At 45.0% G+C, this 57,671-nt stretch carries 61 protein-coding genes (2 of these 61 only partly in view); 46 read left to right on the top strand and 15 right to left on the bottom strand.

Annotated elements, in window-relative coordinates:
• The 17 genes from NXZ84_RS06940 to NXZ84_RS06860 all read left to right on the top strand — a co-directional run.
• Positions 1 to 480, top strand: partial view of a hypothetical protein gene (locus NXZ84_RS06940; protein WP_258839541.1) — the end only. Its footprint begins 624 nt before the window's first position; the window shows 480 of its 1,104 coding nt (coding positions 625–1,104); its start codon lies off the left edge, out of view; it ends in the stop codon at positions 478 to 480.
• Between the two features lie 95 nt (positions 481 to 575).
• Entirely contained in the window at positions 576 to 1,736 is a 1,161-nt protein-coding gene (gene sucC, locus NXZ84_RS06935) for an ADP-forming succinate--CoA ligase subunit beta (RefSeq protein ID WP_258839540.1), read from the top strand.
• A 19-nt stretch (positions 1,737 to 1,755) separates the two neighbouring features.
• A complete protein-coding gene (gene sucD, locus NXZ84_RS06930; RefSeq protein WP_258839539.1) occupies positions 1,756 to 2,661 on the top strand; it encodes a succinate--CoA ligase subunit alpha in 906 nt (301 codons plus the stop codon).
• Positions 2,662 to 2,735: 74 nt separating this feature from the next.
• On the top strand, positions 2,736 to 3,833 hold the full coding sequence (dprA, locus tag NXZ84_RS06925) for a DNA-processing protein DprA (RefSeq protein WP_258839538.1): 1,098 nt from the start codon (positions 2,736 to 2,738) through the stop codon (positions 3,831 to 3,833).
• 199 nt (positions 3,834 to 4,032) lie between these two features.
• Positions 4,033 to 6,105, top strand: a complete 2,073-nt coding sequence (gene topA, locus NXZ84_RS06920; protein ID WP_258839537.1) for a type I DNA topoisomerase — start codon at positions 4,033 to 4,035, stop codon at positions 6,103 to 6,105.
• Between the two features lie 61 nt (positions 6,106 to 6,166).
• Positions 6,167 to 6,706 (top strand): ATP-dependent protease subunit HslV, encoded by a 540-nt coding sequence (gene hslV / locus NXZ84_RS06915; protein WP_258839536.1) that lies wholly within the window; start codon positions 6,167 to 6,169, stop codon positions 6,704 to 6,706.
• 10 nt (positions 6,707 to 6,716) lie between these two features.
• Positions 6,717 to 8,126, top strand: coding sequence for an ATP-dependent protease ATPase subunit HslU (gene hslU / locus NXZ84_RS06910; RefSeq protein ID WP_258840357.1), 1,410 nt, complete (start codon positions 6,717 to 6,719; stop codon positions 8,124 to 8,126).
• A gap of 20 nt (positions 8,127 to 8,146) precedes the next feature.
• Positions 8,147 to 8,917 carry a GTP-sensing pleiotropic transcriptional regulator CodY gene (gene codY, locus NXZ84_RS06905; protein WP_258839535.1) on the top strand — a complete coding sequence of 257 codons (771 nt, stop codon included), beginning with the start codon at positions 8,147 to 8,149 and terminating at the stop codon, positions 8,915 to 8,917.
• A 162-nt stretch (positions 8,918 to 9,079) separates the two neighbouring features.
• A complete protein-coding gene (gene rpsB / locus NXZ84_RS06900) occupies positions 9,080 to 9,808 on the top strand; it encodes a 30S ribosomal protein S2 (protein WP_258839534.1) in 729 nt (242 codons plus the stop codon).
• Positions 9,809 to 9,903: 95 nt separating this feature from the next.
• Positions 9,904 to 10,554 carry a translation elongation factor Ts gene (tsf, locus tag NXZ84_RS06895; protein ID WP_258839533.1) on the top strand — a complete coding sequence of 217 codons (651 nt, stop codon included), beginning with the start codon at positions 9,904 to 9,906 and terminating at the stop codon, positions 10,552 to 10,554.
• Positions 10,555 to 10,635: 81 nt separating this feature from the next.
• Positions 10,636 to 11,361: a UMP kinase gene (gene pyrH / locus NXZ84_RS06890; protein ID WP_258839532.1), complete on the top strand. Its 726-nt coding sequence runs from the start codon at positions 10,636 to 10,638 to the stop codon at positions 11,359 to 11,361.
• Positions 11,361 to 11,918 (top strand): ribosome recycling factor, encoded by a 558-nt coding sequence (frr, locus tag NXZ84_RS06885; RefSeq protein WP_258839531.1) that lies wholly within the window; start codon positions 11,361 to 11,363, stop codon positions 11,916 to 11,918. The genes pyrH and frr overlap by 1 nt, the downstream gene beginning before the upstream one ends.
• A 125-nt stretch (positions 11,919 to 12,043) precedes the next feature.
• On the top strand, positions 12,044 to 12,841 hold the full coding sequence (locus NXZ84_RS06880; RefSeq protein ID WP_258839530.1) for an undecaprenyl pyrophosphate synthase: 798 nt from the start codon (positions 12,044 to 12,046) through the stop codon (positions 12,839 to 12,841).
• Positions 12,842 to 12,856: 15 nt separating this feature from the next.
• Positions 12,857 to 13,666 (top strand): phosphatidate cytidylyltransferase, encoded by an 810-nt coding sequence (locus tag NXZ84_RS06875; RefSeq protein ID WP_258839529.1) that lies wholly within the window; start codon positions 12,857 to 12,859, stop codon positions 13,664 to 13,666.
• 68 nt (positions 13,667 to 13,734) lie between these two features.
• Positions 13,735 to 14,886, top strand: a complete 1,152-nt coding sequence (locus tag NXZ84_RS06870) for a 1-deoxy-D-xylulose-5-phosphate reductoisomerase (RefSeq protein WP_258840356.1) — start codon at positions 13,735 to 13,737, stop codon at positions 14,884 to 14,886.
• 11 nt (positions 14,887 to 14,897) lie between these two features.
• Complete coding sequence (rseP, locus tag NXZ84_RS06865; protein WP_258839528.1) at positions 14,898 to 16,160, top strand: RIP metalloprotease RseP; 1,263 nt, start codon at positions 14,898 to 14,900, stop codon at positions 16,158 to 16,160.
• 27 nt (positions 16,161 to 16,187) lie between these two features.
• Positions 16,188 to 17,927 (top strand): proline--tRNA ligase, encoded by a 1,740-nt coding sequence (locus tag NXZ84_RS06860; RefSeq protein ID WP_258839527.1) that lies wholly within the window; start codon positions 16,188 to 16,190, stop codon positions 17,925 to 17,927.
• Between the two features lie 70 nt (positions 17,928 to 17,997).
• On the opposite strand, the gene NXZ84_RS06855 is transcribed toward NXZ84_RS06860, so the two are convergent.
• The 12 genes from NXZ84_RS06855 to NXZ84_RS06800 form a co-directional block, all read right to left on the bottom strand.
• Positions 17,998 to 18,252 (bottom strand): hypothetical protein, encoded by a 255-nt coding sequence (locus NXZ84_RS06855; RefSeq protein ID WP_258839526.1) that lies wholly within the window; start codon positions 18,250 to 18,252, stop codon positions 17,998 to 18,000.
• 145 nt (positions 18,253 to 18,397) lie between these two features.
• Complete coding sequence (locus NXZ84_RS06850; protein ID WP_258839525.1) at positions 18,398 to 18,685, bottom strand: hypothetical protein; 288 nt, start codon at positions 18,683 to 18,685, stop codon at positions 18,398 to 18,400.
• Between the two features lie 130 nt (positions 18,686 to 18,815).
• Complete coding sequence (locus NXZ84_RS06845) at positions 18,816 to 19,088, bottom strand: hypothetical protein (RefSeq protein ID WP_258839524.1); 273 nt, start codon at positions 19,086 to 19,088, stop codon at positions 18,816 to 18,818.
• 90 nt (positions 19,089 to 19,178) lie between these two features.
• Positions 19,179 to 19,436, bottom strand: a complete 258-nt coding sequence (locus tag NXZ84_RS06840; protein ID WP_258839523.1) for a hypothetical protein — start codon at positions 19,434 to 19,436, stop codon at positions 19,179 to 19,181.
• 112 nt (positions 19,437 to 19,548) lie between these two features.
• Positions 19,549 to 19,833, bottom strand: a complete 285-nt coding sequence (locus NXZ84_RS06835; RefSeq protein ID WP_258839522.1) for a hypothetical protein — start codon at positions 19,831 to 19,833, stop codon at positions 19,549 to 19,551.
• Between the two features lie 120 nt (positions 19,834 to 19,953).
• A complete protein-coding gene (locus NXZ84_RS06830; RefSeq protein ID WP_258839521.1) occupies positions 19,954 to 20,247 on the bottom strand; it encodes a hypothetical protein in 294 nt (97 codons plus the stop codon).
• 240 nt (positions 20,248 to 20,487) lie between these two features.
• Positions 20,488 to 20,763, bottom strand: coding sequence for a hypothetical protein (locus NXZ84_RS06825; RefSeq protein ID WP_258839520.1), 276 nt, complete (start codon positions 20,761 to 20,763; stop codon positions 20,488 to 20,490).
• Between the two features lie 129 nt (positions 20,764 to 20,892).
• On the bottom strand, positions 20,893 to 21,174 hold the full coding sequence (locus tag NXZ84_RS06820; protein ID WP_258839519.1) for a hypothetical protein: 282 nt from the start codon (positions 21,172 to 21,174) through the stop codon (positions 20,893 to 20,895).
• Between the two features lie 82 nt (positions 21,175 to 21,256).
• Positions 21,257 to 21,505 (bottom strand): hypothetical protein, encoded by a 249-nt coding sequence (locus NXZ84_RS06815; RefSeq protein WP_258839518.1) that lies wholly within the window; start codon positions 21,503 to 21,505, stop codon positions 21,257 to 21,259.
• A 94-nt stretch (positions 21,506 to 21,599) separates the two neighbouring features.
• A complete protein-coding gene (locus NXZ84_RS06810) occupies positions 21,600 to 21,854 on the bottom strand; it encodes a hypothetical protein (RefSeq protein ID WP_258839517.1) in 255 nt (84 codons plus the stop codon).
• Between the two features lie 195 nt (positions 21,855 to 22,049).
• Positions 22,050 to 22,292 carry a hypothetical protein gene (locus NXZ84_RS06805; RefSeq protein WP_258839516.1) on the bottom strand — a complete coding sequence of 81 codons (243 nt, stop codon included), beginning with the start codon at positions 22,290 to 22,292 and terminating at the stop codon, positions 22,050 to 22,052.
• 136 nt (positions 22,293 to 22,428) lie between these two features.
• Positions 22,429 to 22,854 (bottom strand): Asp23/Gls24 family envelope stress response protein, encoded by a 426-nt coding sequence (locus tag NXZ84_RS06800; protein ID WP_258839515.1) that lies wholly within the window; start codon positions 22,852 to 22,854, stop codon positions 22,429 to 22,431.
• Positions 22,855 to 23,047: 193 nt separating this feature from the next.
• On the opposite strand from NXZ84_RS06800, the gene NXZ84_RS06795 reads away from it, so the two are divergent.
• Positions 23,048 to 27,340 (top strand): PolC-type DNA polymerase III, encoded by a 4,293-nt coding sequence (locus NXZ84_RS06795; protein WP_258839514.1) that lies wholly within the window; start codon positions 23,048 to 23,050, stop codon positions 27,338 to 27,340.
• A gap of 124 nt (positions 27,341 to 27,464) precedes the next feature.
• Here NXZ84_RS06795 and NXZ84_RS06790 read toward each other — a convergent pair whose 3' ends face one another.
• Complete coding sequence (locus tag NXZ84_RS06790) at positions 27,465 to 28,592, bottom strand: S1 family peptidase (protein ID WP_258839513.1); 1,128 nt, start codon at positions 28,590 to 28,592, stop codon at positions 27,465 to 27,467.
• Between the two features lie 326 nt (positions 28,593 to 28,918).
• Between NXZ84_RS06790 and rimP the strand changes: the two genes are divergently transcribed.
• Genes rimP through NXZ84_RS06740 form a run of 10 tightly spaced genes read left to right on the top strand, consistent with a single transcriptional unit; the run spans position 28,919 to position 36,870 of the window.
• Positions 28,919 to 29,380 (top strand): ribosome maturation factor RimP, encoded by a 462-nt coding sequence (gene rimP, locus NXZ84_RS06785; RefSeq protein ID WP_258839512.1) that lies wholly within the window; start codon positions 28,919 to 28,921, stop codon positions 29,378 to 29,380.
• A gap of 23 nt (positions 29,381 to 29,403) precedes the next feature.
• Positions 29,404 to 30,528 (top strand): transcription termination factor NusA, encoded by a 1,125-nt coding sequence (gene nusA, locus NXZ84_RS06780; protein ID WP_258839511.1) that lies wholly within the window; start codon positions 29,404 to 29,406, stop codon positions 30,526 to 30,528.
• Positions 30,529 to 30,566: 38 nt separating this feature from the next.
• A complete protein-coding gene (rnpM, locus tag NXZ84_RS06775) occupies positions 30,567 to 30,824 on the top strand; it encodes an RNase P modulator RnpM (RefSeq protein ID WP_258839510.1) in 258 nt (85 codons plus the stop codon).
• Between the two features lie 15 nt (positions 30,825 to 30,839).
• On the top strand, positions 30,840 to 31,133 hold the full coding sequence (locus NXZ84_RS06770; RefSeq protein ID WP_258839509.1) for a YlxQ family RNA-binding protein: 294 nt from the start codon (positions 30,840 to 30,842) through the stop codon (positions 31,131 to 31,133).
• A 21-nt stretch (positions 31,134 to 31,154) separates the two neighbouring features.
• A complete protein-coding gene (infB, locus tag NXZ84_RS06765; protein ID WP_258839508.1) occupies positions 31,155 to 33,386 on the top strand; it encodes a translation initiation factor IF-2 in 2,232 nt (743 codons plus the stop codon).
• The gene (locus NXZ84_RS06760; RefSeq protein WP_258839507.1) at positions 33,383 to 33,664 is read left to right on the top strand and encodes a DUF503 domain-containing protein; all 282 of its coding nucleotides are present in this window, start codon (positions 33,383 to 33,385) and stop codon (positions 33,662 to 33,664) included. The genes infB and NXZ84_RS06760 overlap by 4 nt, the downstream gene beginning before the upstream one ends.
• A 25-nt stretch (positions 33,665 to 33,689) precedes the next feature.
• Positions 33,690 to 34,049 carry a 30S ribosome-binding factor RbfA gene (gene rbfA / locus NXZ84_RS06755; protein WP_258839506.1) on the top strand — a complete coding sequence of 120 codons (360 nt, stop codon included), beginning with the start codon at positions 33,690 to 33,692 and terminating at the stop codon, positions 34,047 to 34,049.
• Between the two features lie 4 nt (positions 34,050 to 34,053).
• Positions 34,054 to 35,025, top strand: coding sequence for a DHH family phosphoesterase (locus NXZ84_RS06750; protein ID WP_258839505.1), 972 nt, complete (start codon positions 34,054 to 34,056; stop codon positions 35,023 to 35,025).
• Complete coding sequence (gene truB, locus NXZ84_RS06745; protein WP_258839504.1) at positions 35,022 to 35,924, top strand: tRNA pseudouridine(55) synthase TruB; 903 nt, start codon at positions 35,022 to 35,024, stop codon at positions 35,922 to 35,924. Before NXZ84_RS06750 ends, truB begins: the two co-directional genes overlap by 4 nt.
• Positions 35,881 to 36,870 (top strand): bifunctional riboflavin kinase/FAD synthetase, encoded by a 990-nt coding sequence (locus tag NXZ84_RS06740; protein WP_258839503.1) that lies wholly within the window; start codon positions 35,881 to 35,883, stop codon positions 36,868 to 36,870. Before truB ends, NXZ84_RS06740 begins: the two co-directional genes overlap by 44 nt.
• A 73-nt stretch (positions 36,871 to 36,943) precedes the next feature.
• On the opposite strand, the gene NXZ84_RS06735 is transcribed toward NXZ84_RS06740, so the two are convergent.
• Positions 36,944 to 37,663 carry an aspartate/glutamate racemase family protein gene (locus NXZ84_RS06735; RefSeq protein ID WP_258839502.1) on the bottom strand — a complete coding sequence of 240 codons (720 nt, stop codon included), beginning with the start codon at positions 37,661 to 37,663 and terminating at the stop codon, positions 36,944 to 36,946.
• Positions 37,664 to 37,827: 164 nt separating this feature from the next.
• Here NXZ84_RS06735 and NXZ84_RS06730 point away from each other — a divergent pair, with 164 nt between their 5' ends.
• The 17 genes from NXZ84_RS06730 (at position 37,828) to NXZ84_RS06650 (ending at position 56,906) form a co-directional block, all read left to right on the top strand.
• Positions 37,828 to 38,082: an autorepressor SdpR family transcription factor gene (locus NXZ84_RS06730; protein ID WP_258839501.1), complete on the top strand. Its 255-nt coding sequence runs from the start codon at positions 37,828 to 37,830 to the stop codon at positions 38,080 to 38,082.
• A gap of 67 nt (positions 38,083 to 38,149) precedes the next feature.
• Positions 38,150 to 38,809, top strand: coding sequence for an SdpI family protein (locus NXZ84_RS06725; RefSeq protein WP_258839500.1), 660 nt, complete (start codon positions 38,150 to 38,152; stop codon positions 38,807 to 38,809).
• Between the two features lie 249 nt (positions 38,810 to 39,058).
• Complete coding sequence (locus NXZ84_RS06720) at positions 39,059 to 40,369, top strand: MDR family MFS transporter (RefSeq protein ID WP_258839499.1); 1,311 nt, start codon at positions 39,059 to 39,061, stop codon at positions 40,367 to 40,369.
• 195 nt (positions 40,370 to 40,564) lie between these two features.
• Positions 40,565 to 40,834 (top strand): 30S ribosomal protein S15, encoded by a 270-nt coding sequence (gene rpsO / locus NXZ84_RS06715; RefSeq protein WP_258839498.1) that lies wholly within the window; start codon positions 40,565 to 40,567, stop codon positions 40,832 to 40,834.
• A 122-nt stretch (positions 40,835 to 40,956) separates the two neighbouring features.
• Entirely contained in the window at positions 40,957 to 43,056 is a 2,100-nt protein-coding gene (locus NXZ84_RS06710) for a polyribonucleotide nucleotidyltransferase (protein ID WP_258839497.1), read from the top strand.
• 111 nt (positions 43,057 to 43,167) lie between these two features.
• Positions 43,168 to 44,124: a polysaccharide deacetylase family protein gene (locus tag NXZ84_RS06705; protein WP_258839496.1), complete on the top strand. Its 957-nt coding sequence runs from the start codon at positions 43,168 to 43,170 to the stop codon at positions 44,122 to 44,124.
• Between the two features lie 87 nt (positions 44,125 to 44,211).
• A complete protein-coding gene (locus tag NXZ84_RS06700; protein WP_258839495.1) occupies positions 44,212 to 45,465 on the top strand; it encodes a M16 family metallopeptidase in 1,254 nt (417 codons plus the stop codon).
• A complete protein-coding gene (gene dut, locus NXZ84_RS06695) occupies positions 45,458 to 45,901 on the top strand; it encodes a dUTP diphosphatase (RefSeq protein WP_258839494.1) in 444 nt (147 codons plus the stop codon). The genes NXZ84_RS06700 and dut overlap by 8 nt, the downstream gene beginning before the upstream one ends.
• A gap of 17 nt (positions 45,902 to 45,918) precedes the next feature.
• Complete coding sequence (locus NXZ84_RS06690; RefSeq protein WP_258839493.1) at positions 45,919 to 46,095, top strand: aspartyl-phosphate phosphatase Spo0E family protein; 177 nt, start codon at positions 45,919 to 45,921, stop codon at positions 46,093 to 46,095.
• A 103-nt stretch (positions 46,096 to 46,198) separates the two neighbouring features.
• Entirely contained in the window at positions 46,199 to 46,444 is a 246-nt protein-coding gene (locus NXZ84_RS06685; RefSeq protein WP_258839492.1) for a YlmC/YmxH family sporulation protein, read from the top strand.
• A gap of 104 nt (positions 46,445 to 46,548) precedes the next feature.
• A complete protein-coding gene (dpsA, locus tag NXZ84_RS06680) occupies positions 46,549 to 47,448 on the top strand; it encodes a dipicolinate synthase subunit DpsA (RefSeq protein ID WP_258839491.1) in 900 nt (299 codons plus the stop codon).
• Positions 47,445 to 48,047, top strand: coding sequence for a dipicolinate synthase subunit B (locus NXZ84_RS06675; protein ID WP_258839490.1), 603 nt, complete (start codon positions 47,445 to 47,447; stop codon positions 48,045 to 48,047). The genes dpsA and NXZ84_RS06675 overlap by 4 nt, the downstream gene beginning before the upstream one ends.
• A 346-nt stretch (positions 48,048 to 48,393) precedes the next feature.
• On the top strand, positions 48,394 to 49,425 hold the full coding sequence (locus NXZ84_RS06670) for an aspartate-semialdehyde dehydrogenase (protein WP_258839489.1): 1,032 nt from the start codon (positions 48,394 to 48,396) through the stop codon (positions 49,423 to 49,425).
• A gap of 31 nt (positions 49,426 to 49,456) precedes the next feature.
• Positions 49,457 to 50,683, top strand: coding sequence for an aspartate kinase (dapG, locus tag NXZ84_RS06665; RefSeq protein WP_258839488.1), 1,227 nt, complete (start codon positions 49,457 to 49,459; stop codon positions 50,681 to 50,683).
• Positions 50,684 to 50,701: 18 nt separating this feature from the next.
• A complete protein-coding gene (dapA, locus tag NXZ84_RS06660) occupies positions 50,702 to 51,580 on the top strand; it encodes a 4-hydroxy-tetrahydrodipicolinate synthase (protein WP_258839487.1) in 879 nt (292 codons plus the stop codon).
• A 146-nt stretch (positions 51,581 to 51,726) separates the two neighbouring features.
• Positions 51,727 to 53,406, top strand: coding sequence for a ribonuclease J1 (rnjA, locus tag NXZ84_RS06655; RefSeq protein ID WP_258839486.1), 1,680 nt, complete (start codon positions 51,727 to 51,729; stop codon positions 53,404 to 53,406).
• A 203-nt stretch (positions 53,407 to 53,609) separates the two neighbouring features.
• Positions 53,610 to 56,906 (top strand): DEAD/DEAH box helicase, encoded by a 3,297-nt coding sequence (locus NXZ84_RS06650; protein WP_258839485.1) that lies wholly within the window; start codon positions 53,610 to 53,612, stop codon positions 56,904 to 56,906.
• A 20-nt stretch (positions 56,907 to 56,926) separates the two neighbouring features.
• On the opposite strand, the gene NXZ84_RS06645 is transcribed toward NXZ84_RS06650, so the two are convergent.
• A complete protein-coding gene (locus NXZ84_RS06645; protein ID WP_258839484.1) occupies positions 56,927 to 57,385 on the bottom strand; it encodes an SRPBCC family protein in 459 nt (152 codons plus the stop codon).
• Between the two features lie 144 nt (positions 57,386 to 57,529).
• On the opposite strand from NXZ84_RS06645, the gene NXZ84_RS06640 reads away from it, so the two are divergent.
• Positions 57,530 to 57,671, top strand: partial view of a ClpP family protease gene (locus NXZ84_RS06640; RefSeq protein ID WP_258839483.1) — the start only. 593 nt of this gene lie beyond the right edge of the window; only the first 142 of its 735 coding nucleotides appear in the window; the start codon lies at positions 57,530 to 57,532; its stop codon lies beyond the right edge, outside the window.

Genomic DNA, 57,671 nt, shown 5'->3' with positions numbered 1-57,671 from the left:
TTTCCTCGTTTTCAGATTCATTTATCCAGTGGGAATCCTGTGGCCGAAGAGCGGATAGAAGTGTTGGATAAAACGACAATACGTTTCCACTATGGAGCAGAGCGGATGGATTATAAAGTGGATGCTAAATTAGTCACTACTTTAGAAGAGTGGCTACCTACTCCTTCTTTTAATGCAGATGATGTACGTACGCTCTTTACTTTTCAGTGGGTAGCGAAGCAACGCACCGATAAAGAAAGAGAAGCGGTGAAGTTGGGCTCTACGAAAGAGAAAGATCGTTTGTTACGCGTTTTGCGCAAAGTGGAGGAATGCCGTTCGAACTCATCGGCCCAAGTATCTGGTCAATCTCCACAGATTACGCTATACTTTCAACTAGCTGAACAGGAACGTCCTCTTCACATTTTTAGGGATGCGTTTCAATATGCTGGGAAATCCTATCAATGTTCAGGCCTTTATCGTGAGTATGCTAGCCTTGATTAAGGTAAGGCTCTTTTTTATGTGTGTACAAAGTAAGACCAATGATGATTCGTATGAAGGAGGTGTAGAGGCGCATGATTTTATGATGCGCCGATCCCATGAATGTACATGAGTACCAGGGTAAAGAAGTGTTAAAGCAATATGGTGTTGATGTTCCAAAAGGGAAAGTTGCTTTTACTCCTGAAGAAGCAGTAGCTTGCGCGCAAGAACTAGGCGGAGAACTGTGGGTTGTAAAAGCACAAATCCATGCGGGTGGACGTGGGAAAGCAGGCGGGGTGAAACTGGCTCGCAGCTTGGACGAAGTGAAGACAATCGCAGAAGAATTAATTGGTAAAGTGTTGGTGACCCATCAAACCGGGCCAGAGGGGAAAGAAGTGAAACGCCTTTTGGTAGAAGAAGGGTGCGATATTGCAAAGGAATATTACGTCGGGATGGTAGTTGATCGCTCTACCGGTCAGATTACCATGATGGCTTCTGAAGAGGGCGGTACGGAAATCGAAGAAGTAGCGGAATCAAATCCAGAAAAAATCTTTAAAGAGTCCATTGACCCGGCAGTAGGGCTACTTCCATTCCAAGCGCGTCGCTTAGCTTATAACATCAATATCCCACGCGAATTAGTAAATCGAGCAGCTAAATTTATGATGGGTCTTTATCAAGCGTTTAGCGAAAAAGACGGATCTCTGGCAGAAATCAATCCTTTGATTACCACAGGTGATGGCCGTGTCATGGCGCTTGATGCGAAGTTGAATTTTGATGATAATGCTCTTTTCCGCCATAAAGATATTTTGGCACTGCGCGATTTAGATGAAGAAGATCCGAAGGAGATCGAAGCTTCTAAGTATGACCTTAATTATATTGCGCTCGATGGTAACATTGGCTGTATGGTAAATGGTGCAGGTCTAGCGATGGCGACAATGGATATTATTAAACACTACGGTGGAGATCCTGCTAACTTCCTAGATGTAGGGGGCGGTGCTACCACTGAGAAAGTAACAGAAGCATTTAAAATTATTTTATCTGATGAAAATGTAAAAGGTATCTTAATCAACATTTTTGGTGGCATCATGAAGTGTGATGTGATTGCCAATGGTGTGGTAGAAGCAGCTAAGCAGATCGGACTTGACAAACCACTTGTGGTTCGGCTAGAAGGAACCAATGTAGATAGAGGAAAAGCTATCTTACAAGAGTCTGGTTTGAAGATTGAAGCAGCCGACTCGATGGCAGACGCAGCACAAAAAATTGTTTCACTCGTGAAATAAGGAGAAAGGTGGGAAACCCGTGAGCATTTTCATTAATAAAGATACTAAAGTGATTACGCAAGGTATTACAGGAGCTAACGGTCTATTCCATACGAAGCAAGCTCTTGACTATGGAACCAAAGTGGTAGCAGGTGTGACTCCAGGTAAAGGCGGTACGGAAGTTGAAGGCGTACCTGTATTTAATACCGTAAAGGAAGCTGTTGAGGCGACAGGGGCTAATGCATCTGTCCTGTATGTGCCAGCCGCTTTTGCAGCCGATAGTATTATGGAAGCTGTCGATGCTGAACTAGATATTGTCGTTGCAATTACTGAAGGTATTCCTGTGCAAGACATGATTAAAGTGAAACGATACATGGAAGGAAAAAAGACCCGCTTAATTGGTCCTAACTGCCCAGGTGTCATCACTCCAGGCGAATGTAAGATCGGAATTATGCCAGGGTATATTCATGCCCCTGGACATGTGGGTATTGTTTCTCGTAGCGGAACGCTTACTTACGAAGCGGTTCACCAGTTGACTACACGTGGAATTGGACAATCTACAGCTGTCGGTATAGGTGGAGATCCTGTCAACGGAACAGACTTTATCGATACCTTAAAAGCATTTGAAGATGATGCAGATACGAAGGCAGTTATTATGATCGGTGAAATCGGGGGAACAGCGGAAGAAGAGGCAGCAGAATGGATTAAAGCAAATATGACCAAACCTGTGGTTGGATTTATCGGTGGTCAAACTGCTCCTCCTGGAAAACGCATGGGCCATGCCGGCGCGATCATTTCTGGTGGGAAAGGGACCGCAGCAGAGAAGATCAAAACATTAGAAAGCTGTGGCGTAAAAGTAGCACCAACGCCAGCGGATATTGGTGAAACGCTGATCTCTGTATTGGAAGAGAAAAATATGTTAGAAGCATGTAAAACAAAGGAATAGATTAGATAGAAGAGAAGGGAATCAGCTTGATTCCCTTCTCTTCTATCCTATTTTGGTGTGGGGAGGGATAAGTCATGCGCGCGCGGGATGGATTGATTGCTATGCATCAATTGCAAGGGGTCGGGAGAAAAACATTACAGTATCTGTGGAATGCTGGTTGGTCATTTGAAACAGATTGCCCCTTGGAACAGATAAAAAATTTAGAAGATATAAATATTTCCAGCAAAGCGTTACGAGCCATTCGCCAAAAATGGACGCCTTCGTTTATTCGCCATGTACAGACGGAATTAAAGAAGCGAAAGATTGAAGCGATTACGATTATGGATGAGGAATACCCTCGCTGGCTTAAAGAAATTCCCGATCCCCCATTAATTTTGTATGTTAAAGGAAATAAACACTTGCTTCATCGGCCTTGCCTTGGTATGGTTGGAACGAGAAAACCGACTCCGTACGGTTTACAGGTAACGCACTCATTAGCGTCATCTTTAGTTGAAAAAGGATGGGTTGTCGTCAGCGGAATGGCGTATGGGATAGATCGCGCAGCTCATGAAGGAGCCTTGGAGAAGACAGGTGCGACGATTGCTGTGTTAGCAGGAGGGGTAGATGTAATATATCCGAAGCGGCATCAGTCATTGTACCATCATATTATTGAGCAAGGACTGGTGGTGGCGGAAATGCCACCGGGGACGACTGCGCAGGCTGGTTTATTTCCTCAACGCAATCGGATTATTAGTGGATTGAGTCGGGGAACGATCGTGGTAGAGGCAGCGCAGCGGAGTGGGTCTTTAATAACTGCTGACTACAGTCTAGAACAAAACCGTGAAGTTTTTGCTGTCCCAGGTCCGATTACATCTCTACCTAGTCAAGGAACGAATCGTCTCATACAGCAAGGAGCTAAATGCTTAACTTCGATAGCAGACATTACAGAAGAGTTTATAGGCGTTTGCCTTTACCCGATGGAGCCGGAAAGGGATACTAATGCGGGTGTGCCAGAGGGGTTGACAGAAGAAGAGCAGCATCTCTTGGAGCAGCTGCAGAGTGAGCCCATATCGATAGAAGGGTTGTTGGAACAAAATAAAGAGATGGAGAGCAACCTTCATACTTTGTTACTTTCACTAGAGATGAAAGGAAAGATTAAACAGCTTCCAGGTGCTAATGTGATGAGGGTATAGGGCATATCTTAGCAGGATAGGTCAGTATAAATGAAAGAAAAGATTTACTCTCTTATACATAGGCTGAGTATGAAGAAGAGGTTACGCGGTAATGATTGAAAAAGAACTTAAGAGAGATGCATTGTAGAAAAATAATTGACATGATCGTCTAAATTGGAAATAATGGAGAACGGATTTCATATTGAGGGGAGGACAATGCATGGCGGATGCGCTGGTCATTGTCGAATCACCCGCAAAAGCGAAAACCATCGGTAAATATTTAGGGAAAAAATATATAGTGAAAGCATCGATGGGTCATGTGCGGGATTTACCCAAGAGTCAGTTGGGTATTGATATCGAAAACGAATTTAATCCAAAATATATCACCATTCGCGGAAAAGGTGATGTGTTGAAAGAACTCCGCAAAGCACGCAAGAAAGTAAAACATGTGTATCTTGCTGCTGACCCCGATCGTGAGGGGGAAGCAATCGCTTGGCATCTGGCATATAGTTTAGAGTTGGATCCTGAGGCAGAGTGTCGGGTAGTTTTTAATGAAATTACCAAACAGGCAGTGCGGGATGCGTTTAAACAACCGCGCTCTATTAATATGGATCTGGTGAACGCACAGCAAGCGCGACGCTTGTTAGACCGGCTTGTGGGATATGGCATTAGTCCTATTCTATGGAAAAAAGTGAAAAAGGGATTAAGTGCAGGTCGAGTGCAATCAGTCGCAGTCAAATTAATTATTGACCGTGAACATGAGATCCGTAACTTTGAACCTGATGAATATTGGCATGTGAATGCCACGCTGAAAAGTGGAGACGAAGAGTTTGACGCGAAGTTTTACGGGTACGAGAAGAAAAAAGAATTGAAGTCAAAAGAGGAAGTAGATCAACTGCTGGATGCGATTAAAGGTAAGCGCTTTATCGTTCAGGAGGTAAAAAAGAGCGAGCGCAGGCGCAACCCTGCTCCTCCATTTATTACTAGTTCTTTGCAGCAAGAGGCTGCCCGACGCCTTAATTTTCGCGCGGGGAAAACGATGGCGTTAGCACAGCAGTTGTATGAAGGTATTCCGTTAGGGAAAGAGGGAACGGTTGGGCTTATTACGTATATGCGTACAGATTCTACTCGCATCTCTGATACAGCACGGGATGAAGTGCGTCAATACATTTTTGATACCTATGGGGAAGCGTTTATTCCTGCGCAGCCACGTGTACATCAGAAAAAGGCAGGGGCGCAAGATGCACACGAAGCGATTCGGGTAACTTCTGTCGCACGAGATCCACAGTCAATGAAGCCCTATTTAAAGCGGGATCAGCTGCGCCTTTATAAATTAATCTGGGAACGGTTCGTGGCAAGTCAGATGAGTCCTGCAGTGATGGATGCGATTTCTGCTGATATTAAGGTGGGGACTGCCATTTTTCGCGCTAACGGATCTAAAGTGAAGTTCCCTGGTTTTATGAAGGTATATGTAGAAGGAGAAAAGAGCGGCAAGAAGGAAAAAGACACTTTTTTGCCAGCGTTAGAGAAAAGCCAGGTGCTGAAGAAGAAAGAGATTGAACCGACACAGCACTTTACGCAACCACCACCAAGATATTCTGAAGCACGCTTAGTAAAAACGTTGGAAGAGTTGGGGATTGGACGCCCTAGTACCTATGCGCCTACGCTAGAAACGATCCAAAGACGGGGTTATATCAAGATGGAAGATCGCCGGTTTGTCCCCTCGGAATTGGGTGAAGTCGTGATTGAGCTGATGGAAGAATTCTTTCCTGAGATATTAAATGCAGAGTTTACGGCTACATGGGAAGAGCATTTGGATCATATCAGTGAAGGGATGGGGGACTGGGTGCAACTTTTGGACCAGTTCTACGATCAATTTGAGAAACGCTTGACGCATGCAGAAGAAGAGATGCGCCATGTAGTGATCGAAGATGAAGTTTCCGATGTTGAGTGTGAAAAATGCGGTTCCATGATGGTTTATAAATTTGGGCGATATGGAAAATTTCTCGCATGCCCATCTTTCCCTGATTGCCGCAATACAAAAGCGATTGTCAAGTCGACAGGAGTGACATGTCCTGATTGCCACAAGGGAGAAATCGTAGAGAGAAAAAGCAAAAAGAACCGGACTTTCTACGGATGTGATCAGTATCCGGAGTGTGAATTTCTTTCCTGGGATAAGCCTGTACCGAGACCGTGTCCCAAATGCGGTAAGTTATTGGTGGAGAAACGGACGAAAAAACAGACAACGATTCGCTGTATAGCATGCGATTATGAAGAACGCGTCGAAGAATAAAAAATTGCGTGAAACGTTTTGTCCATAGGATACGTACAGTGAAATGAGGGAGGAATGTCAAATGGGTTCCTTTCATGCAACCACCATTTTTGCTATTTTTCATGAGGGCAAAGGGGCGATTGCCGGAGATGGACAAGTTACGATGGGGAATCAAATCGTGATGAAAAATCGGGCTCAGAAAGTGAGACGCCTGTACCGTGGTCAAGTTATCGCTGGTTTTGCGGGCTCAGTTGCTGATGCAATGACATTATTCGAGAAATTTGAAGCAAAGTTGGAGGAGTATCACGGCAATTTGCCACGGGCTGCCGTTGAGTTAGCAAAAGAATGGCGTTCAGATAAAGTGCTGCGGAAGTTGGAAGCCATGTTGATTGTGATGAATCAAGAGCACCTCCTCTTAATTTCAGGAACGGGTGAAGTAATTGAACCTGATGATGGAATTTTGGCGATTGGCTCAGGGGGATCGTTTGCATTAGCCGCAGGTCGCTCTTTAAAGCGGCATGCTGCACAGATGGAAGCGAAGGAAATTGCACGTGCCGCCCTGGAAATTGCGAGTGAAATTTGTGTTTTCACAAACCAAAATATCATCGTTGAGGAGGTATAGTGTGGACACAATGAGGAAAGCGAAGGACGAGTGGACACCGAAAAAAATTGTGGCGGAGCTGGATAAGCATATTATCGGTCAGGACCAAGCGAAGCGTGCGGTAGCGATCGCCTTACGCAATCGCTACCGGCGCACATTGTTGCCGGCAGAGTTGCGCGAAGAAGTTGTGCCGAAGAATATCTTAATGATCGGACCTACCGGTGTGGGAAAAACAGAGATCGCTCGCCGCTTAGCTAAGATAGTGGGTGCTCCTTTTGTAAAAGTAGAGGCAACCAAATTTACGGAAGTGGGTTATGTGGGTCGGGATGTGGAGTCAATGGTGCGTGATTTGATTGAAACAGCGATTCGGATCGTCAAATTAAGCAAGATGGAAGCGGTGAAAGGCAAAGCGGAGGAACTGGCTAATGAACGGCTCGTCTCTATTCTTGTTCCGACTAAGCAGAAAGAGAGCAACTATAAGAATCCTTTAGAGATGCTTTTTGGTCAATCTGGGCAAGCGGAGGGCAATAGTAACGAAGATGACGGGGAGAAGGTGCGGTTACGTGAACGGCGGCGTGTGATCCGTCAGCAGTTGTTAGCAGGAGAATTAGAAGATGATGTCGTGGAAGTGGAAGTAGAGGACCAATCTGTCCCCATGTTAGATATGCTTTCTGGCTCAGGCATGGAGCAGATGGGCATGAATATGCAAGAAATGTTTGGTCAGTTAATGCCGAAGCGGAAGAAAAATCGTCGTTTGACTGTAAAAGAAGCGCGTGAAGTATTGATACAGGATGAGGGACAAAAATTAATCGATATGGATCAGGTTACGCAAGAGGCGATGCGGTTGGTAGAGGATTCTGGGATGATCTTTATTGATGAGGTAGATAAAATTGCAGGCAAAGACCATGTAGGCGGAGCAGATGTGTCTCGTGAAGGAGTACAGCGCGATATCCTTCCCATTGTAGAAGGTTCCACAGTGATGACAAAGTACGGGCCAATCAAAACAGATCACATCCTCTTTATTGCCGCCGGAGCGTTCCACACCGCGAAACCATCCGACTTGATTCCAGAACTACAAGGTAGATTTCCTATTCGTGTCCATCTCAATAGTTTGACGGAAAAAGATTTTATTCGAATTCTGACTGAACCGAAAGGTGCCCTGATTAAGCAGTATACCGCTTTATTGGCAACAGAAGGGATCGGGGTTCAGTTTGATGAGGAAGCGATTAATGAACTCGCTTATTTAGCGAAAGAAGTAAATCATTCTACTGAAAATATTGGCGCACGTCGCTTACACACTATTATGGAGCGACTGTTGGAGCAGCTCTCTTTTGAAGCACCAGAGATTCACCTTGAGGAAGTGATGATAACGCGTGCTTATGTGAGGGAGCGTTTATCTGATGTAGTGGAAGATCGAGATTTGAGCCAGTATATTTTATAACATAAGGAGATCGATGGCCTGTGAACTTATTAAGCAAAGCACGTCGCATCAACCAATTGCTACAAAAGTCGGGAGCCAAACCTGTATACTTTACAGATATGGCGGAACGTTTGAGTGAAGTGATCGAGTCTAACGTCTTTGTCATCAGCCGCAAAGGGAAAATATTGGGATATCAATTAGTTCAAGAAGATCCCCTCTCTGAGCAATTTTTAAGAGAGGAACGCATTCCCGAATCATATAACGAGCGGTTGCTACAGATACAAGAAACCTCGGCTAATATGGATCCGTCCAGTTCATTAAGCTTTGCTAATCAAAAAGATGACTTATTGCAGCACCGCGTGACAACAGTGGTACCGATCATCGGTGGGGGTCGGAGATTGGGAAGTTTACTTTTAACTCGCTTTGAGGGTTCGTTTGTAAATGACGACCTTGTGCTCGCTGAATACGGCGCCACTGTTGCTGGAATGGAGATTTTACAGACGATTTCAGAACGGACGGAAGAAGAAGCACGTAATCGCGCGATCGTTCATCTTGCAGTTAGCTCACTTTCATATAGTGAACTAGAGGCGGTAGAACACATCTTTGATGAATTGGACGGATTGGAAGGATTGTTGGTCGCGAGTAAAGTAGCGGATCGAGTAGGCATTACACGTTCAGTTATTGTTAATGCTCTGCGGAAGTTGGAAAGTGCTGGAGTGATTGATTCTCGTTCACTTGGCATGAAGGGAACCTATATCAAGGTGTTAAATCCGAAGTTGATGGATGAGCTGGAGAAGGTGCGCCAGTCGTAGATGGCTAGCGCGTACTCTTGCAAGATAAGTGACAAATATGCTATATTAAGTAGCAGTGTGAATACACACGTCGGTGGAAGCTAAGCGGAGGGGTGTCGCAATCAGCGATCTTCGCCTGCACATGAAGCTGGCGGTGGCTAAACCAAGAGGAGGAATAATCACATGGCTGTTGTATCAATGAAGCAATTGCTAGAAGCAGGTGTTCATTTCGGACACCAAACACGTCGTTGGAACCCAAAGATGAAAAAGTATATTTTTACGGAGCGGAACGGAATTTACATCATCGATCTGCAAAAAACCGTAAAAATGATTGAAGAAGTTTATAACTATGTACGTCAACTGTCTGAAGATGGTGGCACTGTATTGTTTGTTGGAACAAAGAAGCAAGCACAGGATGCAGTTAAAGAAGAAGCTGAGCGTTCTGATATGTTTTTTGTAAACCAACGTTGGTTGGGTGGAACATTAACCAACTTTGAAACCATCCGCAAGCGGATTGACCGTCTGCATCAGTTGGACAAAATGGAAGAAGACGGTACATTTGATGTGCTACCAAAGAAAGAAGTTGTTTTGCTTAACAAAGAGCGTGCTCGTTTAGAGAAGTTCTTGGGCGGCGTTAAACATATGAAAAAATTACCAGATGCTCTTTTTATCATTGATCCTCGTAAAGAGCGGATCGCTGTAGCCGAAGCGCGTAAGCTGAACATCCCGATCATTTCTATCGTGGACACCAACTGTGATCCAGATGAGATCGATTACAAAATTCCAGGGAACGATGACGCTATTCGTGCTGTGCGCTTGTTCACTTCTAAAATTGCTGATGCGATCATCGAAGGTCGTCAAGGTGAACAAGGTGTGGAGCAAAGCGAAGGATCTGGAGAGCAAACTGCTTAAATTATGAAGAGTCGGGCATACGGGGGCGCATGTGTAGTCGCCCCGGTGCCTTCTATGTATACAGGGTCGGATGGATATGAAGGAGGAGTTTAGAAATGGCGATCTCAGCTGCACTTGTAAAAGAGTTGCGAGAAAAAACGGGTGCTGGAATGATGGATTGTAAAAAGATACTTGAAAAAGCAGAAGGAAACATGGATAAAGCAATTGAGATGCTCCGTGAGAAAGGGTTAGCATCTGCGGACAAGAAAGCTGATCGTATAGCTGCAGAAGGCGTTGTTGAATCTTACATACACGGTGGTGGACGCATCGGTGTATTGATCGAAATCAACTGTGAAACTGACTTTGTCGCAAAGACCGATGGTTTTAAAGCGTTCGTACGTGAACTTGCGATGCAAGTAGCTGCTATGAATCCGCAATTTGTTCGCCGTGAAGAAGTTCCAGAGGAATTTGTACAAAGCGAGCGGGAAATTTTGCGCAAACAAGCACTCGATGAAGGAAAGCCAGCCAATATCGTGGATAAGATGGTAGAAGGTCGCTTGAGTAAGCGCTTTAAAGAAGTGTGTTTACTTGAACAACCTTATATCAAAGATGGCGACAAAACGATTGATGAACTGGTACGTGAGCAAGTAGCAAAGCTGGGCGAAAACATCAATGTTCGCCGTTTTGTGCGTTTTGAATTAGGCGAAGGCATTGAGAAAAAAGAAGAAAACTTTGCAGATGAAGTGATGTCTCAGGTGAAGAAATAGGGACCACTCAAAAGGGAACACCCTGTGTTCCCTTTTTTTCCGTGCATAAGTAGGTAGGTATTGACGATTGGAGGTCTGATGATGGCGCACGCGAAGTTTAAACGAGTGATATTAAAGCTAAGTGGAGAAGCATTGGCGGGGGAAAAGGGGTTTGGCATCGATTCGGAGATGATTGCCTCTATCTCTCGTCAAATCCAAGAAGTTGTCGAGCTAGGTGTAGAGGTCGCAGTCGTTGTTGGTGGAGGGAATATCTGGCGTGGTCTGTCTGGAAGTGAGCGTGGAATGGATCGTGCGACCGCAGACTATATGGGTATGTTAGCCACAGTAATGAACTCACTCGCATTGCAAGATGGTTTAGAGCATGTAGGTGTGCCGACACGTGTACAAACATCGATTGAAATGCGACAAGTTGCAGAGCCGTATATCCGTCGCCGTGCGATGCGCCATTTGGAAAAAGGTCGAGTGGTTATATTTTCCTCCGGATTGGGCAATCCTTATTTCTCTACAGATACAGCAGCTGCACTGCGTGCGGCAGAAATAGAGGCAGATGTCATCTTGATGGCAAAAAATCAAGTTGACGGTGTATACACTGCTGATCCAAAAGAAGATGAGAACGCAGAGAAATATGAATCCCTTACTTATTTAGACCTCCTTAATAAAGGGCTGGGTGTGATGGATTCAACCGCATCTTCACTGTGCATGGACAACGATATTCCATTAATCGTCTTTAATATCAAAACAGAGGGTAATATACGCCGTGTAATCTTAGGCGATACAATCGGAACTATTGTAAGGGGGAATGAGTAATGTTAAACGAAGTGAAAAATCGTGCTGAAGATAAAATGAAAAAAGCGATTCAGGTTTTAAAAAAGGATCTGGGTACACTGCGCGCCGGAAGAGCTAACCCATCACTTTTAGATAAGATTGTGGTTGAATACTATGGTAGTGAAATGCCGATTAACCAGATGGCCAATGTATCCGTTCCAGAACCGCGCATGCTATTGATTCAACCCTGGGATAAATCTTCGCTGGGTGAAATTGAACGTGCTATTTTAAAGTCTGATCTAGGTCTAACACCTACGAATGATGGGAATTTGATCCGAATCGCGATTCCGGCCTTGACGGAAGAACGTCGCGCTGAATTGGTTAAACTAGCGAAAAAGATGGGCGAAGAGTCTAAGGTAGCGATTCGTAACATTCGTCGGGATGCCAATGATGAAGTGAAGAAATTAGAAAAATCAGGTGATATCTCAGAAGATGATGCTCGCCGTGGACAAGAAGAGGTACAAAAACTGACAGATCGCTATATAGAAGTATCTGAAGATGTGATTAAAGGGAAAGAAAAGGAAATCATGGAGGTATAATGTATTATCCTCTTCCCTACACCCCCTGACTAGGGGGTTTTCCTTTAAAAAAACCGATTTTGGCTTTGTACTATTATGTATTATAATATTTTTAAGAGGCTATCGTACTGGTCGGAGGAATGGACATGTTAGAAGCTCTTAAGCGATTATTCCGTGGACATCAGGAAATCGGGGTGACGAGCGATACAGATCGCTCAGAAACAATCAAACAATTGAAATTTGGACAGATTCCCAAACATGTGGCGATCATTATGGATGGGAATGGTCGTTGGGCAGCTAAGCGTGGCCTACCGCGGATAGCTGGTCATCAAGCAGGTATGAAAACAGTTCGTGAAATCGTACGTGTGGCAGACGATTTAGGAATTGAGGTTCTTACTTTATACTCTTTTTCCACTGAGAATTGGAAGCGACCGCGGGATGAAGTCAATTTTCTGATGAAATTACCGCAAGAGTTTTTTAACAGTGAGATTAAGGAATTAAAGAGCCGTAATATCCGTGTGGAAATGGTGGGAAGCGAATCCCAGTTGCCGGGCTTTACAATGAGTGCGATTAACCAGTTTCGTGAAGAGACAAAAGAAAATACTGGTTTACAACTTAATTTCGCAATGAATTATGGATCGCGTTCGGAGATTTTATATGCGGTAGAAGGGATGCTCCGCGATCAGGCAGGGGGGCATTTAGACATAGATGAGGTAAATGAGGAGACATTCGCTCGTTATTTGTACACTCGGGATTTACCTGATCCAGATTTGATGATCCGGACAAGTGGAGAGATTCGTATCAGTAACTTTATGTTATGGCAGCTTGCATATAGTGAACTTTGGTTTACGGAAACAGCTTGGCCCGATTTTAAAGAGAAGAGTTTCCTGCAGGCCATTCAAGATTATCAACGCCGATCTCGTCGATATGGGGCGTTGAAATAGATAGGTGTGGTTACTATGAAACAACGAACCATTACAGGATTTATTGTAGCGGCGGGATTTATGGGTTTCCTCTTAGTTGGAGGAGTATGGTACGCCGGCCTCATCGCAGTTATAGCACTTATAGGGTACAAAGAATTTAATCACATGCTCCGTATCTCGTGGTACAAGCCACAAGCCCTTTTTGGCTTTTTTCTGGTGGCTCTTTTTCAACTATATACCATGGTGGGGGCAGGGGGTTACTTCTCTTTAGAGCGAATTTTGTTTCCCAGCCAAGGCACGATTGTGTTGTTAGGTGTTATAGGTTATTTTTTGATTATGATCTTCAGTAAGAACGAGGTGGATATTCATCACGTGTCACTTTCGTTCATTGGGGCTGTGTACATAGGATTTGGTTTCTCCTATATGATTGAAGGACGATTGATCGAGGAAGGACTGTACTGGTCTTTGTTGGTTATTTTTGTAACATGGGCTAACGATATCGGTGCTTATATGATCGGGCGCCGTTTAGGCAAGCGAAAGCTATGGCCAACAATCAGTCCTAATAAGACTATGGGTGGTCACTTAGGTGGTTTAATTGCGGCGATTGTGGTAGGCGGGATCTTTATTGCACTTTATCCTATATTGGGAACCGTCACTCAGATGATGGGTGTGATTATGATGATTGCTGTGTTTGGTCAGTTAGGAGACTTGGCAGAATCAGCGATGAAGCGTACATTTTCTGTAAAGGACTCGGGAACGCTGTTACCTGGTCATGGTGGTGTATTAGATCGAATGGATAGTTTGATCTTCGTATTTCCTGTTCTTCATCTTTTACAAGTGATTTAATAGATGAAGGAGTGAGGTTTCATTCTAGAAAAATGGCTAAGCCTGGAAATAGAAAGTAGGCGATGACGATAAAACGGATTAGTATTTTGGGATCAACCGGTTCGATTGGGCAAAATACGATCGAAGTGGTAAGCGCACATCCAGAAAGCTTTGAGATAGTAGCGCTAGCTGCGGGCAGTAATGTTCCTGCTATGGTAGAGCAGGTTAGACGAACGCGTCCAAAGCTGATCTCGATGGCGAGTAAAGAAGCAGCAGAGCAAGTGCGAAGGGAAGTAGACTCCTCTGTTCAAGTAATGTTTGGTGAAGAAGGACTTCTGGCTGTGGCTACATGCTCCGCTTCGAACTATGTTGTCTCTGCCATCGTCGGAAGTCAGGGATTAACCCCCACGTTGGCGGCGATTGAAGCAGGCAAGACGATCGGACTAGCCAATAAGGAAACGCTAGTGATGGGTGGTGCGATTGTCACAAAGGTAGCTCGGGAACACGGTGTAGAGATTTTGCCGATCGATAGTGAGCATTCTGCCATTTTCCAATGCTTGAATGGAGAGCGACGCAGTGATGTGAAGAAAATGATTCTTACCGCTTCCGGGGGTTCGTTTCGTGATTGGAGTCGTGAAGATATCGCTCGAGCTACCCCGGCAGAAGCGTTAAAGCACCCCAATTGGTCGATGGGTGCCAAAGTGACGATTGATTCGGCCACGATGTTAAATAAAGGGTTAGAAGTGATAGAGGCTCATTGGTTGTTTAAGATGGACTATGAGCAAATTGAGGTATTGATTCATCCACAAAGTATTGTTCATTCATTGGTGGAGTTTCAAGATGGGGCGATGATGGCACAGCTGGGAACACCAGATATGAAAGTGCCGATTCAATATGCGCTCACTTACCCACAGCGTCTACCGCTAGCAGGAGAGCAACTAGATCTGGCTAAGCTGGGATCACTTCACTTTTATGAGCCGGATTTGACCCGTTATCCATTACTAAAATATGCTTTTGACGCAGGCAAAGCTGGAGGTAGTGTTCCGGCAGTTTTAAATGCTGCTAACGAAGTAGCGGTAGAACGTTTCTTACAAGAGGAGATTCCTTATCTAGGAATTGAGGAGATTGTGGGCGAAGTGTTAGTGAAACACCAGAAGATTGCAGATCCAACCTTGCAAGAACTGTACGAAGCAGATCATTGGGCGCGACTGTCTGCGCGTGAGATCGGCATATTTCAATAGGTGGTGGTAGTATGCAGACCGTATTATCCTTTGTGTTAGTGATCGGTGTGCTTGTCTTTATTCATGAGCTGGGTCACTTTCTCTTTGCCAAACGAGCGGGTATTTTAGTTCGAGAATTTGCTATTGGGATGGGCCCGAAGTTGGTTGCGTGGAAGAAAGGAGAAACTCTCTATTCCCTGCGGATCTTACCGATCGGGGGTTATGTACGCATGGCAGGCGAAGATCCTGAAGTGATGGAACTAAAGAATGGATCGCCAGTCACCTTAACTTTGGATCAAGAAGGGAAAGTAACCCGCATCAGTCTCTTAAAACAAGTGGTGGATCCTACGGCAGTGGTGCGGGGAAGGCTGACCGAATACGAAATAGAGCATCACCTTTATGTGGTGTTAGAAGATGAAGAAGGAAAAGAGACTCGTTATGCGGTTCATCCACAAGCAGAGATCCAATTTGCGGAAAACCAAGTGGTTCAAATTGCACCGTGGGATCGTCAGTTTGGTTCCAAGACATTGGGACAGCGTGCGATGACCATTTTTGCAGGACCGCTCTTTAACATCATCCTCGCCGTTATATTTTACGCGATTGTATCTTTGACTGTGGGGGTCGAATCGGAAATTACGATTAAGAAAGTACAACCCGATACTCCAGCAGCAGCAGCGGAATTGCAAGCAGGCGATATTATTCGGGAAGCAGACGGAAATCCATATCGTGCGTTTGCAGATTTTAGATTCCATTTGATTGAGCAAGGTGGATCCCCGGTTGAGCTAACGGTTGAACGTGACGGGGAGTTGAAGACCCTAACAGTCGATCCCATTAAACAGGATGATTTCTTTATTATTGGTGTGGAACTAGAGCAAGGGATGAAAGAGGCTGGGTTATTAACGGCTGTGAGCGAGGGATTTAAAGATACGTATCGAATGACGCTGACTGTTATTAAGAGCTTTGGTATGTTGATCACAGGACAAATCAGTTTTGACAATTTAGCCGGTCCAGTTGGAATCGCCTCCATTTCGGGGCAAGCGGCAGAAGCCGGGTGGGTGTCACTCATTAATTTTGCTGCTATGCTAAGTGTTAACCTTGGGATGTTAAACTTATTCCCCATTCCTGCCCTTGACGGTAGTCGCTTAATTTTCTTAGGATTGGAAGGGATTCGTCGCAAACCGATTGATCCTAATAAGGAGAGTATGGTTCACTTCGTTGGGTTTGCATTATTGATGATCTTTATGATTGCGGTAACTTATAACGATATTATGCGTTTGTTTAGTGTTAACGGTTGATGTGGGCACTATAGAGGAGGAAAAAGAATGAGGCAACAAACAGCTTTGATTCCAACTTTGCGTGATGTTGGCGCAGAAGCGGAAGTGATGAGCCATCGCTTGATGCTAAAAGCGGGCATGATCAAACAGCTAGCGGCAGGGATTTATACGTTGTTGCCACTGGGTCACCGTGTTCTACGCAAGGTGGAGCAGATCGTGCGGGAAGAGATGGAGCAGGTAGGGGCACAAGAATTATTGCTGCCGGCGATGAATCCATCTGAGCTGTGGAAGGAATCAGGACGGTGGGAAACATACGGAGCGGAATTAGTGAAGCTCGTTGATCGGCATGAACGCGATTTTTTGCTCGGTCCTACCCACGAAGAAGTGATTACCGATTTGCTACGTAATACGGTTAGTTCATACAAGAAGTTGCCACTTACCTTATACCAGATTCAGACGAAGTTTCGTGATGAGCGCCGGCCTCGCTCTGGAGTGTTGCGCGGGCGTGAATTCCTGATGAAAGATGCGTACTCCTTTCATGCGGATGAAGAAAGCTTGGAAAAAACATATCAAATGATGTATGATGCCTATTCCCGCATTTTTACACGTTGCGGACTTGAATTTCGTCCGGTGGAAGCGGATGCAGGTGCCATCGGGGGTACGGGTACACATGAATTTATGGCCTTGTCTTCGGCAGGAGAAGATACTTTGGTATTTTGTCGTGCTTGTGATTACGCCGCTAATATCGAAATGGCAGAAGTTCAGGTGCCTAAAGCAAGCGATAGTGGGTTAACGGTAGCTCCATTGGAAAAAGTGGCGACGCCGGGAGCAAAGAGTATAGAACAAGTGACAAACATGCTGGGCATTGAGCCTGCGCATCTCATAAAAAGTTTACTGTTTATTGTAGATGGTGAACCCGTGATGGTGTTGGTTCGCGGTGATCATGAAGTGAATGATATTAAGGTAAAAAATTTCTTAGAGGCAGAAGTGTGTGAACTGGCTACCGAAGAGATGGTACAACAGGTTACGGGAGCACCCGTCGGCTTCGCAGGTCCAATTGGTTTGCAAAAAGAGATTCGTATTTTAGTGGATCATACGGCGGCGCAGATGAAGGATGCGGTCGTGGGTGCCAATGAAGGTGATACTCATCTGAAACATGTTGATTTTCAAAGGGATGTACTTTCCTATCATGTTGCTGATGTGCGTCTGATCGAGGAAGGGGATGTTTGTCCGCAGTGTGGCGACGCGGTCTCCTTTACGCGTGGAATTGAAGTGGGTCAAGTTTTTAAGCTGGGGACGAAATATAGTAAGCCGATGAATGCGGTAATTCACGACCCCAACGGGAAAGAAATCCCGATGACGATGGGGTGTTATGGTGTAGGAATCTCTCGCACCGTAGCATCCATTGTGGAACAGCACCATGATGACGATGGGATTGTGTGGCCATTAGCTATCGCCCCATATGCCGTTCATCTGATCGTCGTCAACGTGAAAAATGATGAGCAGAGAGACGTGGCAGAAGAGCTATATGCCAGCATGCAAGCAGCAGGCGTTGAAGTTCTCTTTGATGATCGTAAGGAACGAGCTGGAGTCAAATTTAAAGATGCAGACTTGCTTGGGATACCGGTACGTATTACTGTAGGTGCTAAAGTAGGGGACGGATTGGTTGAGTATAAAGTACGTCGTTCCGGTGAAAGTGGAGAAATTTCCAAAACAGATGTGATGGAACAATTGCCACAACTGCTTAAGCAAGTAGCAGCATTAACAAAAAGAATAAAGAATAGGTAACGACGATGTACGTAGTAAGAGCCTTTCCACCTGGAAAGGCTCTTTTGTTGGTATAGGAAAATGTAAATGATTAAAGGTCGACAGCATCCAGCAGTTCCTCCGCCTGTGCTGCAGCTGGCCTGTCGAAATCGAAATCTGCGAGCGCTTCAACGGATGTTGACGGTAAGGATACTCTTCTTACCGGGATACCGAAACGACGGTTGAGAATGGCAGCATAAGCTAAGCTGATGCCAATAATGGAACGCCTGCCACGGGGATCATCGAGAACGAGAAAGGCATTCTGATTGACGACAACAATCAAGGTTTGAGTCAATGGAGAAGACAATGCTATTACCTCCTTCTTGTTAGGATAGTATATTGTTAAAAAAGATTTATTGATTGAATGGTTGAATTTTATAACTATAATAATCTGAAAGGATACCGATTTTAGTTTATAGTTTTCTCTTGCTTGTAAGATAAGGAGATGTTGATTAAAATCTGATCCCTACAGCGATGCTTTCCACATCTGCCGATGAAGCTGGCTCATCTAACCCGACAAGTCCGATATCTGTGGGGGCAACTTGCTCACCGACTCCGCCTAGTCCGATATCCGCGGGGGCGTCAACGGATGTTGAGGGTAAGGATACTCTTCTGATCGGGATACCGAAACGACGGTTGAGAATGGCAGCATAAGCCAAGCTCATGCCAATAATGGAACGTCTGCCACGGGGATCATCGAGAACGAGAAAGGCATTTCTGTTGACTAATACAATTAACAATGCTATCACCTCCTGCTTACTAGACTAGTACATTCATGGAAATATACTTGATCGGATGGTTTTGTATAACAAGAGATTCTATTAGGTGGAAAGCCTCATTTGCTGGAATGAGAAGGGGATGCAATTGCGATTAAAAGTCGAGTACGGCTCCCAGCCCGCGTTCCAGAGCTTCTGGTACAGCTTGCTCATCGAGTCCAATAAGTTCGATATCTGCTGCGGGGGAATCAACGGATGTTGATGGTAAGGATACTCTTCTGATCGGGATACCGAAACGGCGGTTGAGGATTAAGGCATAAGCTAAACTGATGCCAATAACGGAACGCCTGCCACGGGGATCATCAAGAACGAGAAAGGCATTCTGATTGACGACAACAATCAACGTTTGAGTCAATGGAGAAGACAATGCTATCACCTCCTGTTGACTAGAATAGATATTTATGAAGAGCCTCTCCAGATTGAATGGCTCTAGGCGATGTAGTGATCTGAGGTCTAATTATCCCAGGACCTGATCCGCACCCACAAATTCTGGCAAAGCTTCGCCGATCTCGCCTAGTCCGGTATCTGCGAAAGCGTCAACGGATGTCGATGGTAAGGATACTCTTCTGACCGGGATACCGAAACGACGGTTGAGAATAGCAGCATAAGCCAAGCTGATGCCAATAATGGAGCGTCTGCCACGTGGATCATCGAGAACGAGAAAAGCATTCTGATTGATGACGACAATCAACGTTTGAGTTAAATGAGAAGACAATGCTATCACCTCCTTCTTTGTAAAAGCCTTATTTTAATGGGTGGTTGGTAACAAGGGAGCCTCTCCAGCCGGAAAGGCTCCCTTGCGGGCATAAGAAAAAGATGTAAATGAGTTAAGCGTCGAGTATCGCTCCCAGCATGCGTTGCAGCTCTGCTGGTACTGCAGGTGCAACTCCCGCAGGTGCAGCTTCCAAGCCGAGCCCGAGATCTCCGAAAGCATCAACGGATGTCGATGGTAAGGATATTCTTCTGACTGGGATACCGAAACGACGGTTGAGAATGGCAGCATAAGCTAAGCTGATGCCAATAATGGAGCGTCTGCCACGTGGATCATCGAGAACGAGAAAAGCATTCCGATTAACGACAACAATCAACGTTTGAGTTAAATGAGAAGACAATACTATCACCTCCTTCTTTGTAAAATAGTATATTCATAAAGAGTCTTTCTTGATTGGGTGGTAGTGTGAAACAAGAGCCTCTCCAGATGGAATTTCTGTTAAGAAGTGTAAATTAAATGATTAAGGGAGGAATACTTCTCCTCCCCTACCCTCCAAATCAGCTGGTGTAGCTGGTACTGCTGGAGCAGCTTCCACTGGAGCAGCTCCCGCGCCGAGCTCGAAATCTGCGAAAACATCAGCGGATGTCGATGGTAAGGATACTCTTCTGACCGGGATACCGAAACGACGGTTGAGAATGGCAGCATAAGCCAAGCTGATGCCAATGATGGAACGTCTGCCACGTGGATCATCGAGAACGAGAAAAGCATTCCGATTAACGACGACAATCAACGTTTGAGTTAACTGAGAAGACAATGCTATCACCCCCTTCTTTGTAAAATAGTATATTCATAAAGAGTCTTCCTTGATTGGATGGTTGAGAGTTTATAACTATACTGAAACTAAAACATTCTGCTCCTAATGATGAAGTAGGGTGTATTTCTAGAGGGGTATCAAAGCTTCTTAACTTTCTGATCGTGGCTCAAAATTTGTGCATGATTAGATCCTCCCCACATGGAAAGGATCGCTTGTTGGTATGAAAAGGAAATGTAGTGATTAAAAGCTGAGCCCTGCAAAAAGGCGTTCTGAATCTGCTAGTACAGGTTGCTCACCGGCTTGGAAATCTGAGAGTGCGTCATTATCAGTGAGAGCATCAACGGATGTTGACGGTAAGGATACTCTTCTTACCGGGATGCCGAAACGACGGTTGAGAATGGCAGCATAAGCTAAGCTGATGCCGATGATGGAACGTCTGCCACGTGGATCATCGAGAACGAGAAAAGCATTCCGATTGACGAGGACGATTAACGTTTGAGTTAATTGAGAAGACAATACTATCACCTCCTTCTTTGTAAAAGAGTATATTCATAAAGCGCTTCTTTTGATTGGATGGTTCTATGTAAAAAGAGCCTCTCCACAAGGAAAGGCTCTTTTGCTAGTATGAGAAGGAGATGCAAATGGTTAGACGTCTAATTCTTCTGACAGCCTGCGTACCACATTTGCTGGTAGAGCTGCGCCCTCTCCGAGATCGAAGCCTGCGAGGGCTTCGCCATCTGAGAAAGTTTGAACCGATGTTGACGGTAAGGATACTCTTCTTACCGGGATGCCGAAACGACGGTTGAGAATGGCAGCATAAGCCAAGCTAATACCAATGATGGAGCGTCTGCCACGCGGATCATCGAGAACGAGAAAAGCATTCCGATTGACAAGCACGATTAACGTTCGAGTCAATTGAGAAGACAATACGATCACCTCCCGCTTACGAGACTAGTATATTGATAGCGCTTTATTGATTGGCTGGTTTTTGTGGCTGATATGAAAGCGATTAACGGTCGATTACGGCCTCTAGAATGCGTTCCAGAACTCTTGGTACAGACCGTGGGCCGACTTCGGCGCCTGCCAGAGCTTCAACGGATGTTGACGGTAAGGATACTCTTCTTACCGGGATGCCGAAACGACGGTTAAGAATGGCAGCATAAGCTAAACTGATGCCAATGATGGAGCGTCTACCACGCGGATCATCGAGAACGAGAAAAGCATTCTGATTGACGAGCACGATCAACGTTCGAGTCAATTGAGAAGACAATGCGATCACCTCCCGCTTACGAGACTAGTATATTGATAGCGCTTTATTGATTGGCTGGTTTTTGTGGCTGATATGAAAGCGATTAACGGTCGATTACGGCCTCTAGAATGCGTCTCACAACTGTTGGTACAGGACCTGGCCCGACTTCGACACCTGCGAGCGCATCAACGGACGGTAAGGATACTCTTCTTACCGGGATGCCGAAACGACGGTTAAGAATGGCAGCATAAGCTAAACTGATGCCAATGATGGAGCGTCTACCACGTGGATCATCGAGAACGAGAAAAGCATTCCGATTAACGACAACAATTAACGTTTGAGTTAACTGAGAAGACAATACTATCACCTCCTACTTACTAGAATAGTATATTCATATAGCGCCTCTCTTGATTGGATGACGGTCTAAAACCATAAAAAATAGTTCAATCTCATATTTATCATGAGATATCTCATGATAAATATGAGATTGTGTGATCATTTAAAAGAGCCTTTCCATGTAGAAAGGCTCTTGATGATATGGGAAAAGAGGTTATTATTGAACGCCGAGTGCTTCGAGAATACGTTGCACCTCTACTTCTACTGTAAGTGGATCGCCTAGTTGAACTTCTTCCAGAACTTGAACCGATGTTAGCGGTAAGGATATTCTTCTTACCGGGGCACCGAAACGCCGGTTGAGAGTGGCAGCAAAGGCTAAGCTGATGCCAATGATGGAGCGTCTGCCATTTGGATCATTTATTACGAGGAAAGCATTTCTATTGATTAATACAATCAACAATACTATCACCTCCTGCATACTAGAATAGTATATGTATAGGGAGCAGGATTTGATTGGATGAATAACTGTTTATAAGCTATTAAAATAAAAACACCCCACTTCATTGTAAGAAGCAGGGTGTTTCTCTAGAAGACCATTAACTTTGCATGCCTTCTGTCATTGGGCTAAAAGGATATGAGCCATCATGTAGTTCGTTATCGGTTGAAACTTTATTGATGGTGTCATCGGCGGAGAAGTGAATCTCCTCGACAGACATATTGACAGAGAGGACGGTATATCCAGTCATGCGTTCCACCATTTCCGTAATTGCATCGCTGACACGCTCATAAAGAAGCGGCACGTTCGTTCCGAAATCTACTCCTACTTTTAAATAGATGGTTAGGTCGTGATCGTCTACATCTACGTGAACATCTTTGCTATTGCCGTTTGCGGGATAGCGAGTGTGAAGTTCACGTCCATGGCGGAAGCGAATGCCTTGTATTGGAGTGGCAGCCAGTTCTGCGATGGATTCTAACACTTCATTAGAAAAGGTGAGACCCTGCTGTTGTTGCTCTGTTGCCATATCAGTAGCCTCCTGAAAATAATGATATATCCTATATATACACAGCAGGATGAGGGAATAGAAGAGAAGTGAAGCAGGGGCATCCGTACGTTGTTATCCAGCAATAGTAGATCTTGCCCACTGGTCGACTCTCTTCCTTTTTGATACACTCATAGGATAGGAGATGAGCGGAAAAAGGGGAGAGCGTAGCGGCATGAGTGAAATAGCAGCAAAGACGAAGCAGCTGCAGCAAATATTTACGGAAGCAAATATTCCGAGCGAGTGGATGGAGAAATATTTTGTTGATGGCTATTTAAATAAAGTACAAGTAAGTCGCTCACGGGGGACGTGGACGCTTTATTTGTGTTTGAATCGCCCTGTTCCCCCGGATATCTTGCATCAGGTAAAAGAGAAGATGAGCCAAAAGTATGGTCGAGTTGCACGCGTCTCGTTTGTGATGGAATATGTTGAAGTTCCATCTGATCAGGTGATGACATTATATTGGCAATGGATTATTGGCAAGGTGGGACACCATGTCTCCCAATCTGCAGCTGGATGGTTAGCTAAATCGAAGTGGCATATGGAAGAGAATACATTTACCATCACTTTCTCTAACCCGTTAATGATGCAGATGGCGCAAAAAAAACAACTAGATCAAGTTGTTTCTTCCCTATTTTTTGCTGTGTCGGGTACACAGTTAAAGATTTTATTTGCTTGTAAAGAAGGTTCAGAAGAGCAAGCACGAATGCGTGAGCACCAAGTACAAGAAGAAAGAGAATGGGTGGAGCAAGCGATTACACAACAGCAAGAGATCGCGGCAAAAGAGAGCTACAGCGAGGAAGCGACCGGTCCGATCAGTGTGGGCTATGAGATTCGAGAGGAGCCAGTACCTCTTCACGAGATCCAAGATGAGGAACGGCGAGTGGTGGTGAAGGGAGCAATATTTAAATCTGAAGTGCGTGAACTGAGGAGTGGTCGTACTTTGCTCACTTTTAACGTCACCGACTATACCGACTCGATCTTAGTCAAGGTATTTGCTCGCGATAAGGAAGATGCGCGAGTGTTGACACGTGTGCAGGATGGACTGTGGGTGAAAGTAAGAGGTTCCGTACAATACGATACTTTTGCCCGTGACTTGGTTATTATGGCAAATGATTTACAAGAGATTCCCCCCATGCGCCGACAAGATCAGGGAGAAGAAAAACGAGTGGAATTACATCTACACACCTCGATGAGTGCGATGGATGGGGTTTATGAAGCAAAAGAGATGGTGAAGCGGGCGGCAGATTGGGGACATCCTGCTGTGGCAATTACGGATCATGGAGTGGTACAAGCATTTCCAGAAGCATATGCCGCTGGTAAAAAACATGGAGTAAAAATTATATATGGGATGGAAGCATATGTTGTAGACGATGGTGTTCCGATTGTGACCAACCCGAGTGATCGTCCCTTACAGAATGAGACGTATGTCGTGTTTGATGTAGAAACAACAGGCTTATCCACCATGCATGATTCGATTATCGAGCTGGCAGCTGTTAAAATGCGGAATGGCGAAATTATTGATCGCTTTGAGTCATTTTCAAATCCACACCGTCCTCTTTCAAACTTTACAACCGAATTGACAGGAATTACGAATGCGATGGTGAAAGATGCTCCTGAGATTGCAGAAGTCCTAACCCAGTTTCAGGCCTTTATTGAGGGAACAGTATTGGTAGCGCATAATGCACGTTTTGATATGGGCTTTTTGCAAGAGGGTTTACACCGAATCGAGGCACCACCTGCAGATAATCCGGTAATTGATACATTGGAGCTAGGACGGGCGCTGTATCCAGGGCTACGCAACTACCGTCTAAATACCCTATGTAAACGGTTTGATATTTCACTGGAACAACATCACCGTGCGATCTACGATGCTGAAGCGACGGGTTATCTGATGTGGAAGATGATTAGCGATGCTATTGAAAAAGAACATACAGTGTTACAGCATTTAAATAATTTAACCAAAGATCGGGATCTAAGAAAGATACGCCCCTTCCATGCAGTAATCCTTGTACAAAATCAGACGGGATTAAAAAACTTATATCGCCTCATTTCCAAAGCGCACCTTGAATACTTTCACCAGGTGCCTCGTATTCCACGTAGTCAATTAGCGTTATACCGTGAGGGACTATTGTTGGGCTCTGGCTGTGAAAAAGGAGAACTGTATGAAGCTGCTCTGCAAAAATCACCACATGAAGTGGAAGAGATAGCTGGCTTCTATGATTATCTGGAAATTCAGCCGATCGAGGTGAATCAATATCTGGTTGAGAAAGGGATTGTTGATCACAAAGATCGCTTGCGGGAGGCGAATCGCTTATTAGTGGAGATTGGGGAAAAGTTAGGGAAGCCTGTGGTCGCAACAGCTAATGTGCATTATTTGGATCCATGGGATCATGTGTATCGTGAGATTTTAGCTGCCAATCAGGGAGGTTTTCGCCGCAAAGATCCAAAGCCTCCTACTCATTTTCGTACCACAGATGAAATGTTGCAGGAGTTCTCTTATTTAGGTGAAGAGAAGTCATATGAGGTTGTCATTCAGCAGCCGAAACAGGTGGCTGATCAGATCGAAGAGTTGAAGCCATTCCCAGACGATCTGTTTACGCCTATTATCGAAGGCGCGGACGAAGAGTTGCGTTCTATCTGTTATCAAACGGCGGAAGGTTTGTACGGCTCTCCTCTTCCAGAAGTGGTGGAAGCTCGCTTAGAAAAAGAGTTAGGTAGCATTATTAAGCATGGATTTGCCGTCATCTATTTAATTTCTCACAAGCTAGTGACAAAGTCGCTTGAGGATGGGTATCTCGTTGGCTCCCGGGGATCGGTTGGCTCTTCCTTTGTTGCAACCATGAGCTCTATTACGGAAGTAAACCCACTACCACCACATTATGTATGTCCACAGTGTCAACATAACCGCTTTATATTAGATGGATCTGTTGCCTCAGGCTTTGATTTACCAGATGCAAGCTGCCCTGAGTGCGAAAGTGTACTTATGAAAGATGGACATGATATTCCATTTGAAACTTTTCTGGGCTTTCAAGGGGACAAAGTACCTGATATAGATCTTAACTTCTCCGGCGAATATCAGCCGCGTGCGCATCAATATACAGAGGAACTGTTTGGTAAGGAGTATGTATATCGGGCGGGAACGATTTCGACGGTGGCGGAAAAGACAGCGTTTGGCTACGCCAAGAAGTATGAAGAAGAGTTGGGTCAGCCGATGCGCGGAGCAGAGTTGGAGCGCATGGTGCACGGATGTAAGGGAGTGAAGCGGACGACCGGACAACATCCAGGTGGACTGATGGTTGTGCCGCAAAATATGGATGTATTTGATTTTACCCCGATCCAGCGACCTGCCGATGATGTGAAGTCAAAAACGATTACGACTCACTTTGATTACCATGCAATTAGTGGACGCCTTTTAAAGCTGGATATTCTGGGTCATGATGATCCAACTGTAATTCGGATGTTACAAGATTTAACTGATGTGGATCCTAAGACGATTCCAGTAGATGACCCTGCGGTGATGAAGCTTTTTAGTAGTACGGATTCGTTAGGGATTACACAGGAGTCGATTTCGTCTGTAACAGGAACACTCGGCATCCCTGAATTCGGAACTCGGTTTGTGCGTCAAATGTTAGAAGATACACGTCCTACCACCTTTGGCGAGCTGGTACGCATCTCCGGTTTATCGCATGGTACGGATGTGTGGCTAAATAATGCACAAGATTTGATTCGCAGTAAAACAGCTGTCCTAACAGAAGTGATTTCCACTCGTGATGATATTATGGTTTATTTGATGCACAAAGGAATGGAGCCTGCACTTGCTTTTAAATTAATGGAGAAGGTGCGGAAAGGAAAAGGATTGACCGAAGAAGAGCAGGAACAGATGCGTGAGCATGATGTGCCCGAGTGGTATATTGATTCTTGTCTCAAGATCAAGTACATGTTCCCCAAGGCGCATGCGGTCGCTTATGTTATGATGGCAGTGCGAATTGCCTGGTTTAAGGTGCACTATCCAATTCAATACTATGCTACCTACTTTTCTGTTCGTGCCGACGACTTTGATTTAGAAGTCGTAGCGAAGGGTGCTGAAGGCGTACAGCGCTGTATCTCTGATATTGAAGAGAAAGGGGTTACGGCCCCACCGAAGGAGAAGAGTTTGCTTACGGTAATGGAATCAGTGCGTGAAATGATGGCACGTGGTCTCCGTTTTCAACAGGTAGATCTGTATCGCTCGCATGCAACACATTTCTTAGTGGATGGAGATAGTTTGATTCCGCCCTTCTCTGCTATTTCAGGTGTGGGAGCAAATGCGGCTCGTAATATTGCTGAGGCACGGACGGATGGAGAATTTCTCTCTATAGAAGACTTTCAGAAGAGAACGCGTGTTTCTAGCACAGTGATCGAGATTTTGCGTGGGTTTGGCTGCTTTAAAGAGATGCCGGAAAGTAACCAGATGTCACTATTTTAATAGAGTATATGAGAAGGGGTGCTAATCGCATCTCTTCTTTGGTGTTTGCTGATATATGTAGAGGCAAGGGCACTACAAAATAGGTACCCTTACTCGTCTTTCATGTCTTACCATCACGCGTGATTTAAGAGAATCGGATGACCCGACTACGTAGTTGTGCACGTTCACTAGGGGTAAGTGGTGGAGTGAAAGCAAAAAAGTTAGGCGAGCGCTGTACTTCCACACGTTGTCCTGCACTCCCATTTATGCGAGCAACCGCAAGTCCGAGTGCTTCTAGTGCCCAATCGACATTATAGGAAAGGGAAAGGGTGCCTCCAGGAGTGGCTTCTCCAGCAAAGTTAACCGCGGCAGCCAGGTTATTATCTTCCCGTAACCAGCAAGATCCGGAATCCCCAGGGAGATCGATCTGTTGGCCGAACTGATCGGCACGAATCAGAGTTTGTTTGTTAAAGAGGAGAATCCCCAGTTGATCTTCAGTATAGTCAACACGTGCGGTTACATTAACAGCTTCAACTACTCCAGAGACAGCTCCTGTAGTTCTACCTACCTTCTTTAAGCGATCTCCGACTTGAAAAGCAGTTACCCAGCCGGGTACTTCGCCCACTGTCGCATAAAGGGGCGCAAGATCGGAACTGCGAAACGGTTGTGCTGTCGCAACATCGACGAGATTGGATCCAACCTCGTCAAGTGAGAGAAAGGAGTTGACGGATCCGATCAACGTTGCAGCCGAAGGTGCCTGATCAAACCCTCCTGGTTGATACGTTAAAGCACGACCTTGGTTGGAAAAGACAAGCACGTGGTTATTGCTAAAAATAAAGAGCTCGCCAGGTTGATTTTGCTCAGTGACGACAAGCCCAAGTGTACCTGCATCCTCACTTTCTCCCACGCTATATCCAGCAATTGCAGGACGGATGCGCTCAGTAAAGCGCGATGAAGCATTGGGTACCCCTTGATTTGCTGCAAACCCGAAGGTTTGACCAAGGCTTCCACGGTTTCCCATACTAAATGTCGTGGCTGGACGGGTGATAACTTGTACGGCCTCACTTCTACCTTCGGCGAGTACGGTGATGGATTTGGGCATGTTTGTTTGCACAGTGGCGGAAGTGGTGTACACATTGACACATGCCTCCATCTGGCTGAGTGGGGCAAGCATATCGACGGCTCCAATCCCGATAGCGTTAATAGTGGGGTATTTCATTAATAAACTTACTAATTTGTTCTTCACTAGTGTAGCGGCATAAAAAGTGGCCATTCGTATACCTCCTTTCATATCAGTCTTGTGTATAGTATGCGTGAGTAGTAGAAACCAACTGGTCTAATGGTGTGAATTAGTTAATTTTGGGTTATATTTTAAATAAAATGGTGAAGACGGTGTAAAGAGATGATATCTTTTGTAGGTAAGGTACGGTGTAGGGCTTAGATTCCGTCAAATTGCGTGAGGTAGCGAGTGTATGCTATACTTATCTTGGCTATACTGTATGGTAGATATGTTCGGGATGAAAGAGTGGGTCTGCCGCCCACTCTTTCCATTTGTTATGACCGACGGATAAAGAAAGTGTGAGTGAAAGGGGTTACAGTATGAGCCGAAAGGTGACGGAAGTGGTGGAGGAACTTGTTCTCCCCATACTGGAAGAAGAAGAGATGGAACTGGTTGATATTGAATTTAAAAAAGAGGGCAAAAGATGGTTTCTTCGTCTTTTTGTCGATCGTTTAGAAGGTCGGATCGATATTGATGATTGCAGTCGCATCAGTGAGCGCGTCAGCGAAGTGATGGACGAGAAAGATCCGATTCAAGTGGCTTATTATCTGGAAGTGTCCTCTCCAGGGGCTGAACGTCCGTTAAAGAAAGAACGGGATTATGAGCGGGCAATAGGGAAAAGAGTCCATGTGTCTACATATGAGCCGATTGACGGACATAAAACAGTGGAAGGGACACTCACCGAAGTGGGCACAGAGGAATTGACGGTGGAGATGGACGGTCAACTCATCACTGTTCCTCGTAGCAAAATTGCAAAAGCACGATTAGCAATTTCTTTTTAATTTGAAGGGAGGGTATTCATGCGATGAATGTGGAATTCATCGAGGCGCTCAATCAACTGGAGAAAGAGAAAGGCATTAGTAAAGATATTCTGATTGAAGCGATCGAAGCAGCACTTATCTCAGGCTATAAGCGGAATTTTCACTCGGCACAAAATGTGCGTGTTGATATTGATCGCGATAGTGGCCAGGTGCGGGTATATGCGCGTAAAGCAGTAGTGGAGGAGGTGCTTGATCCTCGCTTAGAAATTTCATTAGAAGCGGCGAAAGAGATTCACCACTCCTATGAACTAGATGATATTGTGGAGATTGAAGTTACCCCAGCCGATTTTGGACGAATTGCTGCCCAAACAGCAAAGCAAGTGGTGACACAACGGATTCGAGAAGCTGAGCGGAGTATCGTCTATGAAGAGTTTGTGGATCGGGAAGATGATATCGTAACTGGAATCGTACAACGCACCGATACGCGCTATTATTATGTAGACTTGGGGCGGACGGAAGCCTTGCTTCCTCACGCAGAAGCGATGCCAGGAGAGAAATTCCAGCATGGAGATCGTGTGAAAGCGTACATCACCAAAGTGGAGAAATCGACGAAAGGACCGCAAGTCTTCTTGTCTCGCACTCATCCTGGATTACTAAAGCGGTTATTTGAATTAGAAGTTCCCGAGATTTATGATGGTACAGTAGAGATTAAATCGGTCACGCGTGAAGCAGGTCAACGTTCTAAGATTGCTGTTCACTCTCACGATGCGGATGTGGATCCTGTAGGTGCATGTGTGGGTCATCGTGGTTTGCGTGTACAGACGATCGTAAAGGAACTTCGCGGAGAGAAGATCGACATTGTCCGCTACTCGGATGATCTGAAGGAGTTCGTTTCGAATGCACTTAGTCCTTCTAAAGTGGTCCATGTCGATATTATCGAGCGTGAAAAAATGGCGCGTGTCGTTGTGCCTGACCACCAATTGTCCCTTGCTATTGGAAAAGAAGGGCAAAACGCACGTTTAGCCGCGAAACTGGTGGGTTGGAAGATTGATATTAAGAATGAGTCCGAGTTTGATGCTTCCGCTCATCAAGTGGAGGATGAGAAAAGCGATGATGAGGGAGAAGAAGTGACGGCTTCCCTCGCTATCGAGAAAGAATTGGAATCATAATATCCTTTATTCACCACCGTGGGGGAGGTGAACGAGGTATGAAGAAACAGAAAAAAACACCCTTGCGCAAGTGCGTCGCTTGTCAAGAGTTAAAAGATAAGAATGCATTGATTCGAGTCGTTCGTACACCAGAACAGGAGATCCTGATTGATTCGACTGGGAAAAAATCAGGTCGAGGTGCCTATGTGTGCGGAGATGAAAAATGTATTACGCTCGCACAAAAAAAAGGTTCTTTGGAACGCGCACTTAAGAGTAAAGTGAGCGAAGAGATCTTTACAGCGTTAAAGCAATCGTGATGGGGAGCGAAAGACATGGATAAGAAGAAGCAATTATTGGGCCTTGCAATGCGAGCTGGAAAAGTAGTAAGTGGTGAAGAGAATGTGATTCGAGCCATTCGCGCTGGAAGAGCGCATCTCGTCTGCTTGTCGGCTGATGCGTCAGCTAATACGGGGAAGAAGTTACAAGATAAATCTTCTTACTATGAAATTCCACTTATTACTTTTCCTTCGCGTGATGAATTGGGAGAGGCGATCGGTAAACCATCACGAGTCGTTGTTGCTATTACTGACCCAGGTTTCGCTCGTGCACTGTTAAAGCACACGTAACGTTCGATGGGGGTGAAGCAGATGGCAAAATTACGCGTCTATGAGTATGCAAAGAAAGTAGATATGAATAGTAAGGAAATCCTCGCGATCTTACATCGTTTGGATATTCCTGTTCGCAACCATATGAGTACGATGGACGATGATACGATTAACAAAGTAGAAAACTTCTTTAAAGATGTAAAAAAAGGGGCGGCAAAATCAACAGTGGAGAAACGAACTGAGATGAAAGATAAAAAAACAGGACAGTCGACGGACAAAAGGAAAACCCAGGCAGCATCATCTCCTACCAAAAAGAAAACGACGAATACCAGCAGTAATAAACCTGCAGGAAAGTCAACTGCGAGCAAAGGAAAAAGCAGTGCGGGTGGACAACAGCAAAATCGGGGCGGCCAAAAGGGTGGACGACCTGCGGGCGGTAATCAACGAGGACGTGGGAACTTCCGCAATAACAAGCGTAAAGGCAAAGGTCCAGCAGTACCAAAGCAAGCACCTGTATTGCCCAGTGTGATTGAAGTATCTGGACCTATGACCGTAGGCGATGTAGCTAAGTTGCTACGTAGAGAAGCATCCGCTGTAATTCGCAAATTAATACCGTTAGGTGTTATGGCTACGATCAATCAAGAAATTGATGTGGATACGATCACCTTAGTCGCACAAGAGTTTAACGTAAAAGTGGACTTTAAAGAAGAAGTGGATGAATCTGCAATCGAAGAGATTGAAGAAGAAGATCGCTCTGAAGATCTAGCTATTCGTCCCCCAGTAGTTACAATCATGGGTCACGTTGATCACGGGAAAACAACATTGCTGGATACGATCCGTAAGAGTAAAGTGACTGCTGGTGAGGCAGGTGGGATCACACAGCATATTGGAGCATATCAAGTAGAGGCCAATGGGAAGAAAATTACGTTTTTGGACACCCCAGGTCATGCTGCTTTTACCACTATGCGTGCTCGTGGAGCTAGTATTACAGACGTGACGATCCTCGTTGTAGCTGCTGATGATGGCGTAATGCCACAAACAGTAGAAGCGATCAACCATGCTAAAGCAGCTGGAGTACCTATTATCGTAGCACTCAATAAGATGGATAAAGAGGGTGCTAATCCGGAAAAAGTAAAACAACAGATGACCGAACATGGCTTGGTACCTGAAGACTGGGGTGGAGATACGATTTACGTTCCGGTATCCGCACTAACCGGTGAAGGTATCGACGATATTTTAGAAATGGTCTTGTTGGTATCTGAAGTTCAAGAGTTGAAAGCCAACCCTAACAAACGGGCACGTGGGATTGTGATTGAAGCTGAGTTGGACAAGGGACGTGGAGCAGTTGCTACCGTTCTTGTACAAAACGGTACTTTAAAAGTAGGCGATGGTGTTGTAGCCGGTAACTATTTCGGTAAAGTACGCGCCATGTTAGATGATCGTGCGCAACGTGTGGAAGCAGCGGGCCCATCTACTCCAGTAGAGATTTTGGGACTACCTGATGTACCGAGCGCTGGGGATCCCTTTATGGTATTTGAAGATGAGAAAAAAGGGCGTGTTGTTGCGGAAAAACGGAATTTAAAACAACGCCAAAAGGATCTGGGTGCCAGCAGTCGCGTTACGTTGGATGATTTATACCAACAAATCCGTGAGGGTGAAGTGAAAGAGCTTAATATTATTATTAAAGCTGATGTTCATGGTTCAGCCGAAGCAATGCGTGGTTCATTGGAGAAGATTGATATTGACGGTGTTCGTGTAAATATCATTCATACCGGTGTAGGAGCAATTACAGAATCAGATATTATTTTGGCATCCGCTTCTAATGCGATTATTGTTGGCTTTAATGTACGACCAGAACCAAATGCACGTTCTATGGCGGAACAAGAGAGTGTGGATGTTCGTCTTCATAACGTCATCTACAACGTGATTGAAGAGATTGAGGCGGCGATGAAAGGATTATTAGATCCTATTCATCAAGAGCGCGTGGTAGGGACAGCCGAAGTCCGTCAAATCTTTAAAGTTTCCCGCTTAGGTACGATTGCTGGTTCATATGTAACAGAGGGCAAGGTTGTACGTAATGGGAAAGCTCGTCTCATCCGTGATGGCGTTGTTCTCCTACAGGAAGTAGAGATTGAAGGTTTGAAACGCTTCAAAGATGATGCTAAAGAAGTACAACAAGGTTATGAGTGTGGGATTACCTTGAAAGACTTTAATGATGTGAAAGAAGGCGACCTTATTGAAGTCTTCGTCATCGAAGAGGTGGAAAGAGATTGATTGTTGGCACGGCAGAAGTTACCTGTCGGGTTCCTAGCTCCACTTCACTAAAAGAGAAGCGTAGTGTGATTAAAAGTGGATTACAGCGTATTCAACATCGCTTTAACTTATCGGTGGCCGAAGTGGGGCATCAGGACCACCGCCAGCTCGCCTTGTTGGCACTGGCTGGGGTGGCGAGCAATAAAAAAATTGTGGAACATCAGATACAGCAAGCGCTTCGATTACTCGAAGAAAAAGAAGGTTTAGAAATACTGGATACGGTCGTTACACTTTTGTAACAGTCGCAAAAGGGAGGTGTCGCCGATGGCGCGCATCCGTGTGAGTCGAGTTGGCGAACAGGTAAAGAAAGAGTTGAGTCAGTTACTACAGCAGGAATTAAAAGATCCACGTATTGGGTTTGTTACCGTAACAGCAGTGGAGATGAGTGGTGATCTCCAACAGGCGAAAGTGTTTATTAGTGTGCTCGGTTCCGATGAACAAAAAGAAGCGACTTTAGCTGGTTTGTCCCGAGCTAAAGGGTTTTTGCGCAGTGAGATCGGAAGACGCATTCATATGAAGCATACACCAGAGCTACTTTTCAAGTTTGATGAATCGGTTGAGTATGGTCAGCATATTGAGAAACTATTGGGAGAAATGAATGGTGGATCCCACAAAGAAGAGTAGAGCGGTGGAACCCTTGTCAGCGGCTACTCGTTTTCTCAACGAAGCAAATCGCTTCCTGGTTATTTCTCATGTGGATCCTGACGGTGATGCAATTGGCTCCACCTTAGCTGTGGGAGAAGTGTTACAGCAGTTGGGTAAAGAGGTGCAGATGGTAAACGAATCTGTCCTCCCCCGTAAATTTCGCTTTCTCGCTGGTAGTGAACGGATTGGAAGCCCTGAAGAGGTTGACATCGAGCGATTTTCACATGTAATTACGGTAGATGCAGCAGATATACGTCGCATCGGATCGTTGCATACAGCTTTAGCACCCGATACGGCCATTTTGAATATTGATCATCATGGGACAAACGATCACTTTGGTACAATGAATTGGGTGGTCGCTGATGCTGCGGCTACAACCCAAGTGTTATATGAATGGATTGAGAACTTGCCCGTATCATGGACCCCTTCACTGGCAACGTCCGTATATACGGGCTTGTTCACAGATACAGGTGGGTTTCGTTATTCCAACACATCCGAAGATGTGATGCAAATCGCAGCCAAATTGTTAGCGCACGGGGCTCCTGCGCATCAAGTTGCAGAAGAAGTTATGGAAACTGTTTCTCGTTCTCATCTTCATTTGTTACAGCAAGCACTTTCTTCGCTTTCGTTTGCTCATAACGATCAGATCGCCTGGATGGTTCTTTCTGGTGAGTGGGTACATGAGCAAAAAGATGAAGTGGAAGGAATTGTTAATTATGCTCGCAATGTAGAAGGTGTAGAGGTGGGGATTCTGTTTCGAGAAGTGAAGAGCCAGGTATGGAAAGTAAGTTTACGTTCACGAGAGCATGTAGACGTTAGTCGTGTTGCTACTTCTTTTGATGGGGGTGGGCACGCCCGTGCGGCAGGATGTACGGTGATAGGCAGCGAAAAAGAAGTTACTATGCGTGTGGTTTCGCTCGTGAAAGAGTTATTGGCGGGTGAGGAGATAGTATGAAACATGGCGTAATTCCAGTGATTAAACCTAGTGGGATGACCTCGCACGATGTGGTGGCTGTGGTAAGAAGATTGGCTGGACAGAAGCGAGTCGGTCACACGGGTACACTTGATCCTGATGTGGTAGGGATCTTACCAATTTGTCTAGGACAAGCTACACGTATTGTGGAGTACATTCAGGATTTGCCGAAACGATATCGCGGAACGTTGGTGATTGGAAAGGCGACTGATACGCAAGACGCTTCCGGTGAAGTGATTGCAGAGCAAAAGGTGCCTCCACTGGCAGCTGCTCAAATCGAAGAGCTGTTTCATCATTTTACAGGGGAGATTGAACAGATTCCCCCGATGTATTCTGCGGTGAAAGTAAATGGTAAACGATTATATGAATTGGCTCGTGCGGGTGAGGAAGTGGAACGCAAACCACGTAAAGCTACTATATACGAATTAACCATGCATGGATTAGAGCAAGGATCGGAGCAATGCATCATTCACTTTGATGTACTGTGCTCACGGGGAACCTATGTACGTACGCTCTGCGTAGATATGGGTGCACATTTAGGCTATCCAGCTCATATGTCCCACTTAGAGAGAGTGGAAAGTGGACCGTTACGGATCGAAGATGGGATTACATTAGCCCAGCTGGAAGAAGTGGCAGTCGCTGGTGAGTGGGCGGATGTATTGCTCTCACCCGATCAATTGCTAGGCCACTTTCCTAGCTTGATCGTAGCGGAAGCCGATCAGATGGATGTGCTAAACGGCCTCTCTTTGTTCTCAGATGATCCAATGGACACATACCATCCATTGTATCGCGTTTATAGTGAGAATGGCAACTTTTGTGGGATCTATCGCTGGATAGATGAACATATGGCGAAGCCAGAAAAAGTTTTTCGGGATGGGTAAGGTGAAAGCGATGGAAACGATTCGACTCTCATATCCACTCACATTGGTTGAGACGATCCCTCCCGTCGCGCTAGCGATTGGTTTTTTTGACGGGGTTCACAAAGGGCATCAAGCCGTGGTAAGGGAGGGTCAACGATTGGCAGCTGAGCTTGGAGTGCAGTCTGCTGTTATGACGTTTGACCCACATCCACGTGAAGTGCTGGGGAGAGAAAAGCATCAAGGGCGATTAACACCGCTTGACGAGAAGTTGAAACAACTTGAACAGTTGGGTGTAGATCGCGTCTATGTCATGACATTTGATCTATCTTTGGCCAACTTGTCACGTGAAGGTTTTGTAAAAGAGATACTGATCCCCCTTCAAGTGCGGGGAGTATCCGTTGGTTTTAATTTTACATTTGGTCGTCATGCGGCAGGTAAGGCAGCTGATCTCATTCACCTAGGAGAACATCATTTCGTCACACGTGTGCAACAGCCGATTCAATCGGGGGGCATTACTCTTAGTAGTACGCGTTTGCGTCAAGCATTGGCAGAAGGAGATATGGCAGTTGCTGAAGCGATCTTAGGTCGTTCTTATTCATTTACTGGCACAGTTGTGTCAGGAGATCAACGGGGACGCACGATCGGTTTTCCGACCGCCAATCTTTCACTGACAGACACATATTGGGTGCCACGCTTAGGTGTATACGTTGTGGAAGTGATGCATAAAGGGGAAAAAGTCCAGGGAATGATGAATATTGGCATGCGTCCTACCTTTAAAGATGTTATCCCAAAGCAAACCCTCGAAGTTCACTTATTTGATTTTGAAGGTGATTTATACGGTGAAACATTAGAAGTTCATGTTCTTCACTTTCTGCGGGAGGAGAAACGATTTCCGTCTGTTGATCATTTGGTTTCACAACTGCAAACAGATGAACGACAGGCACGGGCGTGGCTCCGTGAAAAATAAAACATCCGTCATCGTTTCTTTGTGTGGGAAGAACGATGGCGGATGTTTTATTTTTTACTCTTCTCTTTTATTCTCACCATCGGTTTACGGTCGTCCAGCTCTCGTTCATTGCCCACCTAAGTGCAGTATCGACATGAATACGTGTTGAGTCAATGGTAGGTAGCCCCATCACTTTACTTTGGGACAATAATAACCCGATCTCAGTACAACCTAAGATGATGCTCTCCACCTGATCTTTGTAATTACGAATAACCTCATGATATTTCTGACGAGAGCTAGAACGGATATTACCAACACATAACTCGTCATAGATGATGCGATGAATCAGCTCTTGTTCCACTGCGGTGGGCGTAAGGAGACTGATTCCGTAACGTTGTTGTAGCCTTTCTCGATAAAAAGGATGCCTCATGCTAAAACGAGTAGCGAGCAGAAGAGCTTTTTGTATTCCTTGTTGCTGCAAGTGTTCTCCAATAGCATCAACGATATGGAGAAAGGGAATATGTACATTGGATTGGATGGTGTCCGCCACTAGGTGCATGGTATTTGTCGCAAGAAGAATGAAGTCCGCCCCAGCTCGTTCTAACGTTTTAGCCGTAGATGCAAGCGCAGTTCCTGCTTCTTCCCATGAGCCAGCCCGTTGCCACGCTTCTATTTCAGCGAAGTCACATGAATGTAGAAGGATTTTGGCAGAATGAAGACCGCCCAGTCGTTTACGTACCCCTTCATTGAGAAGACGATAGTAGGTAGCGGTGGATTCCCAACTCATTCCGCCGATAATTCCGATTGTTCGCATGGTTAGAGCCGCTCCTTTGTGTGTTGTGATATCTAATATGCTATATGAGTAGGATGGAGAATTCAATTTATTTCTGAAGTGCGCTTGCTAAATGTGAGGGAAGTACATATAATATTGATAATTAGATATTTATTTAATTAACGAAATGAGGTGATTTAAAAGCAATGAATAACGTGTTTAAAGCGCTGGCTGACCCGACACGGCGTAAGATTTTGGATTTGTTAGAGGAGAAAAACCTTACGGCAGGAGAGATCGCCAGTCACTTCTCAATGTCAAAGCCCTCGATTAGCAATCACCTCAATATTTTGAAGCAAGCTGATCTTGTTTTGGCACATAAGAGAGGACAGTACGTTCTTTATTCGCTAAATACATCTGTATTAGAGGATGTGATTAAGTGGCTACTGGCTAAGAAGGGATAAAGTGCTTCATGAATAAGATTGCTGTCCGTGCTTCATTCGCTGTTAGTTAAAAAGGGGGAGATCTAGCGTGAATAAGACTGCTTTCCGTATTTCATTGATGATGAGTATGGCGACACTGATAACGTTAATCCTTTCTATACCATTTCTTCCCGACCAGGTACCCATGCACTACGGCATAGATGGAGAAGTGGATGATATGGGGTCGAAGTATGAATTGTTTATTTTAGGGGTGCTGCCGTTCGTATTGCTCCTGCTGTTACAGTGGATTCCACGGTTGGATCCGCGTAAAACATCGTATCAGCAACACACAGGTCCATACTCGATTTTTTCTGTAGTAATCATCGGATTTATTTCTTTCATCGCATTGATTCCCGCTTTGTCCGCCTGGGGCTTTGAGATTAAGGTGCCCTTGTTGGTACAGATGGCCACAGCTGTCATACTCTTTGTGAGTGGGAATTATATGGGGAAAATCCAACCCAATTATACGTTTGGCATTCGCACTCCCTGGACATTGGAATCAGAAGAGACATGGCGTAGGACTCATCGCCTGGGTGGATATCTCTTTGTGGCGATTTCCTTTGTCTTTGTAATCACTGCTTTTTTACCTACTACCTATGATTTGCTGATCTCAATAGGCGTATTGTTATGTGGCACTCTGTATCTTGTCATCTACTCGTATATTGACTACCGAAGTAGAGAGAATGGCGTAGCGGAAGAGAAAGAATGATAGTAGATTCCCCACCTCCTAAGCATGACGAAGGTGGGGAGGGTTGTGTAGAGAAGCATGATCTATAGCAAAGATGAACGATATTTTTGGAAGATTACTTGAAAAACTTGCCTCTATGATATATAATACATATAATAGGAATAATAAACGAAAAAGGATTCGCTTGATTGGAGAATAACGTGTGTTAAAAAACACGCGCAGGGAGACTTGTGCGTGTTTTTTGTATGGTATGGGAGAGGGGGAGTAGCGATGAGATTACGGGACTGGGATCGGAATTTGAAAGTACGTCTTTATGGAGAGGCATTACTTAATCTATTATTCTGGATGTTTTTTCCGTTTATTGCTATTTATTTCGCAGAGGAATTTGGTAAAGCTGTTGCAGGTATCTTGTTAGTATTGGCACAGGTGCTTGGGGTATTTGCCAATCTTATAGGGGGATATTGTGCCGATCGTTTCGGTCGCAAACGGATGATGGTGATCGCTGCGGTGACTGAAGTAGTTGGCTTTTCTCTTTTTGCTTTCGCTAGTTCACCGTGGTTACACTCACCGCTGCTATCCTTTGTCAGCTTTACGCTCTTAGGTGTCGCCCACTCTTTTTATTGGCCTGCTAGCCATGCGATGGTGGCAGATGTCGTGGCGGAAAAGGATCGTAGTAGTGTATTTGCTGTTTTTTATACAGCCTTAAATCTGTCCGTGGTTATCGGACCTCTGTTGGGCAGTGTTTTGTTCTTTCAATATCGATTTGAGCTTCTTTTGGGATCGATAGGAGCAAGTGTGCTACTTGCGTTGCTTGTTATTTTCTTGATCAAGGAAACGGTACCGCGACGTGTACAGTCAAATGAGGAAGAGCCGATAAAAGCTTTGCGTTGGTATGAAGCGATAGGGGCACAATTAAAAGACTATCGCATTATCTTTCACGATCGCGTATTCTTGTTGTTCATTTTGGCAGGGGTATTGATCGCGCAAATTTTCATCCAGCTGGATCTATTGATTGCGATTGCAGTAACAGATAATGCAGGCACACAGACTCTTTTGGCTATCGGATCGTGGACACTCTCACTCGGTTCAGAACAGATATTTAGTTTGATTTTGGCGGAAAATGGATTATTGATTGCGTTGTTTACTGTTACCGTGACGAAACGAGTGACGGGACTGCGAGAGCGGAATGTATTTATGTCGTCTGCCTTTGCTTATGGGGTGTCCATGTTATTGTTTGCTCTTTCTATGAATATATGGGTATTGATTGTGGCGATTATGGTTTTTACTATAGGAGAAATTATTATAGCAGGCTTACAAGAAAGTTTTATATCCAAGTTGGCACCTGAGCATATGCGAGGACAATACTTTGCTGCTGCTAGTTTGCGCTTTACTTTGGGTCGTACCATCGCTCCCTTCATTATTCCATTATCGGCATGGATCGGCGATCGGGAAAGCTTTGTGGTTTTAGCATTGATTTCGTTAGGAGGAATGATGTTGTATGCAGTCATGTTTCAAGCATGGGAAAAGCGTGGTGATACTGTCGTAACAGCGATATCCAAGGGGAAGAAGCAGGTGAGCTAAACTTGAAAAAGTGATTTCCCTTTAAAAAAATACGTTCCATCCTTGCAATGGAGAATACGAACAAGATATACTGTATATTAGTGCGATGATATTGCATTCGCACACGAAGGAAACAACCCTGGCGCGGAGGATCGATATGCCTCGGCGATCGACTGGGCTATGGGGGGTTTTTCGAATTATTGGGAGGTGGAAGGGATGACATTGTCCCTCGAGAAGAAAAAGGAAATTATGGAAGAATACAAAACTCATGAGAATGATACAGGTTCGCCTGAAGTGCAAATTGCGATTTTAACTCATCGCATTACAGAATTAAACGAGCACTTGCGTGAGCATAAGAAAGATCATCACTCTCGTCGTGGATTGCTCAAAATGGTTGGGCAACGCCGTAACCTTTTGAATTACCTGAAAAAGAAAGATATTACACGTTATCGTACGTTGATCTCGAAGCTGGGCTTACGTCGATAGTGGAAAGCGGGGTGAATCCCCGCTTTTTTCAATCTTCCTCTAAAATGGAGCGGAGAAGGAAATAATGATGATATGAAGAAGTGTGAAATTGGACAAGTTTGAGAGGAGGACATGAATACTCTATGGAAGCTATGGTTTATGAAATGATGCTTGCCGGACGAAAATTGAAACTAGAAGTAGGAAAATACGCAAATCAAGCCAGTGGTGCGGTCATGGTTCACTATGGTGATTCGGTCGTGCTAGCGACGGTTACAGGTTCGAAGGAACCAAAGGATCTCCCGTTTTTTCCTTTGACGGTCAACTATGAGGAACGTCTTTATGCTGTTGGGAAAATACCGGGGGGATTCATAAAACGGGAAGGTAAGCCAAGTGATAAAGCGGTATTAGCCAGCCGGCTGATCGACCGTCCTATCCGCCCGCTCTTTCCGGAAGGGTACCGGAATGAAGTACAAGTGATGACCACAGTCATGTCAGTAGATCAAGATTGTTCTACGGAAATGGCGGCGATGATTGGTGCGTCAGTTGCATTATCTATTTCCAACATTCCATTTGATGGACCGATCGCAGGGGCGATTGTAGGGCGCGTGAATGGGGAGTGGATTGTGAATCCCACTGTGGAGCAGCAGGAACAATCAGACGTTCACCTGGTGGTGGCAGGAACCAAAGATGCCATCAATATGGTGGAAGCGGGAGCCACTGGTGCCTCAGAAGCAGATATGTTAGAAGCGATCATGGTGGGACATGATGCGATTAAAGATGTTATTTCCTTGATTGAGCGGGTCGCAGCTGAAATCGGTGAGGAGAAGATGGAGCCAAAGCTGTACGAATTCGATCAAAAGTTAGAAGACGAAATTCGTTCCATGGCGACAGAACGTTTGGCGACTGCTACGCAGACAGTAGATAAACAAGAGCGTCAATTAGCAATTGATACTATTAGTGAAGAAGTGATTGCTTCACTAGTGGAAACATATCCCGCAGATGAGTATGAGTCCGAGATGAAGGGCGTATTGGATCAAATCGTAAAAGAAGAGGTACGTCGTCTCATTCTTGATGAAGGAAAGCGTCCAGATGGTCGTAGTCCGGAAGAAATTCGGCCCTTGTCGAGCCAAGTTAACATTTTGCCGCGTACACATGGGTCAGGCTTGTTTAAGCGGGGACAAACTCAAGTACTTAGTGTCTGTACTCTAGGTGCTTTAGGCGATGTGCAGATTTTAGATGGTCTCGATTTAGAGGAATCGAAGCGCTTTATGCATCACTATAACTTTCCGCCGTATAGTGTAGGGGAGGCACGTCCAGTACGTGGTCCTGGGCGTCGCGAAGTAGGGCATGGAGCGTTGGGTGAACGTGCGCTCGACCCGGTGATACCCTCAGAAGAAGTGTTTCCCTATACGATGCGCCTGGTATCAGAGGTGCTAGAATCAAATGGTTCCTCATCACAAGCTAGTATTTGTGCTTCCACCCTCGCTTTGATGGATGCAGGTGTGCCAATTAAGGCTCCCGTAGCTGGAATTGCCATGGGTCTGATCAAAGAAGGAGATAAAGTCCAGGTACTGACGGATATTCAAGGAATGGAAGATCACTTGGGCGATATGGACTTTAAAGTGGCAGGAACAGCAGAGGGCATTACGGCTTTACAGATGGATATCAAGATCAAAGGAATTGACCGTCAGATTTTAACAGAAGCATTGGAACAGGCGCGTAAAGCACGTCTTGAAGTGCTAGACAACATGGCACAAGCGCTACAATTACCACGACAACAATTATCCGAGTATGCACCTAAGATCTTAACTTTGCGTATAGATCCGGATAAGATTCGCGATGTAATCGGACCAAGTGGTCGCGTCATCAATAAGATTATTGATGAGACAGGTGTAAAGATTGATATCGAGCAAGATGGTCGTATCTTTATTGCTTCTAGCGATCCAGAGAAAAACGATGAGGCCAAATCGATTATCGAAGGATTAGTGCGTGAGGTTGTTGTCGGTGATATCTATCTGGGTACGGTAAAGCGAGTGGAGAAGTACGGGGCATTCGTAGAAGTGATCCCAGGTAAAGAAGGCTTGGTTCATGTTTCACAACTTGCTCTGGAGCGGGTGAACAAAGTGGAAGATGTGGTTTCTGTCGGAGATAAGATCACTGTAAAAGTGACGGAGATCGATGGGCAAGGTCGGATCAATCTTTCGCGTAAGGAAGTATTAAAAGCTGAATCAGCTGCAAAATAAAAGTAGTAGGAAACAAAAAGAGTCAGAGCGATCTGTCTCTTTTTTCGTGTGCATAGAGGCTTGTTTCTTTGCATATGGTAGTAGCATCTTTAGTAGAGGAGCTGGAAGTAGGTGGAGCCACGGATTCGAAAAGTATGGGTTGTTATATTCGTAGCCATGATCACGGGTGCGCTCCTTCAATCTACACCGATGACGGAATATGCTTTTTCTCTACAAGAATCGCAAGCTACACTAGCACCTCTATTAGATCCATTGAAGAAACGGATCGAGGAGGAAAAAGAGAAGAGGCGAGAGGAACCTATCGAGGCACGTGTGGATAGAGTATGGGGGTTGATCCCCGGTTATAATGGGATCGAGGTGGATGTAGAACGAACGGTAGAGGAAACAAAGAAATTGTCGGATACCGAAAAGATCGCATGGCAATATCGGGAAATTAAAACGAAAAAATCCTTAGATGAATGGGGTGCTCATCCCATTTATCGGGGCAATGAAGCAAAGCCATTAGCGGCATTAATGATTAATGTTGCTTGGGGAACTGAGCATCTACCCGAGATGTTATCTATTCTGCGTCAGCATGAGGTGAAGGCAACCTTTTTTCTGGATGGATCCTGGCTAGCCAAAAACCCCAACGAAGCGAAGAAATTGATAGCAGAGGGACATGAGGTGGGCAATCATGGTTATTCTCATCCGCTGATGAGTCGAATAAGCGCTGGACAGGTGAGGCAAGAGATTGCCAAGACGGAGGAATTAATCTCTCAACATCTCGGGCTTTCATCTAAGTGGTTTGCCCCACCTGCGGGAGATTACAATCAACGTGTAGTGGATGTTGCCCATCAGTTAGAATTGGCTACAGTGTTATGGACGGTGGATACCATCGATTGGAGAAAAAATACAACCCCAGCGCAGGTTGTTGCTCGCATGGGCAAAGCAGAAAACGGATCACTTGTTTTGATGCACCCGACCAGGCCGACCGTGGAGGCATTAGCTGAAGGTATTACAGCCATTGAAGATAAAGGCATTGGGCTGGATACGGTCAGCGATGTTCTTTCAGCAGAACGAGTAAAATAGCTTGTACCTCTTCCCTCATTTTGATATAGTGAGATTAACTTCCTTCGGGGGGATTTTTGTTTTTCTGGGTGAATGAGGAGGTTTGTTGTGATCGAAAAACATCATTTGGCGAATGGTGTTCGTGTAATTGCGGAACATCTTCCCCATGTGCGATCCGTATCGCTCGGATTGTGGGTTGGGGCCGGTTCGCGCCATGAAACAAAAGATAAAAACGGGATTTCGCACTTTATCGAGCATATGATGTTCAAGGGTACCGAGGAGCGAACCGCTCGTCAAATAGCTGAAGCTTTCGATGAAATTGGTGGGATGTTTAATGCCTTCACCTCCAAAGAGATGACTTGCTATTATGCTAAGGTATTAGATCAACATTTTGGAAAAGCGGCTTCTATTCTGTCGGACATGTATTTGCATTCTGTTTTTTCAGAAGAAGAAATAGAAAAAGAGAAGAAGGTAGTGCTAGAAGAGATCTACATGGTAGAAGATACTCCTGATGATCTCGTGCATGATCTTCTCTCGACAGCTGTGATGGGTTCTCACCCTTTGGGAATGCCGATCTTAGGCACGGAAGAGACTGTACGTTCTTTTACGCGTTCCGAATTGATGACTTATCGTAGCGAGAGATACGACGGAGAAAATTTGGTGATTGCAGTGGCAGGACACCTGCCAACTGATTATCTACAGATTATAGAAAAGTTTTTTGCCGTTGAGTATCCTAGCGTTGATCATGGGCCAGATGTGACTGTTACGTACGAAGCGGGGGTACAGGTGCGTAAAAAAGAGACGGAACAAGCTCACATGGCATTTGGCTTACCTGGGGTGTCTATCCGTGACTCCCGCATTTACGCATCTATTCTGTTTAGTAATTTGTTAGGTGGGAATATGAGCTCTCGTCTTTTTCAAGAAATTCGTGAGGAGCGAGGCCTGGCTTACTCCGTCTTTTCGCATCATTCTGCTTATCTAGATGGTGGATTGTTTACGATTTATGCAGGTACTCGCCCTGGGCAAGAAGATGAAGTATTGGATGTGGTGTGGCACATATTAGAAGATATTCGTCGCCGTGGTGTGAACCAATCAGAACTGGATAAGACGAGGGAGCAATTGAAAGGGAGCATGATACTTGGTCTGGAGAGCTCGGGCAATCGCATGCAACGCCTAGGTAAAAATGAACTCTTATTAGGAAGTCATCTATCTATAGATGAGATCATTGAAAAGGTAGATGCTGTGACTGAACAAGATATCCATTCTCTTGCAAAAAGCCTCCTTTCTCAACCGATGGCAATGGCGATCGTCTCACCAAATGGCAAAGTGCCATCATCTTATAGGAGGGATCTGTTTGTTTGATGTTCAAATTCAGCAGTTACCAGGAAATAAGGATTTACCTCTTCCAGACAAAATGTCTGCAGGGGCAAGCGGTTTTGACTTGCAAGCGGCGGTTACTGAGTCCTGTTGGGTAGAACCAGGAGCATGGGAACTTATCCCTACTGGAATTGCGTTGGCCATGCCTGTAGGATTAGAGGCACAAATTCGACCACGAAGCGGATTGGCGCTTAAACATGGAATATCGCTTACAAATTCTCCAGGAACCATCGATGCTGATTATCGTGGAGAGATTAAAGTGATTCTACTTAATCTAGGACAGGAGCCTTTTCGTATTGAGCGAGGGGACCGCATTGCTCAACTTGTTTTTCAACAAATACCCAATGTAAGCTTGACCTCTGTCCAACAATTGGATGATACAACACGTGGGTCAGGTGGATTTGGACATACAGGAAAATAAGAGGAGTTGGGAGCGAAGTGAATACTGCCCGGCTACGGATGTTGGAAGAGGAGATGGAGAAAGTACGTACTCGGCTGTATCAAGCGGTTGCGGGACATCCTGCGCGTTTAGATCAGGCGGGAGTACTTCCTATTAGTAGACGCTTAGATCGATTGATCGTGGAGTATCAAAAAGAGAGAAATAAAAAGCAGTGAAGAAACCTCCCCTATGGTGAGCTGAGGCACAATAGGGGAGGTTTTTTGGTCATGTCTGTCCTGTCTATCTGCATCATATAGTGATGATGAGGGGGGATGAATGATGCGTTGGAGTGAATTGGCAGAAAAAGAAGTGATCGATCTATCTGGAGGCGAACGATTAGGTGTAATTGGGAAATCAGATATGGTGATTAATCGTGAAAGCGGCACGATTCAATCGTTCATTATGCCTATTGGAAGTTCTTGGTTAGGGAAGAGGCAGGGGGAGTATGAGATTGCCTGGAATATGGTGAAAAAGGTGGGTCCAGAGATGCTGATTATTGAGTCTCCACGTCATTTTCACAGATAAAGGGTGTATCGTCACCGATTGTGGGTGATCTTCATAAGATAGAGTACATAAGCAAGGCGATTTCCTGTACCCTGAAAACGCACGAGGAAAGGGGTCTTGAGCGGATGTTAACAGGAAAGCATGTCGCCTTTCTTGGCGGAGATGCCCGACAACTTGAAGTGGTGAAACGATGCATTGAATTAGATGCCACCGTAAGCTTAATCGGCTTTGATAATTTAGAAAGACCGTTAAGTGGTGCCAGTTTACGTGAATTAACGGCTGAACTTCTACGTACTGTGGATTTATTGGTGTTGCCTATTGTAGGCCCTGATGAAGAAGGGCGTGTACAAAGCGTGTTTACTAATAAAGAGTTGGTTTTGAGCGAGGAGTTGTTGCTCGCCCTTCCCAATCACTGTATCGTTTATGCGGGTATGGCGAAATCGTATCTGCAAACGTTAGCGGAGAAACATGGAATTCGCTTAATGCAGTTGTTGAGTCGCGATGATGTTGCTATCTATAACTCCATCCCTACAGTGGAGGGAGCTTTGATGATGGCCATCCAAAACACTGACATCACGATTCACGATTCACAGTGTGTGGTGTTAGGTTTTGGGCGTGTGGGTATGACGATGTGCCGCACTCTTCGCCAAATAGGAGCCCATGTTGCTGTGGGATTGCGTCAGTCGGCACAGATGGCACGTGCGTATGAGATGGGTATCGCTTCTTTTAACATGGAAGCGATCACTGAACGAGTGGCAGAGACCGACTTACTCTTTAATACCATTCCGGCACAGGTGGTAACAGCAGAAGTGATTCGGAAGTTACCGCATCATGCTGTTATCATTGACTTGGCTTCTAAGCCAGGTGGTGTTGATTTCTCTTATGCGAAAAAGAGGGGTGTAAAAGCCATTCTCGCTCCAAGCTTACCCGGAATTGTGGCTCCAAAAACAGCAGGGCGCATGATCGCGCGTACGATGACGGAGCATATGCTAAAAGAGAGTGGGCAAGGAGGTGGTCAACGTTGAACATAGCAGGAAAGACCATCGGCTTTGCTCTAACGGGGTCGCATTGCACTCACGATGAAGTATTGCCACAAATGCAGCGCTTAGTGGATGAGGGAGCGCGCATTATTCCGATTGTCTCGTATACGGTTGCCAATGTGGATAGTAAATTTGGTGCGGCTGAGAAATGGTTGGCTAAAATCAGAGAGATCACAGGAGAGAAAATAATCGCCACGATTCCAGAAGCAGAACCGATCGGTCCTAAAAAATGGTTAGATTGTTTGGTGATTGCTCCTTGTACCGGTGGTACATTGGCGAGACTGGCAAATGCGGTTACAGATAGCCCGGTTTTGATGGCAGCGAAAGCACAGATGCGTACCTATCGACCTGTAGTAGTAGGAATTTCTACAAATGATGCTCTTGGATTAAATGCAGCCAATATTGCGAAACTGTTGCCTATAGGAGAACTTTTTTTTGTCCCCTTTGGTCAAGATAACCCGGAAGCGAAACCTAAATCAATGGTGGCACGGATGGAACAAATCCCAGAAACGGTAGAAGCGGCGTTGGAAATGAGACAAATTCAGCCGATGATAGTTGAAAAATACCGTGATTTGACTTCATAATAGAAAGGAGAGCTATTTCCTCCTTTCTTTTTTATGGGCTTTTTCTGTAGAATAGAAGAGATATCGAAGGTCTCCAAGTGTGTAAGTAACAGGGGGTAACCAACTTATAGAAGTAAATGCATCGATAGGCTGTTAAAGTTGTGATAGATTATGATCTGTAATTAGTGAAAGTGAACAGGGAGGTGAATCGTTACGATCATACGCGTATGGCTCGTAGTAACAAGAGCTTTACCGGTAGAGAGCACCTTAAGCTTAGATTATATATTTAACACCATATCGAGGGATTAGGTTGTTATAGGATGAAGACATGGTGCTCTTTTTTTCTAAGTCATGATTGTAGCGAGGCATGATGGAGATAAAACAATGTAGAGTGGCGATTGTAGGTGCCACAGGTGCTGTGGGACAAGAAATGCTAAAGGATTTAGAGAAGCGGGACTTCCCGCTGACGGAACTGCGCCTTTTGGCTTCCAAGCGATCAGCTGGGAAAAAAATTCTCTTTCGGGGTGCTGAGATTGAAGTTGAGGAAGCTACTCCTGATGCTTTTAGCAACGTAGATATTGCCCTGTTTAGTGCAGGTGGAGAGACGAGTAAAAGATTGGCTCCGGAAGCAGTAAAGCGCGGGGCGGTTGTTATTGATAATTCCAGTGCTTATCGGATGGATCCAGACGTTCCCTTAGTTGTACCAGAGGTGAATCCAGAAGCGGTGAAGCAACATAAAGGGATTATTGCCAACCCTAACTGTTCTACCATCCAAATGACCGTTGCTTTAAAGCCTTTGGTGGATCGATATGGTGTGGAACGAGTTATTGTGTCGACATATCAAGCGGTATCAGGCTCAGGGTGGAAGGCAGTGGAAGAGCTGCGTAGCCAATCGCAATCGGTGCTTCAGGGGGAAGAGCCGACACTGGAAGTGATGCCTGTGGGGAAATTGGATCAGCATTACCAAATTGCATTTAACGTGATTCCTCAGTGTGACGTACTTGCAGAAGATGAATATACTTTTGAAGAGATCAAAATGGTACGCGAAACGAAGAAAATCTTTGCTGATGACTCGATTGGAGTTACTGCAACGTGTGTGCGAGTCCCAGTGGAGCGGGGGCATAGCGAGTCTATTTATGTAGAGCTAAAAGATGATTATGAACTAGATGAAGTTCGCCGGCTATTGAAAGATGGTGCTGGGGTGATCCTAGATGATGAGTTAGGTGCTCAAAGGTACCCGATGCCACTTGCTACTACGGGACGTCCTGAAGTATTTGTCGGTCGACTGCGCAAAGATTTACATCATCCTCGTGCTCTAAATATGTGGGTTGTTTCAGATAATTTACTTAAGGGAGCCGCCACTAATACAGTGCAAATCGCTGAATTACTGCTTAGATAGGTCACGATGGAAGAAGGAGAAAGATGGGATTATGAATAATATCATAGTGCAAAAATTTGGTGGAACTTCACTGGCAACAGAAGAGGCGCGTAGTCGCGTGATTCATCATATCCGTCGGGAAATGGACGAGGGGAACCGAGTGGTCGTTGTTGTTTCTGCAATGGGGCGCAGAGGAGAGCCGTTTGCTACTGATACATTATTAGAATGGGCAAAGGCACATGGGCAATTGCAGGCGCGGGAACGAGATCTGTTACTCAGCTGTGGAGAGATGATCTCAGCGACAACTTTATCAGGTTTATTACATGAAGAAGGGATCTCCAATTGCGTCCTGACTGGCGGTCAAGCTGGGATTATGACTACAAATGAACATACTAATGCTCAAATTACCTCCATCCATCCACATCGAATCTTAAAAGAATTGGAAAGCCAAGCACTTGTGATAGTGACAGGCTTCCAAGGATGTACACCCGAGGGAGATATTACAACTTTAGGGCGTGGAGGAAGTGATACGACTGCTACCGCATTAGGGGTGGCGCTAAAAGCGAATCGAGTAGATATATTTACAGACGTGGTTGGCATTATGACGGCTGATCCACGTATCGTGGAAGACGCGACCCCCTTAGCGACTGTTACTTATAACGAAATATGTAACTTAGCCTTTCAAGGAGCAAAAGTGATCCATCCACGTGCGGTGGAAATTGCGATGCAGACACACGTTCCCATTCGTGTGCGCTCTACTTTAAGCGATCATCCAGGTACGCTGGTGACACAGGTTACAGAGAATCACCCATTAGCAGGGGAGATGCATGAACGCCCCATAACAGGGATTGCGCAAGTCCCTCATGTGACTCAGATAGAGATAAAAGCAAAAGAAGGGCAATACGATTTACAGTTGCAAGTATTTAAAGCGATGGCGGAGAATGGCATCAGTGTGGACTTTATTAATGTAAATCCGAGTGGGGTTGCCTATACGGTTAATGATGGGGTGGCAGATCGCGCGGAAGAGATCTTAGCAGCAATGGGAATGGAACCCACATTACAGCGTGACTGTGCGAAAGTGTCAGCGGTGGGCGCTGGCATGAAAGGATCTCCTGGAGTAATGTCTCAGATTGTAGAAGCATTGACGGAAGAAGATATCCAAATTTTGCAGTCTGCTGATTCACATACGACGATCTGGGTGTTAGTGCAGGGGGAAGATATGGTGCGTGCCGTACGTGCTTTACACCGTGCTTTTCAATTGCACGACCGTAAAGAATAAACAGGAGGGGTTTAATCGATGAAGTTTGGGCGCTTAATGACAGCGATGGTGACACCGATGAACGCGGATGGAGCAATCGACTGGAACAGTGTTGGCAGTATGATGGATCATTTGATTGCGACGGGTACAGAGACTATTGTGCTGGCGGGAACGACTGGAGAATCGTCCACCTTGACAGAAGCAGAAAAGTTGGAGCTTTTTCGCTTCGCAGTGAAGCATACTCAGAATCGCGTTCAACTGATTGCTGGTACAGGGAGTAACAATACGGCAGCTTCTGTGCGCTTTACACAAGTAGCAGCGGACACGGGAGTCGATGGCATTATGGCTGTTACCCCCTATTACAACAAACCTTCGCAGGAAGGCTTGTACCAACATTTTCGCGCCATAGCGGAGATAACGGCACTGCCACTGATGATCTATAATGTACCACCTCGGACAGGAGTTAATATGAGTGCGGTGACGATGGCCCGAATTGCAGCACTGGAGCAGGTGGTGGCAGTAAAAGAGGCGAGTGGGGATTTGGTGCAGACGACTGAACTGGCGAGCATGTTACCAGAAGAGGTGGCCCTTTACTCTGGTGTGGATGAGTTGCTATTACCCTACTTAGCAGTGGGTGCTGATGGGGTTGTTAGTGTGGTGAGTCACTTGGTTGGTAAAGAGATGAAGGAAATGATGGATACTTATTTTGCAGGTGACGTAAAACGGGCAAGGCAACTGCATCAAGAACTTCTTCCACTAGTGCAAGCTACATTTATGACATCTAGCCCGGCTCCGTTGAAATACGCACTTTCACTAAAAGGAGTTTGTGCACCTCATTTGCGTCTACCTATCGTGGAACTTACGGAGGATGAAGCATTTGAAATGAAAAGGGCAATGAAATCACTTCAGTTGTTGTAAGCGTCAATGGGAAGGCCTGGAGTGGGTCTTTCCATTTTTTTTATTCCTGCTTGCAACTTTATTTTCTCATCGTGTATAATACATGTAAGTGACTTGTGCGGTTTCGGGTAAAATAAAAGAATGAAACGTTGAAAGGGGATACACTTTTGAGTAGAAACAACTCGCGAGGCAAATGTACGATCTTTGCACTCGGTGGGTTGGATGAAATCGGGAAAAATATGTACGTCATCCAGTACGATAACGATATTGTTGTAGTGGATTCAGGTCTGATGTTTCCGGAAGATGAGATGCTTGGTATTGATGTTGTTATTCCGGATGTATCCTACCTGGTAGAAAACAAAGATAAAGTACGTGGGATTATCATTACTCATGGGCATGAGGATCATATTGGTGGTTTACCATACATCTTACGTCAACTTAATGTACCTATTTATGCAACAAAGTTGACAATGGGATTGATTGAGCACAAATTACGGGAAGCGCATCTACTGAACGAAACGAAGAGAATTTTAGTCTCTTCTAAGTCAGAGATCCGTCTGGGCTCAATGACAGCCACATTTTTCAAAACGAACCATAGTATTCCTGACTCCGTTGGAGTTTGTATTGATACACCGGATGGTGCAGTTGTTCACACAGGAGACTTTAAATTTGATATGAATCCTGTGAACGGGCAAGAAGCAGAGCTTCATAAAATGGCAGCAATAGGGAAAAAGGGAGTTCTTTGTCTCTTGTCAGATAGTACAAATGCAGAGAAGCCTGGATTCACTGGATCTGAAAGCTCTGTCGGTGAAGCGTTACACGATGTGTTCCGTAAATCGAAACAACGAATTATCGTAGCAACCTTTGCTTCTAATGTTCATCGTATCCAACAAGTTGTGGAGGCTACCATCGCTACTGGACGTAAACTAGCAGTTATGGGGCGCAGTATGGTGAATGTAGTTAATATTAGCACGGAGCTTGGGTATTTAAATGTCCCAGACGGGTTGATTATCGACCCGGATGAAATCGGACGTCTACCTGCTCATAAGGTGACGGTGATTTCGACGGGAAGCCAGGGGGAGCCGATGTCTGCATTGACACGGATGGCCCATGGCACGCACCGTAAGATTGATATTGTCCCTGGTGATACAGTGGTTCTCGCTTCTCATCCCATTCCAGGGAATGAGAAGTATGTTGCTAAAGTAGTTGATCAACTGTTCCGCGCGGGAGCAGAAGTGATCTATAATACAGCAGCCCAGCAAAACGTTCACGTTTCTGGGCATGGTTCGCAAGAAGATCTTAAGCTCATGCTCAATTTGATAAAACCGAAGTACTTTATCCCGATTCATGGTGAGTACCGCATGTTGCGGGCTCACGGCCAACTTGCTGAGTCTGTTGGAATACGTCCTGAAAATGTCTTTATTTGTGACAATGGTGATACGGTAGAATTTGTTAACGGACGAGCGCGTTACGGTGCCAAAGTAGCGACAGGGAATATCCTGATCGATGGTTTGGGTGTCGGCGATGTAGGTAATATCGTCCTCCGTGACCGGAAACTGTTATCACAAGATGGGATATTAGTTGTTGTGGTAACGTTAAGTAAGCAGAATGGAACAGTTTTATCAGGTCCGGACATCATTTCCCGTGGTTTCGTCTATGTACGGGAGTCAGAAAAGCTCTTAGATGAAGCCAACCGCATTGTCACCCAAACGATGGAACGATGTGTCCGTGATCAAGTTAGTGAATGGTCGTCTTTAAAGACGAGTATCCGCGATTCCTTAAGTCGCTTCTTATACGATCGCACGCGTCGTCGCCCGATGATTTTACCCATCATCATGGAAGTATAATAAGAAACCTAACCGTCTTTCCGAATGGAGAGGCGGTTTTTCAGTATATAAAAGCCCAGTACCAATACTGAAGCAATGTTTGATATGCGTTTAATATAGGTTTATCCCGTTTATACTGGAGATAAGTATAAGAGGAGATACGTATGCTAGAATGAAAGGATAAGCAATAAAGATGGGATTTAAGGATAAAGGGGAAATGAGTCATGTCAGGGATTGTTAGTCTAGATGAGGTATTGCGGCGCAGCGCCAACCACACTACCTTTGATAAGGGGGTGCGGTATTACGAAGCGGGTAAAGTAAGTGAATTTCAATCTGCTTCGTCGGGTAGTGGTTATGAAGCATGGGTAGACGGACATGACGCTTATAGTTATCGCGTGCAGATATTTTGCGATCATGCTGGTAAGATGTCGGATGCGGATTGCTCATGTCCTGCTAATTCAGCTTATTACGGATTTTGTAAGCACATAGTAGCTGTGCTGATATACATAATACGGAATACAGTGTCAGGTAAGAATGAACCCATTGACTCGAATGATCTTCCTCCATGGGTAAAAGAAGGGCATCGAAATCGAGTGCGCTCAGTTATGGAAAAGTTCCAGACGCCGATGACTATATCGGAAAGGAGATCGCCTGAATCTTTTGGTAATGAGCATTTATTTGTACAGTATGAAGTTGAGTTAGTTCCTTCATATGAAGAAAAAGTGGACCGCTGGGTGACGGTCCAATTACGGGTAGGTCCAAAACGGGTATATGTAGTTAAAGATATTGCTGCTTTTCTAGAAGCAGTCATGGAGGCAAAGGAGCTATATTTTACAAAAACATTTATCTACGACCCCGACATATATAGGCTCTCTGACGTGGATATGGAGATGTTACAATTCCTGAGTGAGTTGGCACGTGACGAAGAAAGATATCGACAATTGGTAGGCTCGCAAACACAGTATATTGTCGAAAATGGTGCGCGTACACTTTATATTCCTTCCCATCGGGTGGAAGAGTTTCTAAAGATGCTCCCTCCGGGCCAATTTGTGTTTGCCAATGGGGACGAATCTACACCCTATCAATCATTACTATGGAAGGAAGGGAAAACACCTTTCTCCTTCTTTCTAACGAAAGAGAATAGTTATTTTACAATTGAAAATAAAGAGCAACGACAACTTTATTTAATTACAGAGGAAGGGCTATGTATTGAAGGGAGCACTCTATATACGTTGTCAAATACAGAAATAGCGTTTATCCTTCCGTTTCATCAGCAACTGGAACGATTACCTGAAGAGAAGCTATATATATTGCCAGAACAGATGGAAGAGTTCGCCTCTACAGTGCTGCCCCTGATTCAGAAAGAGGGCTGTTTACAGGTGGATGAACCGATATCTGAAAAAATTATTCACTATCCTCTTCACGTAGAGGTGCATCTTGAACAAGAAGAGGAGGATGGCAATGAACGTCTGATTGCTACTATTTCCTACCATTACGGTGAAAACCTATTGGATCCATTGAGAAATCAACAGGATCGATCCGATGAACATATTCTCATTCGCGATACGGAGAAAGAACAACGCGTAATGGGCCTGTTTGAAACGAGTGGCTTTCATTTTAATGGTGATCAGCTTTATTTAGAGGGTGAAGAAGAATTGTTCACCTTTTTATATGAGTATTTGTCAGACTTAGAAAAAGAGGCCGATGTTTATTCTTCAAAAGAGGTTGATCAAATGTGGTACAGGGAACGAGAAGAACAGATATTGCCGGCTCTTGAGTTAGATCGAAGTATGAACTGGTTAGAGATTGAGTTTGATTTACCCGAGGTAGAAGAAAAAGAGCTACAATCTCTCTTACGTGCATTAAAAGAGAAGAAGAAGTACTACCGTTTGCCAAGTGGTACTTTTATGTCATTACAAGATCAGGGAATGAAAATGATTCAAACACTGGTGCAAGAGGAAGGAGGGAAACCACAATTTGAAGGGAACAAAATCAAATTGCCTGCACTACGAGCCTTACAGGTAGATGCTTGGGGCAGAGAACAGGGAGTGAGCTTGAAGAGAGGGGGGCGCTTTCGTCGCCTTGTGCGCGATATTCAAGAGCCAGAAACATTAGAGTTTGCGATTCCGTCTAGCTTAACCGCTACTCTGCGGGACTATCAACGTTATGGTTTTCAATGGATGAAAACCTTAGCTCACTACCGCTTAGGTGGCATTTTGGCAGATGATATGGGATTAGGTAAAACTCTACAAGCACTTGCTTTTATTCTTTCTGAACGAGAAGAGCAGGAACGGTTAGGAAACGGTCCACTGCCTCCTTCAGTGGTAGTCGCTCCGTCTTCCCTAATTTATAACTGGGAAAGTGAATGTGAGCGATTTGCCCCCCACTTACGCACCGTAGTGATGGCCGGGACGGTTGCGGAACGAGAAGAGTTGATGCGCTCTGAAACGGATGTAGACTTATTGATCACATCTTATCCACTTTTACGACGTGATATCGCCTGGTACGAGCAACAGCAGATTCAAACGCTGATTCTAGATGAAGCACAATCCTTTAAGAATAGGCAATCTCAGACAGCCCAAGCGGTGAAACGCTTGCATGCGGGAACGCGCTTTGCTTTGAGTGGCACCCCGATTGAAAATAGGATTGAAGAATTAAACTCGATCTTAGATGTGATCTTACCAGGGCTTTTCCCCAGTCAACGTCGTTTTCGTGAGTTATCGACGAGCGACATCTCCAAGCGTGTACGTCCTTTTATCCTGCGCCGGATGAAGCAAGAGGTGCTTACCGAACTACCAGATAAAATTGAAACGAATCAACTTTCCGAGCTAACTATGGAACAGAAGGCGATCTACTTAGCCACACTGGGGCAAATTCAAACGGATGCTGCCGAGGCTCTGCGCACAAAGGGATTCCAGAAGAGCCGCATGAAGATATTGGCTGCATTGACCCGCTTGCGCCAAATTTGTTGCCACCCCTCTTTGTATTTAGAAAATTACAGCGGGGATGCAGGAAAATTTGCACAGCTGCGTGAGCTTGTGGAGGAGCTAATATTAAATAAACGCAGGGTGCTCATTTTTTCTCAATTTACTAGCATGTTAGCCCTTATTCAACAAATGTTAAAGGAGAAAGGGTATGCCTATTATTATCTTGACGGTCAAACGCCTAGTAAAGAACGTGTAGAGATGGTGAGTCAATTTAATCAAGGAGAGAAAGATTTGTTTTTGATTTCGTTAAAAGCAGGAGGAACCGGATTAAATTTGACGGGAGCGGACACGGTTATTTTATATGATTTGTGGTGGAACCCTGCAGTAGAACAGCAAGCTGCAGATCGTGCCCACCGGTTTGGACAGAAAAAAACAGTACAAGTGATTAAACTGATCGCGCGAGGAACGATTGAAGAGAAGATTAATCAGTTGCAGCAGAAGAAACGAGAGCTGTTTGATCAAGTGATTCAGCCGGGAGAGCAGATGATTACCTCTTTAGGTGAAGATGAGATTCGTGAGTTGTTAAGTTTATAGGACTTAGTATAGTGATCTCCTTAGTGAGGGGAGAAGTGAAAAAGAATATTGGCTTCTCTTTCCTCGATAAATCGTTCTATCTGTTTGGCAGCGAAGAGTGAGTGAGCAGCGCGCCCTGCAGGTCCTCCTGGAAGTTGATAAGAAATGATATCAGTCATCAGCACGCTACCATCGGGCTTTGATTGAAAGTGGTGCTCATGATGCCAAAATGTAAAAGGACCTGCAATTTGTTGATCAATAAAGGATTGATTCGTCTTCATATGGGAGACTACGCTAGTCCATCGTAATGGAACAAAAGGGATAAGCTCTACTATAATATGAAATAACATGCCAGGATAAAGGTACGTTCCATGGGGTGTGTGCAAATTCAGGTTTATTTTAGGTGAGGTAATCTGCTCAATGTTACTTACATCAGTAAAGAATTTCCAAGCGGTTGTAAGAGAGATGGGTAAGTGTAGCTTCCTCGTAATCGTGTGCATGGTTTAAATACCCTCCTTCGTTTACTTCCCTTAGTAACACTATATCTATGCTTATATGACTTGTGAAGTGGTGTAGTAGAAGAGGTAGGTATGTAGGAGACCTTTTGTGGCACATACTAAGTGTCGTCAAAGGAGGTTGAATCAATGCCAAAGCAGGAAAACGAAGAAAAAAGCGAAAAACAGCAGGAAGTACAGGAGCATGAACGGAAAAATGTGATGGATGCGATCGAAAAATTAGGGCAGACCAGTGTACCCCAAGGGGAGTCTAATATTCACTGTTTAACGG

It is taken from the genome of Mechercharimyces sp. CAU 1602, assembly GCF_024753565.1.
Classification (GTDB): Bacteria; Bacillota; Bacilli; order Thermoactinomycetales; family JANTPT01; genus Mechercharimyces.
The sequence above is the reverse complement of the archived record's forward strand: the minus strand, read 5'-3'. Positions and strand labels throughout refer to the sequence as shown.

Coding starts and splice junctions, on each gene's coding strand:
- sucC (WP_258839540.1), top strand. CDS start 576: ATGAATGTACATGAGTACCAGGGTAAAGAAGTGTTAAAGCAATATGGT.
- dprA (WP_258839538.1), top strand. CDS start 2,736: ATGCGCGCGCGGGATGGATTGATTGCTATGCATCAATTGCAAGGGGTC.
- topA (WP_258839537.1), top strand. CDS start 4,033: ATGGCGGATGCGCTGGTCATTGTCGAATCACCCGCAAAAGCGAAAACC.
- hslV (WP_258839536.1), top strand. CDS start 6,167: ATGGGTTCCTTTCATGCAACCACCATTTTTGCTATTTTTCATGAGGGC.
- hslU (WP_258840357.1), top strand. CDS start 6,717: ATGAGGAAAGCGAAGGACGAGTGGACACCGAAAAAAATTGTGGCGGAG.
- rpsB (WP_258839534.1), top strand. CDS start 9,080: ATGGCTGTTGTATCAATGAAGCAATTGCTAGAAGCAGGTGTTCATTTC.
- tsf (WP_258839533.1), top strand. CDS start 9,904: ATGGCGATCTCAGCTGCACTTGTAAAAGAGTTGCGAGAAAAAACGGGT.
- pyrH (WP_258839532.1), top strand. CDS start 10,636: ATGGCGCACGCGAAGTTTAAACGAGTGATATTAAAGCTAAGTGGAGAA.
- frr (WP_258839531.1), top strand. CDS start 11,361: ATGTTAAACGAAGTGAAAAATCGTGCTGAAGATAAAATGAAAAAAGCG.
- NXZ84_RS06880 (WP_258839530.1), top strand. CDS start 12,044: ATGTTAGAAGCTCTTAAGCGATTATTCCGTGGACATCAGGAAATCGGG.
- NXZ84_RS06875 (WP_258839529.1), top strand. CDS start 12,857: ATGAAACAACGAACCATTACAGGATTTATTGTAGCGGCGGGATTTATG.
- rseP (WP_258839528.1), top strand. CDS start 14,898: ATGCAGACCGTATTATCCTTTGTGTTAGTGATCGGTGTGCTTGTCTTT.
- NXZ84_RS06860 (WP_258839527.1), top strand. CDS start 16,188: ATGAGGCAACAAACAGCTTTGATTCCAACTTTGCGTGATGTTGGCGCA.
- NXZ84_RS06800 (WP_258839515.1), bottom strand. CDS start 22,854: ATGGCAACAGAGCAACAACAGCAGGGTCTCACCTTTTCTAATGAAGTG.
- NXZ84_RS06795 (WP_258839514.1), top strand. CDS start 23,048: ATGAGTGAAATAGCAGCAAAGACGAAGCAGCTGCAGCAAATATTTACG.
- NXZ84_RS06790 (WP_258839513.1), bottom strand. CDS start 28,592: ATGGCCACTTTTTATGCCGCTACACTAGTGAAGAACAAATTAGTAAGT.
- rimP (WP_258839512.1), top strand. CDS start 28,919: ATGAGCCGAAAGGTGACGGAAGTGGTGGAGGAACTTGTTCTCCCCATA.
- nusA (WP_258839511.1), top strand. CDS start 29,404: ATGAATGTGGAATTCATCGAGGCGCTCAATCAACTGGAGAAAGAGAAA.
- rnpM (WP_258839510.1), top strand. CDS start 30,567: ATGAAGAAACAGAAAAAAACACCCTTGCGCAAGTGCGTCGCTTGTCAA.
- NXZ84_RS06770 (WP_258839509.1), top strand. CDS start 30,840: ATGGATAAGAAGAAGCAATTATTGGGCCTTGCAATGCGAGCTGGAAAA.
- infB (WP_258839508.1), top strand. CDS start 31,155: ATGGCAAAATTACGCGTCTATGAGTATGCAAAGAAAGTAGATATGAAT.
- rbfA (WP_258839506.1), top strand. CDS start 33,690: ATGGCGCGCATCCGTGTGAGTCGAGTTGGCGAACAGGTAAAGAAAGAG.
- truB (WP_258839504.1), top strand. CDS start 35,022: ATGAAACATGGCGTAATTCCAGTGATTAAACCTAGTGGGATGACCTCG.
- NXZ84_RS06740 (WP_258839503.1), top strand. CDS start 35,881: ATGAACATATGGCGAAGCCAGAAAAAGTTTTTCGGGATGGGTAAGGTG.
- NXZ84_RS06735 (WP_258839502.1), bottom strand. CDS start 37,663: ATGCGAACAATCGGAATTATCGGCGGAATGAGTTGGGAATCCACCGCT.
- NXZ84_RS06730 (WP_258839501.1), top strand. CDS start 37,828: ATGAATAACGTGTTTAAAGCGCTGGCTGACCCGACACGGCGTAAGATT.
- NXZ84_RS06720 (WP_258839499.1), top strand. CDS start 39,059: ATGAGATTACGGGACTGGGATCGGAATTTGAAAGTACGTCTTTATGGA.
- rpsO (WP_258839498.1), top strand. CDS start 40,565: ATGACATTGTCCCTCGAGAAGAAAAAGGAAATTATGGAAGAATACAAA.
- NXZ84_RS06710 (WP_258839497.1), top strand. CDS start 40,957: ATGGAAGCTATGGTTTATGAAATGATGCTTGCCGGACGAAAATTGAAA.
- NXZ84_RS06685 (WP_258839492.1), top strand. CDS start 46,199: ATGCGTTGGAGTGAATTGGCAGAAAAAGAAGTGATCGATCTATCTGGA.
- dpsA (WP_258839491.1), top strand. CDS start 46,549: ATGTTAACAGGAAAGCATGTCGCCTTTCTTGGCGGAGATGCCCGACAA.
- NXZ84_RS06670 (WP_258839489.1), top strand. CDS start 48,394: ATGATGGAGATAAAACAATGTAGAGTGGCGATTGTAGGTGCCACAGGT.
- dapG (WP_258839488.1), top strand. CDS start 49,457: ATGAATAATATCATAGTGCAAAAATTTGGTGGAACTTCACTGGCAACA.
- dapA (WP_258839487.1), top strand. CDS start 50,702: ATGAAGTTTGGGCGCTTAATGACAGCGATGGTGACACCGATGAACGCG.
- NXZ84_RS06650 (WP_258839485.1), top strand. CDS start 53,610: ATGTCAGGGATTGTTAGTCTAGATGAGGTATTGCGGCGCAGCGCCAAC.
- NXZ84_RS06645 (WP_258839484.1), bottom strand. CDS start 57,385: ATGCACACGATTACGAGGAAGCTACACTTACCCATCTCTCTTACAACC.